Genomic DNA, 57,671 nt, shown 5'->3' with positions numbered 1-57,671 from the left:
TGCATAAAATATTAGCCTTAAAAATTTCACATTTTCCTCTTCTATTTTTTTGTACACAAGATTATCCACAACTTATGTGTATGAGTGAGATTGAAAAATGGCCTTTTGGGCCATTTTTTTATTGATAAAAAGCCACTTTCAAATGAAAACCAAATTTATCCACCCTTTTATCCACATTATCCACAGATTTCACAAGAACTAAAGGTGTTACATATCCCCCAACTTGCTATCTCCAAAAAGTCTTAGCCTGCTTGCTTCGGGCTGGGTTATCCACATTTGAAACGGTATATGTGGATAACTTTGTTCACAACTTGACAAATCACATCATTATTCGGGCAATATCAAAATTCCAGATTTTTTTGATGGATTATGAAAAATCGTGAACCATTGTGACGAATCATGCGAGGGAATGAGATGCTGCCATTCTTTTGCTCAAACTCCTGTATTTTATCCTCTTGAATTTATATTTTTATGATCGTTATGGTGCGGAACAAAAAAGACACGACTCAACTGTGCCGTGTCTTGCTCATTCTTCTTCAATTAAGTTTGGACAGACCATTCTTCCAGAGACAGCCCTGGATCAGCCTTCATATCCAATGAGGTAAATTCCCCGCGCTTCCATTTGGCGTAGGCCGCAGCGCCGATCATCGCTGCATTATCTGTGCAATATTTCATCGATGGTACAAGCAGATCGATTCCTTCGCGCTCACAGCGCTCCCGCAATGCTGTACGCAGTCCGCGATTAGCAGCCACACCGCCACAAAGCAGGAGCTGCTTCGCACCGTATTCACGCATGGCACGAATCGCCTTTTCCACCAGCACCTCGACGACCGACTCTTGAAAACCTCTTGCGATCGCTCCGACATGAACGGTTTCTCCGCGCATTTTCGTCTGGTTAATTACATTCAGCACCGCCGATTTCAAGCCACTAAAGCTAAAGTCATAAGAATCTGGCTCCAACCATGCACGCGGCAAAGTAACCACTTCCTCCGATTCATGAGCCACACGATCCACATGCGGACCGCCGGGATACGGAAATCCAATGGCTCTCGCTACTTTGTCGTAGGCTTCCCCAACCGCATCATCCCTTGTACGACCAATGAGTTGAAAATGACCTTCGGACTCCATCAGCACTAGCTCTGTATGTCCTCCTGACACAACGAGAGCAATGCACGGATATACGATATCATGCTCCAACTGATTGGCATAAATATGTCCCGCGATATGATGCGTCCCGATTAACGGCTTGCCGAATGCCAAAGCAGCACTCTTAGCGGCGACAATACCAACCAGCAATGCGCCAACCAGTCCTGGTCCTTGTGTCACGGCAACCGCCGAAATCTCACGAGGGGTAATTCCCGATGTTTGCATGGCCTCGTCCAGCATATAGGTGATGCTCTCTACATGTTTGCGTGAAGCCACCTCTGGTACAACACCACCAAAGGCTTTGTGTGTTTCAATCTGACTGGAAATCAAATTTGAGAGCACCTCTGTGCCATTTTTCACGACAGAAACAGCCGTCTCATCACAACTCGTTTCCACTGCCAGTATATAGCAAGGCTTGCCGGGGGCGGAGCCTGTACCTGCTTTTTCCTCTTGCGTCATTGCTTCTGCACGCTTCCTTCCTGTTCACCGGATGCCCCATGCGCGGGAAGATCCGCCCACATGATCACGGCATCCTCGTTATTATCCGAATAATAGCCTTTGCGCACACCTGCGGGCTTAAAGCCTTTTTTCTCATACAAGCCCTGAGCGATCCGGTTCGTTACCCGCACCTCTAGCGTCATACGTTCCATCCCTAAATAAGATGCGGTCTGCATCAGCTCATTCAACAGCTTGTCTCCAAGCTTGCGTCCGCGATAAGCCTCACGAATCGCAATATTCGTAATATGGGCCTCATCCATAATCGTCCACATGCCTGCGTAACCAATGGCTTGTCCGTCTAGTTCCATAATCATATATTTAGCGAAATGATTCATCGTCAGCTCATTGCGGAATGCTTCCTCCGTCCACGGTAGCGTGAACGCTTCATGCTCAATCTCCAGCACATCGGGAATATCATCCAGTTGCATCAAGCGAAACTCAAGTTTCTCTTCCCGCTGTATGTTCTTTGCCATGTTGTTCACCGCTCTCTTCAGCGCTGACGAAGCAGATTGGCTTCCGCCTCCGCCAGCTGGGTATAATTAGGAACCAGCGTATGTAGCTCGTCATGTTCCTGACGAAGCAGCTTATCCGCCCCAAGGCGGCCAACCCATCTTCCTTCCAGCTCATAAGGTACAATACGAAGCTCGCTCCAAGCACGCAGACGCTCAGCTGTTTCGGCGTGAACCGTCGTTTCACCGACTAGCCAAATGACTGGAGGACGCTCTTCAGAGGGCAAAGCCTCCAGCCGTTGCAGTAGGTCATCGGTCCAAGCAGTCATTAAGCGAATTGCATCTGGCTCCAGCCGTTGCGGACTCTCGACGTCGTCAACTGTATTCACGGCGAACAGCCCCGTGTAAACCTGACCACGGCGCGCATCCAGCACAGGCACAATCCAGTCTGCTGCCTGCGCTCCGGACGAACCGTTATTCACAGACTCATTTTTATCTTCTTGTCCCTTCATCTCGATGCCGCGATTCCAACCACCCCACGCCAAAGCGTGCAAAGTCGATATGGACGTCACCGGGATACCCCAGGCCCAAGCGAGTGTTTTGGCTGCAGTCACCGCAATCCGGATACCGGTATAAGACCCCGGTCCAACACCAACTGCAATACCATCTACATCATCTCGTGTCAGCCCTTCTTCAGTCAGCAGTCGTTCCAGCTCGGTAATCACATGCACGGAGTGATTACGTTCGCCATAGACGTTGCTTTCTCCCAGCAATTCTCTTCCGTTCATCAGAGCGGCCGCCATCACGGTCGTCGCTGTATCTAACGTCAAAAACCGCTCACGCGGCTTTACATTCACATCTGTATGCTCTCTTTGCATGGTTCAAACTCCATTCTCCCGCAAACTGCGGCACCATTGTTCATAAGGCTCGCCGTACCCGGTCAGGTGAATCAAGCGCTCCCCCACATCCGTTGTTTCTATATACATATGAAGCCGCTGCTCCGGCAATATATCCGGTATAATACTACCCCATTCCACCAGACATACTCCTGTCCCGTAAAAATATTCGTCCAGCCCGAGATCCTCCGCCTCGTCCTGGGAAATCCGGTACACATCCATATGATACAAAGGCAATCGGCCCTCGTACTCCTTAATGAGAGTAAAGGTTGGACTATTTACGATACCCGGTACACCTAAATGGCTGGCAAAAGCCTTGGAAAAAGCAGTTTTGCCCGCTCCCAGATCTCCATCCAGCACAATCACCGTTCCGGGAACCGCTTTGGCTGCCAAAAAACCTGCCAATGACCCGGTCTGTGCCTCTGAGACAGAACGGAACGTAAACTGCTCCTGCGAAATTGTCATATATTTTAATCACCTTTCGTCCGAATCGGACCGTTCCAACTTGTTCTTTATTATATAGTTCACCTTATGTCGCCGCAAGGCATGAAGACATGCTATTGTAAGTTAGATGATACACACAGGGAGGGAACGAAACGATGGGACAAACCGTTTTACTCTTGATTGATGTTCAGCAGGCGATGTTCATGTATGATGAGAAGCTGTATCGCGAGCAGGAAGTTGTATCGCATTTGCAGCAGCTTTTGGACAAAGCCAGAGCTACAGGTACACCGGTGATTTTTGTACAGCATACCGATGAAGCGGATGAGGATTTCCGGGAAAACAGTGTAGGCTGGGCCATCGCCGATGTGGTGCGCCCTCTTCCTCATGAACGAATTGTCCGTAAATCATCCTGGGACAGCTTCTACCAAACCGAATTGGGCCATGTGCTGAAGGAACTGGGGGCCGATCAGCTCGTAATCGCGGGGATGCAGACCGAGTTTTGCCTCGACACGACTTGCCGAAGCGCCTATAGTCTGGGATACCAGAACAACGTGCTCGTATTGGATGCGCATAGTACATTTGATAGCAAGGTGCTGAGCAGTGAACAAATTGTAGCTCATCATAATGAGCTGCTTGGCAATCGTTTTGTGCGTTTACTCGCGACAGCAGATGTACATTTTTCGTGAGCTATTGATCCAATTCACAAGTTTTCACTATCTCGCAAAGACGTCATCATTTTTATTGGAATTCCAAATGTATTCAATTGGATTGGCAACCTGCCTAGCTTTTTCAAGACCAGATTGGTCAGAAACAAAGCCGCCTTCAGAAAATTCTGGAGGCTTTTTTTATTTTCCAGCTGAGTTAGATGATATTTGCGAGGAAAACTTTTTTACGTATGGATTGCAACTTTCATTTTTAACATAAAATTCAATTTATGATCATGATTTTCAGAAAAAACAAGAAAATAACAGAAAACGTTAGAATGGCCTAATTATTGTGGCCTATATGACCCTATAAACATCTGTACATAGATATGTGTAAATATTTGGACATTGAGCAAAATCTGCATTAGAACTATGATAAAACTGGTTTTAATTTCCAATGGGAGAAGGCGATCGAACCGTCACATTTACTGTCTTAGGCACCATGATATGCCCGCATGCAAATATATCTTGCAATCGCTGCGTCTCGTAGGTTAAGAGCGGAAATTACCAATTGAAGTGCAATCATGGATGTATTGTGTTTTAACACAGCGAAAGGAATGTGAGTTTTTAATGAAAAAAGTAGCTTTAGTAAGCCCGTTAAGAACAGCGGTCGGCTCTTTTAACAAAACCCTTGCGCCTCTAAGCGCTTCCGAACTGGGAGCAACCGTGATGACAGCATGCCTTCAGCAAAGTAAATTAGAGCCTTCTTTGATTGATCAGATTTATTTGGGAAATGTTCTTCAGGCGGGCAATGGACAAAATCCTGCCAGACAGGCGGCATTAAAAGCCGGTATCCCTATTGATGTACCCGAAACAACGATAAACACGGTTTGCGGTTCTGGACTTCATGCCGTTGCTTTAGCTTACAATTCAATATTGGCTGAACAAGGCAACATCGTCTTGGCCGGAGGCATGGAGAGCATGTCGAATGCCCCTTACCTGCTAAGAAATGCAAGAAACGGCTACAAACTTGGTAACGGTGAGTTGGTAGACTCCCTGGTGGCCGACGGCCTTACATGCCCGATCAACCATTACCATATGGGAATTACCGCAGAAAATGTTGCCGATAAATATGGAATTTCAAGAATGGAGCAGGACGAATTTGCCTATCAAAGCCAGATAAAGGCCGTAGAAGCAAAAAACAAGAAGCTTTTTGAAGAGCAGATTGTTCCAGTCATGATCAAAAACAAAAAAGAAACTATTTCTTTCACAGAGGATGAACACATAAGAGGAAATACAACGAAAGAAAAACTTTCTCAATTAAAACCTGCGTTTAAGGAGAACGGAACGGTTACCGCCGGGAATGCTTCGGGAATCAATGATGGCGCGGCGGCCGTACTTGTGGTGTCGGAAGACAAATGCAAAGAACATGCATTAAAGCCATTGGCATATATCAAGGGTTATTCCCTTGTTGGCGTTGACCCTGCATATATGGGAATGGGGCCAGTGAAAGCCATTTCGACACTTCTGAAGCAGCAAGGTGTATCCATCGATGCCATTGATCTTTTTGAAATTAATGAAGCGTTTGCCTCACAAGCATTAGCGGTAGTGAAAGAGCTAGGGGTCAGTCTGGACAAAGTGAATGTCAATGGCGGCGCGATCGCGATCGGGCATCCTGTCGGGGCCAGCGGTGCTAGGATATTGGCTACGTTGGTTCATGAAATGGTGCGAAGATCTTCACGTTACGGCATCGCCTCGTTATGCATCGGAACAGGAATGGGCATAGCGATGCTGGTTGAAAATGCGCTCATTTAAAGTGCGTATTCAAGATGAATTTTAGAATATCTCTTAAAAGGAAGGGAGACCGTTATGAATCAAAAAGATGTACTTTCACTCCAATCCATGCCTGCGGCTAGCGGCAGCTACGGGCGCCCGCCATACCGATTCATCAACCGGGAATTTTTTATCATTACCTATGAGACCGATCCCGCTGCGATTAGACAGGCGGTCCCGGAACCTCTTCAGCCGGATGGAAGCAATACGGTTTCCTATGAATGGATCAAGATGCCCGATTCATCCGGGTTAGGAAGTTATGAGGAAAGCGGTATTGTCATTCCGTGTACTTTTCAAGGAGAACCCTGCAATTTTGTCGCCCAAATGTATTTGGATAACGCACCTGCTATTCTGGGGGGACGCGAAGTCTGGGGATTTCCGAAAAAATGGGCAAAGCCTCGCTTGATCGTTGAGGAGACGGAGACGCTGACGGGTACATTGCATTATAACAACGTCCTGGTGGCCACGGGAACTATGCCTTTCAAATATAACATTCTTGATGAAAAGGAAACGGCAAAAGCCATCGCAAAAACACAAGTTAATTTAAAGTTAATTCCTGATGTTGACGGTACCCCCAAAATCGCTCAGTTAGTAGCGTATAATCTTGAGAACATTACTGTAAAAGGAGCCTGGTCAGGGCCTGCCAGATTAAGCCTGATCCCCCATGTCAACGCTCCTGTGGCAGATTTGCCGGTTAAATCTTATATTGGCGGGAAACATTTTATTGCTGATTTAACGCTTCCATATGGAAGAGTCCTCTACGATTATCTTCAATAAAGTTTGCTTTCCTAAAAATATATATATAAGGAGAAGGAACCATGAATAACAAAGTAATCTCCGCTGAAGAAGCAGTTAAGAAGGTCAAAGACGGAGACACGGTGATGGTCGGAGGTTTTCTGGCAGGAGGCTTTCCGGAGGAGCTGGTTCGTGCGCTTGTCGACACCAATCCCGCCAGCAATCTTGCGATTGTTTCCAACGACACAGGCACACCAGAATTATCTATCTATAAGCTTGTAAAAAGCGGCAGAGTAAAGCGAATTTTTGCATCCTATATCGGCTCCAATCCGGAAACGGGAAGGCTCCTGATGACGAAAGAAGCTGAGGTCCAACTCTTCCCGCAAGGCACGCTCGCTGAAAAAATACGCGCGGGAGGAGCCGGTTTGGGCGGGGTTTTAACACCTGTAGGTGTAGGCACCGTTGTAGAGGAAGGAAAAAAGAAAATCAAAATTGATGAAAGGGAATATTTGCTCGAACTCCCGCTCAAAGCGGATGTGGCGTTAATCAGAGCCCATAAGGCTGATGAAGCGGGGAATCTTGTCATCAACGGCTCTTCACGTAACTTCAATATGGTTATGGCTACAGCGGCAGAGTATGTAGTTGCTCAGGTAGACGAATACGTAAAGACGGGTGAAATTGACCCCAATCATGTCAACGTTCCCGGAATATTTGTCGACGCAATTGTAAAGGTGGGTGAAAACGCATGAATAACAGAGAATTCATTGCTCGAAGAATAGCCCAGGAATTCAAAAGTGGTGAAGTTGTCAACCTTGGTGTCGGATTGCCTACAATGGTAGTGGACTATATCCCCGAGGACATTCATATTATGCTGCAGGCTGAGAACGGAATCCTCGGTGTAGGCCCCAAAGCGGCTCAGGGAAAAGAAAGGCTCGATTGTATCGATTCAGGCGGAAACTACGTTACAACCATGGAAGGAGCATGCTTTTTTGACAGTGCACTTTCATTTTCCATCATCCGCGGAGGGCATGTGGATATCACCGTGCTGGGCGCCCTGGAGGTCGACGAGAAAGGCAACCTTGCAAGCTGGATGATCCCTGGGAAAAAGGTGCCGGGTATGGGGGGAGCCATGGATTTGGTAGTTGGAGCCAAGAGAGTGATTGTAGCCATGGAGCATGTGAACAAAAATGGCGCGCCGAAAATACTGGAACAATGCAAGCTGCCCTTGACTGCTGTAAATGTTGTAAAGACCATAGTAACCGAAAAGGCTGTCATTGATGTTATTCCGGGTAAAGGGCTGATGCTAAAAGAAATTGCTCCGGGTTTGACGGTGGAAGACGTTCAATTAGCAACAGAGGCTAAACTGATAGTTTCACCACATTTGAGGGCCATTGCAGTGTGAAGGTCATAGAAAGGAACCAGCTGCATCTTCAAATTAACTTGTCTGGCATTTAACTCGTCCCTACGACTGCACTTGTTATTACAAAAAAAGGTTCACTAATTGCTCATTGAGCAATTGCGAGCCTTTTTTTGTTGAGCGGGACCTTTCAAGCAGCATCTGCGATGAAAGCCTACAGCTGTGCAAATAAAATGCGCCTTTTATGAGCGTAAAATCCAATCCGCTACATGCTCAGCCACCTTCGTATGGTTAAGATAAGCAAAGAAGTTGTGGGGATTGGCACGCCCAGTGTGACTATCTTTCCAGAATGTCTGAATAAGCGGCTGATCATCAATACTTTCTATTAAATTTCGATTCAGCATCAGATGGAAATCATCTTCAACCCTTGCATCATGCGCAATGTAGTCATCCTCGGCGTTAATATTGGTCCAATGTCTGATATTTGCGGGATACATACCGTCCTCAGGCTCATTGGAATCATACAAGCTGCGCTTTACGGCTGGCTCGCCTAGCGGATTACCCAATGTTAGCCATTCGTTAAGTTTGTGTTCCCATAGATGTTTGTATTCGCTCATACGTGAAAATTTCCATAAAACATCGTAAGCCACCATGCATCCCATACTATGGGAAAGCAGCATGACATCCCCTCCACTACTTAAAGCCTGGGCTAGAGGACACTGTAGCCTTTCGCGAATTTGGGAGCCTATTACACGACTGGTTAAATAGGCTCCCAGATCAGGGAGAATCCTTTTGATCGCACGGGTACTCATACCAAACAAAGAGAGGTAAGGGCTGAGTATTTTTGCAGCATCATCATAGAAGTGTATAGTGGGTTCATTGGCTATCAGACGCTCGTATTCCTCCGGGGTCATATGATCCGTTGGTCGATTAATTAATTGTTCCATACTTTCGTCGTAATAATGGTCTGGAACGTAGAAATCTCCATCGTCTTCTTCAAAAAGTTTTCTGTACCGAGGCTGACTCTTTAATAAAAGTCGATTGTTGATGTCACCATAATAACTAAATGTCAGTAAAATCTGCTCTTGCTCCAGTTTTTGTGCCGCTTCCTCGTTCACTCGACGCAATCCTGCGATCAGTGCTTTTTTAATAAGACGAAGCATTTCGTCACATCTGGGCTTTTTGTCACGGCCATGGATAATGACCAGATGTTTGGTTCCCATCTCCTACCGCTCTTCCAGACGATCCACACGGACGGTTTGAGTATTGCCGGGGTTGCTGCCCACCTGTACGGTAGCCATACCGTTTGCTTCATCCACATGCTCAATCCAAATCGGTTTGCCATCCAATTGTACGGCAATATTTTCAGATGAATCATAAATGGCTTTTGCTCGTTCCACGTTCATGCTGTTCTCCTCCTGCTGATTGTTGGTGCATTAATTTAGAAATGTAGGTCACCTAGTCTTCATCTATAAGTCGTTCAACGTCCAATGAAGGAAAGCTATGGGAAGGCGAGGTTGAAACTACAGCCTCCAAATCCACATGAGCCACAGCAACGGGAAAAGGCGGCTGAGTTCCATGTGAAAGGGCAAACTCGGGCGGCAATGCATCTTGTTCGCCTGCGGCGGGACCCCGAAAGGCGATATGGCTTTGACCCACATGATGACTGATCTGCCGAGGATAGGATTTTCCGGACATAAATTGCGTACCCCCTTTGAATCGGATATGCCTTACTATGTACCAAAATTGCTGTAACCATGCGCAAGCGGCAGCAATTCGCAGTCTTCATCTACACCTCATACAATCACTTATACGAAGCATACTAAGTGAAAATCATATGCTCATATCCCGGGGTGCCCGGAATCGAAGGATGCAAAATGCGGATTAAAGAGAAGGAGGACTGGCGGTATGCATACGGTCTGGAAAGGCGCGATCAGCTTCGGGCTGGTTCATGTGCCCGTTAAAATGTTTTCAGCTACGGAGGATAAGGACATTTCCATGCGTTACATTCACAAGGAGTGTGGAAGCCCACTTAGCTATGTACGAAAGTGTCCCGTTTGTGACAAGGAGGTCGAATGGGAGGAAATTGGAAAAGGCTACGAATATGAAAAAGGAAAATTTGTCATGTTCGACAAGGAGGAACTGGAGCAAGTTAGCGGACAAGCGGATAAAAATATCGTGATTTTGGATTTTGTTGATTTGCAGGAAATTGATCCGATTTACTTTCAGAAAACGTATTATTTGTCCCCGGATCAGGCCGGCTCCAATGCGTATAAGCTGCTCATGAATGCAATGAAGGATACCGGGAAAATCGGGATTGCCCAAATCTCCATCCGCTCTAAAAGCAGCTTGGCGGCGATTCGGGTGTTGGATGAATGTTTGGCGGTGGAGACGATGTTTTACCCGGACGAAATCCGCCCCATTGCTCAAGTTCCCAACTTACCCGGACAGGAAGAGGTTAAAGAGAAGGAGCTGACCATGGCCAAAATGCTGATTGAGCAGCTATCTACACCTTTTGATGCAGCCAAGTATACGGATCAGTACCGCGAGCGTCTGCTGGATCTCATTCAGCATAAAGTTGCTGGTGAAGAGGTGCGAATCGCCCCAACACAGCCTCAGACCAATGTAGTAGATTTAATGGCCGCCCTTCAGGCCAGCATCGAGGCAGTGCAACCTGTCGTTACCGATCCCGGCCCTGCTGCGAAAAAACGCCCTGCGCGTAAACCAGCAGCCCCAACAGCACAGCAGGCGGTGGCAGGCGACAACCTCACTCCGACTCCAGTCAAAAAGAAAAGAAGCACTGCCAAACGTAAAGAAACTTAAGCTGAGTTACAGAAAGGTCTGGTTAAGGGGTGGCGGTGACACTGCTTTGATACGATAGTAGCTGACTGAACGCCCCCCGCTCCTCTTGTTCCAGTTGGCGGTAGTTCCCCTGCTGTATGACCTCGCCTTGATTCAGTACGACAATTTGATCCGCATGTCTGATGGTTGACAGACGGTGAGCGATGACGATCAGCGTCATTTGACCTTTCATCCGTTCCAGTGCTGCCTGAATTGCGGCTTCATGTTCACCATCCAGCGCACTTGTCGCTTCATCTAGTATAAGTATCGGAGGATGATGCAAGATAGCCCGTGCTAATACTAGCCGTTGACGTTCTCCTCCAGACAGACGAATCCCGCGATCTCCAATGATCGTGTCCAGCCCTTCGGGCAGTCTGGATACAAAGTTGTCTGCTGCTGCAAAATGTAACGCCTCCCATAGCTGCTGCTCACTAGCATCCTTATCCGCTAGCATCAAATTTTCGCGGACAGTCGCATGAAATAAAAATGGATCTTGTGACACGTAGCCAAACGACTGCCGCCACTGGGGCAATAATTCGTCGCCCAGAACAAGCCCGTCTATTATAATCTGCCCCCCAGTTGGACGTAAAAAACCCATCAGGACATCGACCATTGTACTTTTACCTGCTCCTGATTTCCCTACAATGGCTGTCATTTCCCGGGCGGGTATGAACAAATTAATATGACGCAGTGCAGGCTCTGCTGCACCCTCGTAGCGATAATCCAGATGGCTGCATTCAATCCCATGACGAAGGGACAGGGGTTGCCGTTCAGATGCAGATGATAGATTGACTACCGATGGATCGGATGGAACGCGAGTCTCAGAGGATGCAAGTGCAATCAATGACGGATCTGTGAAAGCTTCGCACTCCTGTTGCACCTTGGTGACACTTTCAAAAGCGGAGATCATAGACATGATGTATTCCAGACTCGCTTGAATAAGAGCAAATCGAGGCCATAAGCGGGAAAATATAAGAATCAGCACAATCAGTTTTTCAGGTGTAACATGCAGCCACTGCAGCGATATAAATATGACACAAGCGACAAAAACAGCTGCCATTGCACGATGAAAAAACTGTGTGGTCGCATTTTGCCGGACAAATTGAGTCGTATTATCCTCCATGCGTTGCGTCAGGGAGCGAAACCAATGGATATTCGCCGCTTCCAACAGATTGCTTTTTATATCTTTCATACCGTTCATGTGATCCGTAATTCCAGCAAAATAAACCTGTGACAGTTCAGTCGTACGATCACCTAATTGTTTGGCATTTCGAATGGAGCGGCGAAACACAACAAACAGCCCCAATCCACTCAGAAATACCAGTCCGGTTAAAGAGGGGGATAACCAAAAAGCCAGCGCAATCTGGATCAGCGTAAACATGACGGCTGTAGTCAGTTGAAGAAGCAAATTTGTTCCCTGACTGACACGCGCCAGCTCGGTCGTCATCACATGGCTAAAATCAGATTTACGCTGACGCAAATAAAAGGCCCACTGCGCCTTCATAAAGGAAGTGTACACGTCTATTCGAAGAGAACGCATAAAACGCTGCTGAATCCGCGAATTCAGGATGGATTGGTAACGCTGAAGCAAAGCCTGCCCTGTAAGCAGCACTACAAAAACCATCAACATCCCCGGCAATAGCCAGCTTTTAGGAACGAACGGCAAAAAATGATCCAATCCATCAGACAGAAATGGCATCCCTGAATGACCGACAAATACGCCGATGGCCGCCAGCATAGGAACAAGCATATAAATGCCAAAACCCTCCAGTAGACTGACAATGATCATACACCCAATATTGAGAAATAACGCACCGCCGTTCACGCTATACAGCTTTGTCATATATAATCGCAGGTGAACCATAATGCACACTCCTTATTCAGGACTTTGCAAAATTCGATCCCAATCGCTCCAAAGTGCAATATATAGACGAACTAGACCATTTCGATCTATATATTGTTCATTAAAAGCCGCTTATTGGATTTTCACAAAATCCTCTATCGAGTCAGTGCTTTGAAAATCGCCGCTTCAGCCAGAGAAATGGACGTAAAGGGATATACAAAAAATGCAGCTGACGAGGCAATGGAAAAACGCTCGAATCGCCCGTAGAAGGAAACAAACGGCTGATGAGATACCATAGTCTGTGTCTTGGCTCTTTTAAGGAAAGCAAGTAAGTGCGGCTGACCGGCTGATAGACAGCCCTGTTTTTGGTCATGACTTGGCTGGAGGCAGCAGCTGGAGTCATCGGGGCACAACTGGTAGCGGTGCTCATCGGGCTATGATCGTCGTTACTGGCATCTTCCGTGATGCTAGTAACGCCACGGGTGGCAAGCATGGCTGCTTCGCCAGAGGTACTGCATACTGAAGGACCGCCACCTGGAGGGGCGGCCTCCGCTTGCTCCGCCAAGGCTCTGCTGTGCAGCAGCTCTGATGGAGCAAGCCTACCTGTACCCGACCCGTGGGTGATCGGGTACAGTGCGGGTACGCTGGCCTGCATGAAGGCCAGCGCGCTCAGCGCGAGCCTATGCGCCTGCCGGGTAGCCGATACCGGACGCATCGGCTCCGGTATCGGCGTACCCAACAGCGCAGCGGCGAGTGCCCAAGCCTGCCCGCCAGCAGGCAGGCCCCCGTAGCGGCGCATCATCGGCAGTAGCGCCTCCCAATCGACAGCACATATCGCAAGCCTGTCGATGTCAACCAGCCAGCGCAGCCTGAACCAACCGTGACGCGCACCATGCGCACTCAAGTACAGAAATTGATGCTCGCTGCCAAGCGTATACATACAGGACGTCATCACAGTCCTGTTGTCGGCAGATCCCAACGGTACCTGCCGAATGGCTCCTGCAGCTTTGCCCTTTTTCCGGCAGTTCCACAGCTCGTTAAAAGAGGGTTCCCCACCCCCATCCGGGTGAAGCCGCCAATGCAACTCTATCTCTACCCGTTTTTGCGGATGTAAATAGGATGCATGATGGTCCTTCCATTTCCAACTGCCAAGGACACGCACTTCTCCGCTCTTGGACGAATATCCAGCTTCCTGCATCCAATGCTCAGCCTCATCCATATCGTCAGGGGCAATGAGTAAGTCTATGTCCTTGGAAGTACGCAGAGAAACATCCCCGTATAATTGCTGCGCCAGAGCAGGCCCCTTCAACATAAGCACACGAATTCCATGAGCTATGAGCAGCCTGGTCAGACGCTCGGCTTCTGCTTGAAGATGGAGCATGCGAAGCGTGTTTCGATGATATTGCGCCTGAAGGTTTCGCAACAATTCTGCGGGAATGAATGGATGATTCAATGTTTTTAGCTGGAGATACACCGTAGGTACCACTCGATGGTGCTCGGTCAGACGTAAAAAGCGGACCCAATCCATCTCACGCAGCTGGGTAGCAGCAGTCGTATCCTGCCAATGAATAACGTCCTTCCCCAATAGAGAGAGTAACAACGTTAATTCTTGATCCTCATTCCAATTCGCAAGTTCCAAAACAGACTTGGTGGGCATGCATTCTTCTCCTTCGTGTCTCATCGCATTAAAGTAAAGAACTACTTTTATCTTCCATATTCTTATTTGTATCCATCACAGCACGTCTTCCGAATATCCCCACCACCGTAAATGCTTCCATCTCCCGTTTCCCCGTAACATAAATCGGTCCGCTACGTACCCATGCATGTGCAGCCAAGCGTCCAGCGGCATTTTTGGCTGTACCCAGATACAGCGTGCAGTCCAGTTTCCTGCGCCCCAGCAACGTCATCGCCGCAGCGGCTTGTACAAGACAACTACTACGCCAAGGAGTATAACGGCTTGCCAGCTCTACAGCGTGTGAAATCTGCTGAATGGACTTCTCTTGCCCAACGTCACACTGCCATGGGGTTTCTTCCATACGTATGCCCCAAGCCCTTGAGTAATCCCAAAAAGAACGACGCTGGCGCAGCCTCGCCCATCCCAGCTCCAGCCAGGCTTCCGGCAACAATCTTCTGACTTCTGGAGACAGGAGAAGAAGCCGTTGTATCCGCATGTTATACCGGCTCCCGTAGAAGCTTTAACAGTCCTTCCCGCTCCAACTCAGCCACAAAGGTATGTACCTGCTGTCTGCACTGTTCCTCGTCCACCTCATATTCGTTCGTCAGGACAGTTACGATATCGCCAAGTGAAGGACCGGATTCTGCCAGTTCCCAGATTCGTCCTCCTGTGTAGCCTAAATTGTAATATTTACCAGTGTTAATGCTCATCATCACTTTTTCTCCGTCCATATCACTGACGTAGACCTCTTCATTGTAAATGACGCGATAATGATCCTTAGCTGGATTAGTGGCTGCCATAACTCTTTTCCTCCTTACGAATGAGTTCAAGTACCCGTTGTACAACCTCGGACGCAGTAAAGACGGAACTATCCCTCAGCAAGCGCCAGCCCTCCACTTTCCGAGCCATCCTAGCCGCTGTATCAAACGACCATTCACTCAAACCCATTCGCGGAATAATCACCCTGCGATATGTATGTTGTAGTAATGTATGCAAGCACTCCAGAACGTTCAAGGGCTGTTCCGTAACCGACACTAGCTCCCCTTCGCGCATCAACGCACGGGTTGGAGAATCTGCCACCAGCTCGAATACGCCCCCTAAGGGCAGCGGATCGTTATAAAAATCATCTACAGCGGGTACGGCATATTTATTCAGCTCACCTGCAAGCGTACGCAGATCTGTGTATTGTGGCATTACAGAATTGTCGTCAGTTAGGGACTGTATGTGCTTTCTTTTGCGTACATGCTTGTTCTCCCGTAAAGCCTCCAGTTGGAGCAAGCTTTCAAGCCCCAGCTTTTGCTGCGGATAAGCTGGATACACAATGGCAGAGGAACCCGTAGCTTTTACAGCAATCACGTCATCACTAACCATCTGATAACCTGCCTGCCTAAAAACAGCAGCCAATGTCGATTTCCCCGTACCCGATTCACCCACAAATGCGTAGGCCCTCCCCCCGATGACGACCGCACTTCCGTGAATAGGTAATATTCGTCTTTGCATCAGCAGAACACCCATGCATGTACCCAGCACAAACAGCCGCACGGTGTCAGGATCAGCCCCAGAGAATATACTTACCTCGATCTCCTTGCCTTCCCTGACGGCATAAATGGCCGTGCCCGGTATTCGGAACATAAATCGCTCATCCAGCATCACAAAATTGGCCTGCTCCAGCTGACCACTCCATGCAGTCAAATCAGCCTGTCGAATGACTACATCCTCTACCACTCCTGGTGCTGCCAGCATCAGCTCAGGCAGATTCAGCTCACTCGCAATCCTGAGTCCAAAGGCCGTATATTTCGTCCAACTGACATTTGCACTCCTGTCATGCACGTAGGACTCACTCCTCTGTCTTTAAAAATCCCGTCTTTATTTCTTGGGCAACACCTCTAACCCGAAAGAAATAAAGACGGCTGTATATTGAATACGAGTCCAATGGATCATGCTATTTTCGTTCATTCAATCGTTATCGGCCCAGTTGTCTGGCTTCCAGTCCAACATTGGCTGCATGTATAACATGTATAACCATCTATTAGCTTGGATTATAGATATCGGCATCGTGGTCGGACACCCAATCAATCTGTCTCCAGCCTTTACCCGCCATGGTCTGGCTAATATCCAGCACCTCTATCGTCGGTTCCTGCCATTCTTTTTTACTCATTTCATCACCTCCCCTCCAACGAATGGCGAACTGTCTGACCGAACAGATTCGATCAGTTGAATCTACAGAGAAAACGGTACACAATCAGGCTATGCATGAGTAGTCTTATATTCGGATCAGACGCCTGCTCAGGGCCGGGGTGGTGAAGTTTTGCCATAGCCGTCTTAATAAACTCAATATTGAGATATTCGGCGGCTCGTAAATCATGACACATCAGTTGAAGCTCCCCCATAAACGTATCCCAACAAGGAAGCATACGATGTAGCCAATCTGCAGGCTGCACGCCGCGTACCCGCTGGTTCAACCGAACATCATCAGGTAGATGATCACGCATGGCCGTACGAATGAGGGCACGGTCCCGACCGTTTTGTACATACTGCTCAAAAGGCACCGATAAGCAAAAGCGAATTACCCGGCTGTCCCCGGTCGGATCACGTTCCCATAGGCCGTAACGTAGTGAAAGTTTGGTCGCGACCACACCATTTTTGTTGGCAATCGCCAAATTTGAGAACTTCTCTTTTCTCGTCTGATCGGCATTTTTCATCCAACCTGTTCCGCTCAATACAGGAATATCTTCTACATTCATCCGTTGGGCAAACTCTGGGTGAATCAGTGAAGGAACGGGACTGCGATGGCCACGCCGCAGCCATAAACGAGGTTCAAGTGAAGTCGCTTTCTTCAACATCACGGGGAGTAGATGAGACATACGCCTGCCCGTAAGCTTGCTGTACCGCCTCAATCCCTGAAAGGATTGCAACCAGTGCAAATGACGAAACTGACGGGCATAATAGTCCAGTGCAGGGCCCCACGATACGGAAAAATTGCCTCGTGCCCCGGTCAACAGTACACCGACATTGTGTTCCTGCGCTTTTTCATAAAAACCTCTGATCCAGAAGGAGTTTTCAAAATATTTGTAGGGAGCCTCCATCAAATCCAGCCAAATATCAATTTCTGAAAACGGACTTTTTCCCTCAAAATCCATATAGTTCTCGTGAATGTTGCCCACATAGCGAGCCGTAGAATGAATGTAGCTTCGTTCGTTCGCCAGCAATGTAGGCGGTGTCCAGTCTGTAAAATCTTGAACAGGCACATAGCTGTAGGCATGTAGCGGCTTTTGTTGCAAGTGCAGCGCTGGCGCGGCAAAGCTGGCAACCGCTCCGGAATCCAGCCCTCCGCTCAAGGCAGCCCCTACAGCGCGATGCGTCCGTAATCGGGCAGTGACCGCCTGTGTGAACACCTCGTGGAAAGCTTCTATGTACTCACCTCCTGTTTTGAGCCGCAGTGGCTCTACCTCATCCAGGCATGCATATTTATGAAGGGTTCGCTTCCCCTCCTCCATAGTGAACCAATGTGCAGGAGGAAGCTGGTTGATATGCTTGTAGGCGGTCGTCCCGATATCGACGGATTCCTGCATGGTGCGGATGGACAAAAATTCGGCCAGCCACGGTTCATGCAGTTCTTTTCGCAGAGAGGACAGGGCCAAAAGCGGAGCGACTACCGTGCTAAACGCGAATCCTCGGTCATGTTGGTAGATGTACAGCGTACGATGGCCTGTCATATCTCGAGCACCATATAATCGATGTTCCTTGGCATCCCAAATGACAAAGGCAAAATCACCTATCAGATAACTGGCTGCCTCCACTCCCCATTTGTCATATGCCAGCAAAATCAGCTCGCTGTCCGTGATATCTTGCCGCCGTTCCTGCTCAACTCCCAGCCGTTCAAACAGCTCGGAACGATTGTCAATAATCGCATCCGCCGTGATTGCCAAATCTCTTAGCTCATCATAAAAGGGAAGACGCTCATGAACAGATTCCGGGGTCACATACTGGGCATGACAACCCAAAAAAATAGAGCCTTCACACCAAGCGCATACGCGGTCAGCGGGATATTTCCGCAGGGCCTGCATCATTTTCCCGCCTTCTTCGGTGCATACAGACTCATGCCCAAAGCTATAGATTCCGGCAATCGCACTCACGTTCTTCCCCCTTTTTCTTTTCCTATACTTGATAATGCTACAGACGCCAAGTACCTGAGTTTACGGGCCAAGAGGCTGCGAGATCGGAGACCTTGATGTGGGCGTTGATAGCTTTGAAGCTGAGCGATAAGACGGTTCCGCTCCTCATAGCTATGTGCCAACCTGTTTTCCAGTGATTGGATCCGTCGATCGTTCACGCTCTGGTCCACATGCATCCATGTCGGATCTTGGGGTGGAGTATGATGGATTGCATTTGTCATGAGTTCTCTGTTATCTGTATCCTGTTCTTCCAGCATCCGATAAGCTGCCTTCCATTCAAAGCCGCTTTGCTGGAGGAATTGTTGTGTACGTCGACTCAGCAGCTCCATATCTGGCTCATCTTCAAAGCGAACTCCAGTCATCTGTTCAGCCTGCTCCAGCGCTTCCTCGTAACCAAGTTGCTTAAACATGCGGGACCCAATGCTTCTGCAATACAGCTCAATTTCCCTTTTACTCAACACATGTTGCCAGCTATGTACCGAATCCTGATGCGCCTGTTCATGCTCTCCTACGAATGGATCGCCCGCTCCCATACTATAAAAAAGACTGGATTTGGGCGTATCCGCGAAATCTCCGTACTTTTCCATCCCCGCTTCATAATGGATTCCCAAAAAACTGCACAGTTTCTCGATCTCCATCGTTGGATTGGATACGAGTTGTTCATACCTAAGCGGGTATGCAAGTGGATGAGGTGTAGCAAAATAATGAGTATAACGGAACAAACCAACCGTAATATCCGTCATTTTCATATTAAAATGCGGACTCCCCAGTTCCTCCAGTAGTTGAAAACGTCCGTTCCGTAGCTGATTGACCTTTTTGAATGAGGCCACAATGGCCAAAGGGTTTCGGATAAGCCACAACCTGCGGGCAGCAGGGAATAAACGGTCTATAAATTCCAGCACCGTATAGTAACGCGGGGATTTGTCGATAAGCATATCTGCTGTTGTACCTTGAAGCAAACCATTATATATTTCAAGTGCATACGAACGGGAGGCCTGCTCCAATACGTCGGAGGGGACCATACCTTTAAAAAATTGCCGGAGTATCCCTGTTCCTCCATATGGACGTGCATGTGACTGCGGAAGATCATATAAACTGAGCAGAAACCACATTTCCTGCGTGGCAAACAGGCGGGAATGGTTTTGCAAAATGGCGGTAAGCAACGAGCTTCCACTCCGAGGGACACTTAACAGGAATACCAGCCCTCCGCCTTGCTTTTCAATCAAGCAAACTCCTCCTCTACCTCTGCTCAAGACACTTTAATAGATACATATCGTATTTTTATTATAAATTTATGATACATAATGTATCTTGTCAATCCTTTTGATGGATAAATTCAGCACTTCACGTTCATGTTAAACCCTATGTAGATCTAAAAGCTTAACAATCAGCCTGTAAATAAAGATTTTGCTGCATATTAGCCAAAGGAGGATAGCACTATGGGACAAGCTGTTAAAGGTACTATTACCATTGAAGGTCATGAAATTCCTATCACCAACCCGGATAAACCGTTGTGGCCTGAAGCAGGCGTGACTAAGGCGCTGTATCTTCGCAAGCTCGCGGTATTGGCTCCCTTCCTGCTCAAATATTGTCATCATCGTCTGCTGACCGTCATCCGCTGGCCACATGGGATTCACGGTGATTTTTTTTATCAGAAAAATGCCCCACGTCCTCGGCCGGACTATATTGAAACCGCCCTGCATGATGGCATTGAATATATCGTGCTCGGCAAATTGCCACAACTCCTCTGGCTTGGTAATCAAGCTGCGTTGGAATTCCACCCCTCTCTGCACGAAGCGGGAAACAAGCTGCCCTGTGAATGGATGATTGACCTTGATCCATCCAGAGAGGTGGAGCCACGTATTATGGAGGCAGCCTCTATTGTCGGTGAAGTACTGGCTTCGCTTGGTTTGGACTCCGTCCCCAAAACATCCGGGGCCACAGGTGTACAAATTATCGTTCCGATCCGTACAGGCATAACCTTCGACGAACTTCGCAGCATCGGGCTATTAGTCGGACAGTTTGTGACAGAAAAGCACCCGCATCTGTTCACACTCGAAAGGTTAAAGAAGGATCGTGGAACAGCCATCTATTTTGATTATTTGCAGCATTATCAGGGGAAAACTCTGGCCGCTCCTTATACCCCGCGGGCACGTCCCGGCGCTACGGTCTCCACTCCGCTAACATGGGAAGAGGTACGGCAAGATGTATCACCACTTGACTACCATTTGCTGAATATTGAGGAACGACTAAATCGGGTAGGCGACTTGATCGACAAGGTTCCTCCCCAACCTGTAGAAGACGTCCTCAAGCATATGCGCACCAAGGCACACCGAACCTGATCCATGCTTGGAAGAATAAAAAAGGGGACGAACCCCACAGCCATTAGGCTGAGAAATTGTCCCCTTGCGCTAGTGTATTCCTTTTTTCTTAAAGCGTCCGCCCTTCACATCGTGAATGTTACCGATCGCAACGAAAGCGTGCGGGTCCCAATCTTCAACGATGCTCTTCAGCTTCGCTTCCTCCAGTCGGGTGATGACGACGAAAATCACTTTCTTGCTTTCGCCTGTAAAGCCACCTTCACCTTCCAGATAAGTTACGCCCCGTCCAAGACGATCCGTCAGGGCATCCCCGATATCACGGTATTTGTCACTAATAATCCAGACCGATTTGGACTGATCCAGACCTTCAATCGTAATATCAATCATTTTCATGGCGATATAATAAGCAATCATGGAATACAGGGCATTTGGCCAACCGAACACAAAACCTGCACTTCCCAGAATGAATATGTTAACGAACAGTACGATCTCACCGACCGAAAAAGGAGTCTTTTCACTGACGAGAATAGCTACGATCTCTGTTCCATCCAGCGAACCGCCGGACCGAATCACAAGACCCACCCCAACACCGAGAATGACGCCCCCAAAAATAGCGCCGAGCAGCGGTTCACCAGGAGTCAACGCACTTACATTGTGAAGTAACGCGGTTCCAATGGACATAACGACGATACCGAATAATGTGGATAAAGCGAAGGTTTTACCAATTTGTTTGTAGCCGATAAGTAAAAATGGAAGGTTCAACAGGGTCAGGAAAATACCGAGCGGATAGCCAGTAATCTTGGAGGCCATAATGGAAATACCTGTAACGCCTCCGTCAATAACGCCGTTAGGAACCAGAAATATTTCCAATCCCACTGCCATCAGAGCTGCACCAACTACAATCATGGCTGCACGCTGAAACAGGCGTTTTACTTTGTTCTTCGGATTAGCTGGAATTTTGCTGATCTTGGTCAACTCTCCGGTCACATCTGTAATCTCAGATAAACTTTGGACTTCCTTGCTCACTACACTCATATATAAATCCCCCCGTTACAGTATGATATATTGGACAAAAAAGGGGCTGCTATCCGCAGTCCCCTATTCTTTACCGCGCTATTTATATAAATAGTATATCACAAAACTGTGATTTCGCGCAAAAAAGTTAGCAAAGAGCACATAAATCACAATAAAGCGGGATTATAGCGATAAAAACGGCGAAAATCGCCTTTATAGGAGTGGAGAGAGCATGCGAGTTAGAATTTCAGCTGTTTTCTGAGATCTAGGCCGTCTGCGGAACACGTTTAAATCTATGCGTGAGGAGTTGGAAATGTCCTCTACAAAATCTGCCGAAAGCCGTTCCAGCGCTGAATTAGCAAAAACTACAGCGGTCAACTCAAAATTATAGAAAAAGCTGCGCATGTCCATATTGGCGGTCCCGACCGAGCCGAGTAAATCATCGACAATCACCACTTTGGCATGAATAAATCCTTTTCGATATTGGTAGAACTCCACCCCTGCCTCCAGCAGTTCTTGTACATAGGACAGAGACGCCAAATGAACTAACTTCGAATCGGACTGGTAGGGAATAATAATTTTCACATCTACGCCACTGACTGCCGCCAGCTTAAGCGCCTCATAAATCCCCGGATCGGGAATAAAATACGGCGTTGTAATCCAAATCCGCTTTTTGGCAACCGTGAGTGCCCCAAAACACATTTCCTGAATCGTATCCCATACCTGATCGGGACCGCTACTCAAAATTTGTACTTCCTCATCCCCGGTGCAGGTATGCGGGGGAAATAAATTCACATCCATCAGTCTCTCCCCTGAGGCCAGCTTCCAGTCACTAAGAAACGCATTTTGCAGAAAATAGACGCTATCTCCTTCAATCTGCAAATGCGTATCCCTCCAAAATCCCACTTTGGGGTATTTTCCGAGATAATCGTCGCCTACATTAATCCCCCCCACAAATCCGATCATGCCGTCTACCACCACGATTTTTCTGTGATTACGATAGTTAATCCGGCGGTCCAGCGTGGCGAAAAACGGAGGTAGAAAATAATGAAATTCCACTCCCGCCTCACTACAGGTGCGAATAAAGGAATAGGGCAAATTGTAGCTCCCCACACCGTCTACAACGAATCGTACTTTTACTCCCTCACGTGCCTTGCGGATCATGACCTCTTGAAACTTTCTTCCGATTTCGTCGGCCCGAAATATGTAAAACTCCACATGGATATGATGTTGCGCATGTTCCATCGCTGCCAGCATGGCCTCGAAGGCTTCTTCACCGTTCGTCAGCACACGTGTGCGGTTACATTCAGTCAACGGGTTTTCCGACATACGAATTAACTGGTTAAACAGGCGCTCCTGATGTTTGAAATGAGGATTATGCATTTGCTCCACATGTTCAATGACCTTGGATTGCGCCCATAGACGCTCGCGGAATTCACGAAACAGCTGCGATCCCCCTTTTCGAACCACTTTACGCTTCTGATAATCCTGTGCAACAAAGTAGTACACGACAAAGCCAATGAGCGGGAAGCAAAACAAAATAAAAAGCCAGGCTACCGCTTTGGACGGCTTGCGAAATTCAAAGAGCAGGATCGTCCCGGTCTGAAAAATAAAAACAATTAAAACCAACAGCAACCACAGCATGTCTAAGCCTCCTTATATATCTCAGGATTTTGCAAAATCCTCATCTACGTTTTATACTAAGCTCCAATTTTTTTGACATGTTTGCCTCTTAAGCTGAATAGATAGTAACCAAGCACTATAGGAGCGATGTCCGGAAAGGAGCGATTATGAAAAAAGGAAGCCTAAATCGCCGGATGACCCTGCTTGTTATTCGGGATGCACAGCAACCGCCCAAGCAGCTACAATGCTCTACAGCCGCTGTCATTCTCGTCCCGACTCTTGTGATCGCGTCTATCTCTACGCTCGTGATCGGGCTGCAAATCCGTTCTTCCCATATTATTTCCCAAATGGAAACGAATCTTGCTGTCCAGAGTTTGCAGATGGAGGTCACGGTAGCGGACAAGGATGCAGCCATTGGGCGACTACGGCAGGAAGTCATGGAGCTGACAAATCAAGCCACCCATATTCGTGAACGCCTTCAGCGCGTAACGGAGCTAGAACAGCAAATGCAGCAATTCATTCGTAAACACGGAAACTCATCTGCCACAAGTAACCATAAAAAAAACATGACTCCGCTCTCCTGGGATGCTTCCGGCCATATTGGGGGTGAGCTGATCGCAGTACATGAAAATACTGCCTTCCTAACTCGCCAGGCAATGGATGATTTTCAGGAGATCGAATCTCTGTTGGACACGGTGGAACGTACGGTTCCTCGCTCTATTCAGCAAGCAAATGCCGTCCAGCAAAATCTGGAGCGCAAACAAGCCGCACAGTTACTCCAGACTCGTAGGCTGGCTCTTGCCGTGCAAGGGAAACCCTCCGTTTGGCCTGTAGGTTCACGGCGAATGACCTCCAGCTTCGGCTATCGCAGCGACCCTTTTACGGGTAGATCTGCCTTTCATTCAGGCGTGGACATTGCCGGACAAACCGGTGATCCTGTCTATGCAGCAGGAGCAGGCACCGTCTTGGAGGCTGCTTCTAGTGGAGCCCGCGGCAAGTGCATCATCATCCAGCATCCTGACGGACTCCAGAGCTGGTATATGCACCTGAGCGGCATGCAGGTGGCTCCAGGAGATCGTGTCCACAAAGGACAGACCATCGGTCTGCTGGGAAGTACCGGGAGAAGCACAGGACCTCATCTTCATTTTCAGATCGTCAAGCATAACCAACCTGTCGATCCATTACTGTATGTACAATGAGGATTTTGCAAAATTTTCACAATAAAAGATTGGGGGAAAACCATCATGTTTAAGGAATCCAAAAAAAAGCTCTCCACCCCAGCTATGGATACACTGCTCGCTAATGGCACCAGCTTTGAAGGTACAGTTGAAGCAGAGGCCAATATTCGGATTGACGGTCATTTTCAGGGCGATATCCGTAGCACTCGTACTGTCGTCATTGGAGAATCTGCTGTTGTACGTTCGGACATCTTCGCACAAGACGTCATTCTTGCCGGTAAGGTGTTCGGCAGCATTACTACAGAAGGACGACTGACCATTACGCCGACAGGTAAACTGTACGGAAATACCGCGACCGCTGCATTGGTCATTTCTGAAGGCGGTGTACTGGACGGCACAAGTCAAATGAACCGAACAAAGGATGTAGAGTTGTCAACTTCTACGGATGAGCCAAACGACGAAACCCAATCTAGTTTCAGCAAAGACAGGGAGGACAGCCAAGCCGCTCTGCAATCCGAAGCAGGGTAAAGTCAGTATATACTCCTTTAAATCCAGTGCATTCTCCATTCATTCCATAATATCCTCCACTCTGCGTTCCAAAAATAATTGGTATACCTTGCGTATGACGATTTTTCCGCACATATACAATGGAATCACCAAAATGATACCCAGAATCCCGAGCAGGTCGCCACCAACTAACAGTAAAATAACGACAGTCAACGGATGAATATCCAGCTGTTTACCAAAAACTATAGGTGACAGCCAATTATCCTGAATTTGCTGTGCAGCAATCACCACGACCAGCGACCAGAGCGCCATCGAAGGTGATTCGAGAAATCCAATAATAACCACGGGTATAGAAGCGGCCACTGCCCCCACATAGGGAATAAAATTAAGGAAAATCGAAATAACGGCGAGCAGCAAGGCATAAGGCAAACCAATAATCAAAAATCCAAGGAACATCATCACACCCAACGCGACATTGATCAGCACCCGACTGACGATAAAGCTGCTGAGTGCACTATCGATATCTTCCATAACCTCCAATGCGTCCTTGTGATATTTTTTAGGAAAGAAGTTTAGCATTTTAGGGCCAAACTTGCTCCCTTCCTTCAGCATGTAATAGAGCAATATGGGAAAGGTAGCCAATACGATAAAAAAGTAGGACACGAACGATACCAGCTTTACCGAATAATCAGATAGCGTCGAAAAGGCTTCGTTCAACGTATCTGACAGTTGTGACAGCGGGTCTTCACCCGGAGGCAGCACTTGTCTCAAGGATTGATTATGCCGCCATTGGCTCAATTGATCAACCAGACTTTTAATGAGCTTCGGCGCATTTTCAAATAAATTGGTTACTTGATCACGCAGCGTAGGCCACACACCCCATGAGAAAACAAACAATAACACTCCAATGACCAAATAAATCAGCAAGATGGAGATCGATCGTTTGATTTTTCTCCGTTCCATTACATCCACAATCGGCCTTAATAAATAATAGAGGAAAAAAGATAGCATTAACGGTACCACCAGCAAGCTGACCAAAGATACGAGAGGACTAAATATAAAACTTACTTTGGTGCCCAAGTAAATGATGAGTAATAGCATGACGATACCTGTAGTTACACGAAAAAAACGATTATTTTGCAGCATACCATGCGGCCCCCTCTGTTCTATTTCTCTCTACCTCTTTAAACGCAAAATGACCCTATTGATTGATTCTTGCTGAAAATAGATTACAATATACCCCTGCACGCAGAATATGTAACAAAAATGACATAGATACTGGATAAAACAGTGTTAAATGAGGATTTTGCAAAATCCTGAAATAACAAAAGGACGTCCAAATGCTGAGCATTTGAACGTCCTTTGTGTAACTCTAAGACACTGCGATTTAGGTTGAAACATCCCGTTTTACGAAAACCACCCAGGCAATGGCGATAAAAATTACATAATAAGCGGCCAGCACGGTGAGCGAAAAGGTTAGACTGGAACTTACCGTACCCGGCGGCATATCTAGATATTTTTTCAGATCCATATGCGTAAATAGTACGTATTTGGTCCATTCAAAACGATCTGTGCTGAACAAGCCAATAGAGTTATAGATTGTTTTGGTGAACATCATGAACAGCGACAGCCCAATCGCCAAGGCACTGGAACGGAAAACAGCGGACAGCATAAAAGCAAAGGCCATCGTCACGAACAAGGCAATATAGCTATACAAGAAGTTCAACGTTACGTAAGATATCGGATCACTGAACAGCGGAACAGAACCCGCTGGTGCATCCTTGGATAACATCAGCCATGAGGACAGCGTAACCATCAAGATCAAAATGATCGTTCCGAGCAAACTGAACAAAATCACGGATATATACTTGGACAACAATATTTTGCTGCGAGTCCAAGGTCGGATGAGCAGCAGCTTAATCGTTCCCCAAGTAAATTCACCAGCCACCGAATCAGCAGCTACAATGACCGTAAACGTCGTATTGAGGAAAAACGTAAACAACGTCGTCAACGCAATCCCATCCCACACACTGACCTGATCGGAAACCAGGGAGATCAGCATCGGAATCGCAGCAGTGATGACCGCCAGCAATCCCAGCATAATCCATGTGCGCACACGCAGGTAAATTTTCAGATTTTCGTTATGTACCAGTTTGAAGAAATCACCCAATGAACCCGCCTCCCGTCACTTCCAAAAATTGATCTTCCAGCGTACGGGCAACCGGGCGAATCGCATATACTTTAATTCCGTTTGCAGCCAGCAGGCTGTTCATCTCTGCGATCTGTTCCCGCTCCAGGTGAAGCAGCAGTTGATTACCTTCAACGCGTCCTGCTCCAGCAAGCGCATAGGCTTGTTCGGCATCATTTACCTCAAAAGCAATTTCCGCCGTCTGCACTTCCTCCCCTGTATTCTTCAGTTGCTTGATATCAACCAGCCGTCCGCTCTGAATAATGGCTACACGGTCGCACATCAGCTCCATCTCGGACAACAAATGACTTGATACGAATACGGTAATTCCCTCCGTACGGGTCAATTGACGCAAATAATCCCGCAGTTCACGAATACCCTGCGGGTCCAAACCATTGGTCGGCTCGTCCAGCACAAGCAGCTTCGGTCGATGCAAAATCGCCTGAGCTACCCCAAGTCGCTGCCGCATCCCGAGCGAATAGGTTTTTACTTTATCGTGAATCCGGTTTCCGAGTCCCACCAAACGAATCGCTTCATCCACGCGTTCTTGGGTCACCCCAGGAGACATTCGCGCAAAATGCTGCAAATTTTGATAGCCTGTCAAAAACTTGTACATCTCCGGGTTCTCAACAATCGCGCCGACATGGGAAACGGCCTTTTCAAAATCAGTATTAATGCTGTCTCCACAAATATGAATATCGCCCTTGCTGATCGAAATCAGGCCAACCATCATACGGATGGTTGTCGTTTTTCCCGCACCATTGGGTCCAAGGAAACCAAATACCTGCCCCGCCGGAACCTCCAGCGTCAGATCATCCACGATCGCTTTTGAGGAAATGATTTTACTCACACCCTCCATACGTATGACGGGAACCTGTCCTGTCGCTTGCTGCATGCTATGAAACTCCTTCCATCCGGAGTGAAGCTGTTATCCATTTACTGTACATTTCCGGTTTTGGAAGTATTGTACCATATTTAACCTTTTAGAAACACCTCGCAACCTCTATTCCTTGTCCTTGTATATCCAAAGCACCCGCCATTTCTCATCTTCCTGCGCCACATAACAAGGCTGTACGATATCAAAATTACCGAATCGGGTCTTGTAATGCTGAGTGACCGTAATACGGTAAACTTTCCCTAACTCTTCTCCATTCTGATCCGTACGAATGTCATATTCAGTCTGCGGCTCCCCCAGTTCAAACGTGAACGTATCCGTCCCCATATCCTGCATAAAAACGTGCGCACGCTGCTGTACATACGTAGATTTCTCGAATTTCTTTTTTATTTGCGAATGAAAGAGCTCCCATGAACCTCCGAAATTTCCCGATTGCTCCATCGTGTAGAACTCGTTTAGTGCTTCTACCGCTTGATCGCCCTCGCCTGTAGACATCACCCCACGCAGACCCAGCCACAGCAGCCATAACAATCCACCTATGATGGCAAAATATAATAGCTTACGAACGAACGCCGAAGCCGCTCTCCTTCTAAACAGCACACACTGCCCCTCCTTCTGTTGGACTATACCGAATTCTCTACAGATGTATGTGGGACAAGCCTTTTTTAGAAGACTTTAGAAGAAAATAACGGGTGACCTCCCAACAGGGCACCCGCCTACATAAGGCTTACCTAAGGCGATATGGCAGTGGTAAGCATATGCTTCTCCAGCACTCCATGGATACGCTGGCGCTCCTGTTCATCCACCATGTAATAATACACCCCGTTGATTTTACGCCCATGTCCCTTCAGTTCAACGGTATCCGTCTGCTTGAGGGACGGACCGATCCGGGTCAGGAAGGTGGTCATATCGTCAAAGGTAATGTCTGTGCGAATCTGCTCCCCCGCTGCCTCCAGTATCGGTTTTACCCTCAACAGCCCTTCCTTGCTGATGGACTGGGCAAGAATTTGCTTGAGTAGCTCCCGCTGGCGAGCATTTCTTCCGAGATCCCCACGTGGATCATCGAAACGCATACGGGCGTAGGCCAACGCCTCAGCCCCGCTCAAGTTCAAATTACCCTGTGCAAAATGATGACCCTCATATTGAAAATCAAGTGGATTATGAACCTCGACTCCCCCCACAAGGTCCACCATTTTCGCAAACCCTTCCATGTTCATCTGTACATAGTAATCTATCGGATAGTTCAAAAAATGTTCTACCGTACGGATCGACATATCCACGCCCCCAAAAGCAAAAGCGTGATTGATTTTGTCCTCACGCCCCCTACCGATCAACTCTGTTCGCGTATCGCGCGGAATGTTGAACATCAACATAGAGCCTTCGGCAGGGTTAACAGACAAGACGATCATCGTATCCGATCGTCCTGGATCGTGAGACCGCCGATCTACGCCCAGCACCAGCACGGTGAACGGCTTGAACTGGGAGATGGCTGCCGGATTGGGTGTAATTGATCCAGAGTCTGTATCTACGGATCGCCCTGCTCCGCCCGTTGCAAGGGTAGAAACCGCCCCAGGCTGCACGATGCTGCGCGGATGATACATCGCATTCGCCGCTGTTTTAAAAGAATGATACACATAAGCGGTGTAGGCAGTAGCCCCTATGACCAATAACGCCGCAGCCCCCAATGTTATCTTCAGCCACCGTTTCATATGCAGCCTCCCCTTTACGGATTTACTACAGACTGATGACGATCTACATCCAGATTGTTCATCTGTGGCCTACCGACAGAATAGTATGCAAAGACGGATTGTCTGATTTGCTCCTCGCTATACACATTGCGTCCATCGATCATAATAGGATACTTCATAAGCTCATTCAGCTCACCCAGCCCGATTTCACCAAACTCCTCCCATTCCGTCAATAGACACAGTGCGTCACATCCCTCTGCTGCTTCCCGTGCGCTATCTGCCCACGTTACTTCCGAGCTGTCCAGCAGTCTGCGGAAGTTAGCGGTAGCGATCGGGTCATATGCACGGATTTGCGCCCCTGCCTCCAGCAGCGACTGCATAATATCCAGCGCCGGGGCATCTCTTACGTCATCTGTATTCGGTTTAAAGGCCAGTCCCCATATACCAATCGTTGCTCCTTCCAGATCACCCAGCGCCTCTTTCAGCTTACGAATCACGTTAAAGCGTTGACCCTGATTCACTTCCACCACAGATTTCAGCAGCTTGAATTCATAGTCCACGTTGCCTGCAATTTGGATTAGAGCTTGTGTATCCTTTGGGAAACAGGAACCCCCATAGCCGATACCTGCAGACAAAAAGGAGGAGCCGATCCGCTGATCCAGCCCCATACCGTGTGCCACACGTGTAACGTCTGCGCCCACCTTTTCGCAAATATTTGCAATCTCATTAATAAACGAAATTTTGGTCGCCAAAAAAGCATTCGACGCATACTTGATCATCTCCGCCGAACGGATATCTGTGGTTACGATATTTGTCGTCAACGGCTCGTGCAGTGTAGTCAACACAGCGGACACATGTGGATCGGAAGCTCCGATGATGATTCGATCTGGCTGTAGGGTGTCTATGACTGCTGAGCCTTCGCGTAAAAATTCAGGAACCGAAGCCACACCAAAAGAATAGTTTGTGCGGCTCGCAATCCAATTTTGAATACGTTCGTTCGTTCCGACAGGCACCGTGCTTTTGGTGACAATGACTTTGTAGCCATTCATGGCGTCTGCCACCTCGCAGGCTGCTTCCTCAATATAGGACAGGTTCGCTTCCCCGCCCGGCAGTGAAGGCGTGCCGACCGCCAAAATAACAATTTCAGCCGCCTCTACCGAAGCTGCCGTATCTGTTGTAAAGCTTAGTCGGCCTTGTTCTACATTATCTTTAATTAGTGCCTTTAATCCCGGTTCATAAATCGGCACCCCACCTGCACGCAACTGAAGAATTTTGTCCTCATTCTGATCTACACAGACGACGGTATTTCCGAGTGCGGCAAAACAGACCCCCGACACCAGCCCGACATACCCTGCACCTATTACACATAACTTCAAAGCAACTCCCCCTTTTACATGCTGTCTCATTGCATCCTGCTTTTACCGACTTCAATTCTCTATATCTCTTCCTGGAAGCCGATTATGATAAAGCGTAAGTCGTTTGTTTTGCCGATAAGATTTTAGAAAACGGTATACATACATCGGATTGTTATAGGCATACCTCTTCCATAAACGTCTCGGTTCGCAGATCAGACGATACAGCCACTCCAGCCCCAGCTTTTGTACCGCTAGCGGCGGTCTACGAACCTTTCCAGTGATATAGTCAAAGGCCGCCCCTACTCCAATCATCACGCCATGAATGCGGTCTTTGTTTCGATGCATCCATATTTCCTGCTTCGGGCAGCCTAAGCTGACGAATATGATATGCGCGCCAGACGCATTGATTTCATCAATGATCCGCTCCTCCTCATCTGGGTGAAGCTCACGAAATGGCGGTGAAAAGCTGCCCGCGATGCGGATCCCGGGGTAATCCTGTTCTACTCTTTCTTTTAAGCTATCCAGCGTATCCGGCGTACTGCCGTAAAAATATATACTCACCTTCGTCTGTGGCGCACGTTCGCACAACTTGAGCATCAGACTGGGACCATCTACCCGATCCTGATGCTCAAATCCGTACAGCTTGAGCGCCCATACCAACGGCATACCGTCCGGAGTACACAGATCTGCTTGAGTGAGCGCTTCGTAGAACTCGGAATGATTCCCCGCTGTGACAATGGAATGCGTGTTGCAAATACATACATAGCCGTCCTTTCGTTCGACTGCCCATTGTTCCAGCGTGTGTACCGTTTCCTGAAACGTAAGTGCTGCAATATCTGCATCCGCAATCCTTCCGACTCTATATTGGGGCAGCTGTTTCATAATCATGCTCCTCCATCGCCTCGCTATATATCGCCATCAGCTGCTTCACATTCACTTCTTCCGTATAGCGTGCAGCGTAGTTTTCCGACACCTTCTGTCTCATAGCTGCATAGTTTTCATAGGCTACTGCACAGCGAATCACAGTCTTTATATTTTCCAAATCATCATGTTGAAAATGGAAACCCGTCACCCCGTCCTCCACGACTTCCTCCAGTGCGCCGAGCCGGCTGCATAATACCGGAGTTCCAACAGAAAAAGACTCTACAATGGTCATGGGAAATCCTTCATACCAAATGGAAGGCACCATGACATACATGGCCCGGCTCATGCAATCCAGTACCGTGTCTCCATCCTGCTTACCGAGAAACCGAACATCTTCCTGCGGATAAGCAGCGGCCAATTCAGCCTTTTCCGGACCATCTCCAATGATGACCAGTCTCAATCCCCCCCGATCTTCCAACTGTGACCAGGCTTGCAGCAGATTGCGAACCCCTTTTTCAGCTGAAATCCGCCCCACGAACAATAAATAACGATCATTGGGGTCATATTGGGTTTTCATGGTTTTATGATGGACAAAATTCGGCTTTACCGCGATACGATCCAGTGGAATACCGCTTTCGGCAAATTTGTCCCGTGCAAATTCCGTCAGCGCAATATAGCGACTTACCTTGTGCTGCCATGTGCCGATCAGATCGTTCAACTTAATCATCGCCGCTACCGGAATCGTCTGAAGCTGTGAACCTCGATAGCATCCATGACGGATGGAATGCAGCAGCGTGCCGTGCAGACATTTTTCACAAACCTTATTCCCTCGCATAAAGGTTGCCGCCGGACAAATCAGCCTGTAATTATGCAGGGTCTGGACAACCGGAATCCCCAGCCGTTCACAAGCATGATAGACCGAAGGGGATATAACCGGAAAAAAATTATGCACATGCACCACATCCGGCTTCACCTGTAAAAGCAGCTTCTTAATTCTCTTGAATTCCGGCAGGGACCATACCGCCTCTACCGCCAGCTTTGCCATGTTCGCTAGCCCTCTGCTTTGAATGCTGTCGTTGTGCACATAGTAATGCTCTGTCTCTATTCCTCTGGAACGCAGCATAGCCGATTCTTGCTCGACAACCTTGTCTTCTCCCCCGCTTTGCTGATAAAAGTTATGGATGATCAGCACCTTGCTTACAGGAGGGTTCATCTGTCTGCTGACCTGTTGGCTCACGTGGCTGCCCCTCTTTCCTGCGTTGATTGCATAGCGTGGTTAGAATTCTTGGGCTTGACCCCTTGATGGCTTACGATTTCATCTGCGATGCGATCCCACGACATACGCTCGACCGTAAGAAAAGCCTCCTCCGCCATACTTCGTCTCAGCTCAGCATTATCCAGCAAAGCGCCTATTCGACCAGACCATTCCTCTTCTGAAAAGCTTCTCAGCATCACCCCGCTCACTCCGTCCTCAATCAAGGTAACCGAGCCCCCGTTTACCGAAGAGATAATCGGGACGCGAAACAGCATACTTTCCAGCAGTACCATACCAAAAATATCGTATTGGGTCGGAAACAGCATCACATCCGCCGCTCCGTAAACCTGCCACAGATGACGTTGTTCCACTCTTGTAAAATGTATAATACTGTCCGTTATTCCCAATTCATGAGCATATGTCCAGTAGCGATCTGTGTCTGTCTTCCGTCCATCTCCGACCATTAACAAAAGGCAGCTAGGATGCTTTTGGAGCACCCTTTTGAACGTACTCAGCATAAAACGTATATTTCTCCGTTCCTCCAGTACACCAACATACAGTAGTACCGGACGATCACCGATTCGACGCAGCTCATTCGCGACCTCACGGTTTTCCTCACGTTCTCCGCTTATGTCTTCACTGTTGTTGCTGATGTCACTGTTGAATGCTCTCTCTACTTTACTGCGATCTAGTCCGACTCCAATCGTAACCACGTTGTCAAAACCTTTATTCTCCAGATAGCGCTTTGCGAGATCGGATTTGACATAGGTACGGCGTAGAGATTTTGTTACCTTCGGCAGCAGCATAATATCGTACAGTTTGCGGATCAGCGCGTGCGTGTTATCCCGGTATGGGCCGTGATACAACGACAGCTTATCGGGACATTTACGGGAAAGCAGATAGGTCATGATCTGGTTGTATTCTGTAGTAATGACCAGACCATAAGCATCCAGAAAAGAATCTTTGAGAACATCTCTGTAGATGCTGTTGCTTAAGAACTTAAACCCGTGGAGCCAGATAATACGCAAGGTGCATCCTTCGTGACGGTAGACTTGTTCCAGATGGGTTTCCTTACGATCGTTGTAGTAAACAATGTCGCAATCGTAGCCTTTTCGAACGAGTGCTTTGCCCAAGCCGACTTCCTGTAAATTGTATGAGTCCCCGTTCACTTTGCTGGCAAAATTGCGGAGATACAATATTTTTTGAATCATCATCAGGGCTCCTGCCATTTCATATTGAGTGAGTTATGGAGCACGGAGGGTTCAGAGAACGCTGCGCGTTCCATTTGATCTTCCGATCGCTGTTGCAGTGGGATTCCTGGATATATAAAACATTCCGAGGTAGGAATCCCACTGCAAAGGCGAACGCTAGCGCTTCTTCAGATTCAAATGGACCGCTCCGCTGCTGACCACCGTGTCCATAAAGTCACCCCATTTAAAAAAAGGGAATGCTGGGTATGAAGTGCCCTCGCTGCGTGGATACGCGAGCAAATGCATGCAGGGCGCTGACCTCGTCGAACAGCTTGTGAGCTTGGTACGGTTATGGCAAGCTCACAAAACAACATGGAACTACTACCGCTAGCTGACCAAGATGCCTTAACTATGGCTAGACTGTCGCCTGTCCAGATTGTTATCCACCGGACTCTGTCACCCTGACAGAGAACTGTACAGAGCATTAATTACGCCGGGATGCATGCCCGGCATAGAAGTTCTAGGCGATAGGGCGAAGCTATCACCAGGCGGCTTTTACCTTCCCCACCCAATAGGCCGGGGGAAATTCTTTTTGGCGGCGGTGGGTAGCGGAGGGTAAGGATTTGAATCTGGAGAAGCGGCAGCGTTCGCCTTTGACGAGGGATTCCGCCCTTTTACAGGGCCTATTCAATCTAGGGAATCCCTCGTCAACAGCGATCGGAAGATCAAATCCGTCCCGCAGCGGACTTCCATCCACAAAAGTCGCTCCAGGATCAAATCCGTCCCGAAGCGGCCTCCCCCCTCCAACTTGAATGTTCCCGTTGCCTCTCCTCCGTCATCTGCATATTAAAATGATCTGCCCCTTTGAGCTGGGCAGCTGCCATATCTGCCACTAGAGTTACACTCGATTCCATCGGCACAAAGCGGTATTTGTAAGCTGTAAGCCGATGATCGGTTTCGTGAAATAAAATATCCTGAGCGTAATTCCCCCATCGGTCCTTGGGCATCAAATCAATGGTCATGCCGGCATGCGCAGAGGGCAGCAGCATATTAGAGCCGTGGATGCCGATCACTAATCGGCTGGCTGCATATACCTTGCAGACCCGCAGCTCACTTTCCCGGTCGAAGCGTGTGACACGCTCATCAGAAATCCATGCCGGGAAGCTCCCGGTACGCCCAAGTCCAGCGACTGTAAAGCGATGATCCGGGAAGCTTTCTCTCAGCCTGCGGAACAACCGTATGATTTTACTGCGCTGATGATAAATTAGCGGTTTTAGCCCACGTTTGAGCTGCGGAAATTTCTGTACCGCTCTTGCGATATGATGGCTGCCGCTCCACAAGCGGTCTTCCCTCCATACGAAGGTAATGCGCGGCTCCGGTTCACGATCCTCGTTATAACGGGAGACACCTGTAAACTGCTCAATATCAAACTGATTGGGATGTGAATACGCCGGGCTGACATACACCTCATCAAAACGCATCAGTTCCTCAATCATCCGATGATGTAGTACAGGATAAAAGTTTCGTGCCCTGCTGAACGGCACATCAACCGTCCAAATTTCAGACACATATGCTGGCACCATCCACTCCAGCGACTTTTGCACAATGACGATGATGCCCAGGTCCGGCGATTGCTCGTATTCGCGTTGCACATTGAGCAGCTTGAGCAAAGCATGACCATACAAATAATCCATTGTGTTGACGATGATTACACGTGTAGAAGCTTTCATTTTATGCACGGTCATGCCGACTGCTAAGTCATAGGAAGGATTCATCAACGATTGCCGCAAAGGTTCTCCGAGCCACTTTCTCGACTTCGCATCACCGGTCAGAATATAGTCAGGCATTTCTACACGATAAGGTGAATACGTGGCATGACCGACCCTCATGTCCTCAAGATACTCGCGTCCGCACCCCTCACACACAGTGCTGACACATACATGGATTCCCTGCCACAGCACCTCTCCACCACGTACCTTACCTCCACAATGCGGGCACTGGTCCTCATGCCGAACAAACGGTTTAATGGGTATCATGATTGTTCTCTCCAACTTTCGGTACTGTAATATGAACACGCCAGAAGGTCAGGATGGACTTCATCATCCAACCCAAATTAGATTTAACTTCCTTAAACAGCAAATCTAATAGAAATACAGATATCGTAAAGGACAAAATCGTCGCCACTAACGACCCTCGGACACCAAGCAACGGGATTAGCGCGTAATTGAAAGCGATATTCGTGACCGCCCCCACCACCGAGGTCAGCAGCGTGTATCTAAACAAATTTTCATTGGTAATAAACAAGCTTTTAGCAACACTGAAGTTGGTGAAAAACAGACGAATCGCGAATAGAGACAACAGCGAACCTGCTTCGGTAAATTCTCTCCCATACAGCACAACCACTACCCATTGGGATAGAAAAAATAAAGGTACCGAGGTTACAAGAAAGCATATAAACATCAGCCGATACACCTTGGACAATGTCTGTCTGTATTCGTCGCTTCCTTTCTGCTTGGAACGCGTCACCACCGGAGCATAAGCCGTTGTCAGAACGACCGGAATGAAGCCCAACACTTCGATGAGTCGGAGTGCAACGGAGTATTGCCCAACCGCAGCGTTTCCCAGCAGTTCACCGATAATGACTTGATCAATCCGTGCCTGTACATATACAGCGGAGGATGACAATATGAGCGGCCAGCTGTGATTCATGATTCGCCGAGCTGTGGCTAAACGGAACGTCCATTGGTTCACGCGTCGTCCTTCCTTACGGAAGAAATACAGCAGCAGTAGGCTTCCCAACAGAAACTCTCCATGAGCACACAACGCCACCATCCATATCGGAACACCCGATAACAACAAAATGATTTTGACAGTGGAGCCGAGAACAAAAGCGGTATTCTTGGCAACGACCGTGTATTTGGACAGCATCTGCGCACGAAACCAGTAGTCGATGATATCAAACAATTGAAATACCGAGGCCGTAGCCAAGATCAGATTGATCAACCGCACCGAACTGTCTTCCGGTCTGAGTAGTGAAATGAAGGAATAGGACAGTACAATGGCTATCAGAGTACCTAACAATTTCAACAGAACCGCCGTACCCAATAGCTCATGCTCATCCTTGGGGTCTTTGACAAGATCGCGTACTAATATAGAATCAAAGCCAAGGGTCGTAAAAATCAGAAACATCCCGAAAAAGGATTCCGCATAATTCCACTTTCCCAGTTCCTCTGGTCCCAACACTCTCGCCATGATGATGCTGACTGCCAGGCCGAACACCATGCGAATCATTTTGTCACCGAACAGCCAGGATGTATTCACCAGCAAACTTCTGCGCGGTTTGGCGCGTTTTTCGACTAATGTCATAGGTTTTACTCCATCTTGAAAAAATGACCTTGCGTACAGCGAAGAGACCCCCCGCCCAGGCGGATGGCCTCTCCATCTCTTACACGACGACAGAAGCTTCAACTGCAGCCTGCCTTTTTACCCGCTCCAAGTCTGTATCCACCATCATACGAATGAGCTGCTCGAAGCCTACTTCCAATCGCCAGCCCAGCTTTTCTTTTGCCTTGGCACAATCGCCGAGTAATAGATCTACCTCTGCCGGACGGACAAATTGAGGATCGATCACGACGTAATCCTCATAATTTAAACCTACATGGGAAAAGGCAATTTGCAGCAGTTCACGCACAGAATGCATTTCTCCCGTGGAAATGACGTAATCATCCGGTTGATCCTGCTGAAGCATCAGCCACATCGCCTTTACATAATCCCCTGCAAAACCCCAGTCTCGCAGTGAATCCAAATTTCCCATGCGCAGCTCTTGCTGCAACCCCAGCTTGATACGAGCTACCGCATCCGACACTTTACGCGTTACAAATTCCAATCCTCGACGTGGGGATTCGTGATTGAACAGAATGCCAGAGCAAGCAAACATATCAAAGCTTTCACGATAGTTCACTGTAATCCAATGGCCGTACACTTTGGCAACACCGTAGGGACTACGTGGGTAGAACGGGGTCGTTTCTGTCTGCGGTGTCTCCAGCACCTTACCAAACATCTCGCTGCTTGACGCCTGGTAAAAGCGCGCTTCCGGTTTGGCAATTCGAACCGCCTCCAGCATATTGGTGACAGATAATGCTGTAATCTGCCCTGTAGCCAACGGCTGCGGCCATGAGGCCGCTACGAAGGATTGAGCAGCCAAGTTGTAGACCTCATCCGGGTCGGACTGCCGGACGGCTTCAATCAATGAAGCCAGATCGGTCATATCACCGGAAAGCCAGTGGATGTCATTCTGGATATGCGCTACATTTTCAAAGTTCGGTGTGCTGGTTCGTCTGCGCATCCCGTACACCTCATAATCTTTGGATAGCAGCAATTCAGCCAGATAGGACCCGTCTTGCCCGGTAATTCCTGTGATCAGCGCTTTTTTCATTCCAATTCCCCCACCGTTTTTTTATTGTTCAACCAGATCCAGACCTTGAAATGCCTGATACACAGACTTTAATCCCTCTTCTAGTGAAATACGCGCCGACCAGCCCAGCCCGGAAATTCGGGATACATCTACCAACTTACGCGGCGTTCCATCAGGAGCGGAGGTGTTAAAGGTAATTTCTCCCTCATAGCCGACTACATTCTTCACTCGCTCAGCCAGCTCACGAATGGAGATATCCTCACCTACGCCGATATTTACAATTTCATTTCCCTCATAATTGTTCATTAGGAATAGACAGGCCTCAGCCAAATCATCAGAATGAAGAAATTCTCGCCGCGGCGTACCAGAACCCCATACTTCTACAGTCGGAGATTGATTCAGCTTGGCTTCATGAAACTTGCGGATGAGCGCAGGCAACACATGAGAAGTCTGGAGATCAAAATTGTCGCCCGGACCGTATAAATTCGTCGGCATCACAGAAATAAACCGGGTTCCATACTGACGGTTGTAAGACTGACACATTTTAATCCCGGCAATTTTAGCAATCGCATAGGCCTCATTAGTAGGCTCCAGTTCACCCGTGAGCAGATATTCTTCCCGTAACGGCTGCGGAGCAAATTTAGGATAGATACAGGTAGAACCTAGGAATAATAGCTTACTTACATTTGCCCGGTATGCCGCATCAATCACATTTGTTTGTATAAGCAGATTGTCACGGATAAAATCAGCCGGATATTCGTTATTCGCCAAAATCCCACCAACCTTGGCCGCTGCCAAAAATACATAATCCACAGGCTCTGTTTCAAAAAAATGATCTATTGCCTCTTTATTACGTAGATCCAGCTCACGGCTTGTGCGAGTAATAATATGACGGTAACCCGCTTCCTGAAGCGCTCGGACAATAGCGGAACCCACCAGTCCGTGATGCCCTGCTACATATATGTTGGAATGAAGATCCATACTTATCCCCTACCTTCTTCGTGAAAATGAAAGACTTTAATACGCATCCTTGGAGCCTAGCAGCACACGAAATGTTTTCAGCATAATAATCATATCTGTGCGGAAACTGCGTCTGGATATGTACTCCAAATCCAGTTCTACCATCTGGTTAAAGCTTAGATGATTACGACCGCTGATCTGCCATAGACCAGTGCAGCCTGGTGTAACCGTCAGACGCAGCTTATCCCTCACTGTGTAATCATGGACCTCTCTTGGCAACGGGGGTCTGGGTCCTACCAGACTCATCTGCCCACGCAGTACATTGAACAGTTGTGGCAACTCGTCGATGCTCGTTCTGCGAAGAAAGCGACCCACACGGGTAATTCGGGGATCGTCCCGCATTTTGAACATCGCACCCTCAATTTCATTTTCCACCAGCAGTGCAGATAATCTGGCTTCGGCATCAGACACCATGGAACGAAATTTGATCATGCGAAACGGGCGCTCATTTTTTCCAATACGTACTTGATAAAATATTGCACTTCCTTTGGGGTCCTCCAGCTTAATCAGCAAAATGACAAGCAGAAATACCGGGCATAGCACGATGATTCCAATGAAAGACAATATAATGTCCATGCTTCGCTTCACGAACGGGTATACGTTCCATCCTTGCCGCCGTTCAAGCCCATGAGCGACCGAATAAACATCCACTGACGCACCCCGCACTTCGACCTCATTCGAGCGGGAAGAAGACACGTCTCATCACCTCGCTCCTTATTAATAAGTATTATTTATACACTGTTAAAAGAATTTTATATACTCTCATTTTCCTCCTTTTTATTCATGTCAGATTGCGTTCCTCCATCCCCCGCTCGACACGGGTATTCGAACGCTTCACATTATTAAGTACTACGCCCAGAATGCGCGCCTTTACTCTTTCCAAATTCGCTTTTGCTTTCTTGACGACATCCTTTTTGACCTTCCCTGCCTGCACCACCAGAATGACTCCGTCACACATGGCGCTTATAATGAAGCCATCCGGAAAGGACAGCAACGGCGGTGTATCCATTAGGATCACGTCATAATGTTCTTTCAGCTCAACCAGCAGAGCATTCATTCTGCGGGAACTGAGCATCTCGGACGGATTGGGCGGGTTCGGTCCGGCTGTAATTGCATGCAGATGGTCAATCCCGGTTTCTTGAACCACATCCTGCCATGCCTGTTGATTGGCAAGCACCCGTGTCAGCCCTGTATGATTACGCAAACCAAACATATGGTGCAAGGAGGAACGGCGCAGATCCATATCCATAATCAGCACCTTTTTCCCCTCTTGCGCATAGGTTACAGCCAAATTGCTAATTGTGACCGTTCTGCCTTCACCCGCCTGAGCGGACGCCACCATCATAACCTCAATCGGCTCGTCTATAGAAGAAAACTGGATGTTAGTGCGAAGCATGCGGTACTCCTCCGAAACGGAAGACTGAGCATGTAGGGATGTAACGAGCTGATTATTGATTAATCGCGGCATATTGCCCTTCACCTACCTGTTTAGGAGTTGTAGTGGAGCTGTCAGAGCGTTTATCTTCTTTTTTCATTTTCGTAATCAGGGCTAGGGTAGGCAGACCGAGTTCTATTTCAATATCCTCTTCATTCTTAAATGTATCATCCAGTACCTCCAGCAGAAACGCCAAGCCTATTCCCAACAATAAAGAGGTGGCAAAAGCAATAAATATCTGTATAGTGGCATTACTGTTCACGGGAACTGCTGGATCATTCAGACTGGCTTCGCTTAGGATGGTGACATTGTCCATTTTCATGATAGAGGGGATTTGCCGTTTGAATACTTTGGCTACCGCATTGACGGTTTTCACAGCCTTCGTATACGATAAATCGCGGATTGTTACATCCATGACCTGTGAATCACCTGCGGTGTTCACTCTTAATTTTTGCGCCAATGCTGACGGAGTGACCTTAAGATCGGGGAAGCTGGCGACCACCTGATCCATAATCGCCGAGGAGATCATAATTTGCTTATAGGAGTTCGTTAAGGCTATATTCGTTTGAACTACACTGTAATCGACGACACCTGCACGATCCGGTCGTGGCGTCTGGTTGATAATGAGCTTTGCGGTAGCTTCATAAATCTGCGGGCTAAAATACATATTTTTTATGCCCACTACAGTACATACTAGCAGTACGATGCTACCAATCAACCACATTCTTTTACGGATCAAACGGATGTACTCTTTCAACTGCACAAGACCAGTCCTCCCTGATTGACTTGTTTTCGATGCAATAACGCTTGTACTGATCCTCTGCATAACGGGGAAAAGAACGGTGCATGACCCTCTAATCTATAGTAAAATGTTGTATAATAGCGCATAGAAGGTCTAGCCAGCGAATAAGCACAAAATGCTCATCATCGGTGGCCTCTTAGGGTATATAAACGAAGACATCAGTGAAAACTATTAAATAAAGATACGTTATGTAACTTACATAACTAATTTATGATACAAAACGTATCTTGTCAAGCGTAAACTTGCTTTTTTACCTTTCTTAACCTTGCCTTCAGGAGGAAAAACGGATGAATTATGGCACCCGCATCGCTGAATTACGAGAACATAAGGGATTAAAACAAGAGGAACTAGCACAATCCCTCGGAATTACGCGGGCAGCTCTTTCTCACTATGAAAAAAATAGGCGCAAGCCAGATTTCGAGATCCTGACCAAGCTCGCTGATATTTTCGGGGTAACGATTGACTACTTGGTGGGACGTACGAGCCATCCGGCGGCAATATTGGATTCAGATGTGAGGGAATTTGTGGACCAGCTTGAACTGTCCGATGAGGATATTCTGCAACGTTTCAACCTGACCATTGATGGACGCACCTTGTCTGAGGAAGAAGCCAAACGTTTTATTGCATTTGTCCGAATGGAACGAATGATGGAATAAAGAAAGCGGCCGACTGCTTCACGTCTCGCTCAAGTAAGACCAGCCGTTGGAATTTACACGCGCTTGTCCTTCCGGTATGTGGTTCCATCCGCGTCGCTTTCTAGCCATTCTGGCATCGTGAACCCACATTGGAGCAAAATGTCCCGGATGTCCAAGTGGATGGCAGCTTTGTCTGCTTTCTGTACGTTGTTTTGAAAAAGAGGGTTGTTCCCCCCTAATTCTGTCTCCTTGTTCATTCAGCACTAACCTCACTTTATTATTCTTGGTCACCGGAAAGAAATTTCCCACAAACCTTGTATGTATAGTCACGAACAAAACTATTATATATGAATACACACCTGCAATGTTGTCGTCTTATGACGAGAATAAAAAAGGATTTTCTTATTTTTTTCTTCATTATACGTAAAGTATTGGCAAATCAGAACGATTTTCCAACAAAAAAGAACCTGTCAGGTCCTATTTTCTCCTGATAGGTTCTTTTTTGTTTTATTTCGAAATGATGTTAGGTATTCGAACTCTAAGGTCCTATATGCATTCCGATCTGATTAAGCGGCCTCGGCTGCCTGGGAAACCTGAGTACCTCCGGTCGCTCGGACTTTGTAGACATAGTGGCCTCCGGCTTTTACCGTGCGGTCTGTATACGTGCTTCCCGCTACTTGCGAGGCAATCACCTGATAGGCCCCGTCGGTTCCGTCAGCACGCAGCACATCATAGGAAGATACGCCTTCTGCCTGAAGCCAATTAATCTCTACCGCCCCATCCTGAACAGAGGCAGCCTTCACCCCTGTTGGAGCTGAAGCTGCGGTCTGATCTGTACTTTTTAATTCCAAAATATATTGTACCGCTTCGCCAGGACCCAGCTTTTCTTCAAAATCAAGGGCAGGAGAAGCCTTGAGCCCTGATATGGAACGCTGTGCCTGACTGTAAGTGGAACCCGCTCCAAAACGTTCACCCGTGTACAAACCGGCATTCGGCATTGTCACCCGTACACGAACGGTCTGCGTGGTGGATTCGAAATTCACTAGATTCACCAGCAATTTGTTTGAAGTAGCGCCGCTACCTGCCAGCGGTTTAAGCTTGGACGTATCCACCGCACGCACATACACCATTTTATCCTTGGTATCCTCTGGATTCAGCACTGTATAAGTCAGAGGTTTTCCATGGGTGGCATAGGCTAGACTCAAGCGTCTCATGATCTTAACACGAGTGTCCTGTCCCTGCCCGAACGGATAAATTTCTGTGTTGGCCGGGTTATGACTTTGCAGATCGAAGCCTGTTTTAAACAGCGTATAATCTTTATAAAAAGCAGCGTGCTGGATAAACATATCGGCAAACCCAATTTGTGAACGCATAATCCGGTCGAATGCGGCTGCTTGTGGCTGACTAGCCCCATAATCTGGATTATCTCGATGCGTATCATTGGTACCGAACTCCGTGTTCAGCATCTTCTTCGCCAGTCCGTCGCTCGAACCGCCGAAGGTTTTCAAATTTTGAATGAAGCTGCCCCCGCCCTCTTCATTATACGATTCACCGTAGGCGTGTCCGTTGGTCAGGTCAGTGACTTCCTCCAGCTGTTTACGCTGCGCCGGGTCTCGCTCCCATCCATCCGGATCACCGCATTTTTTCGTACCTCCGGTTTGATTTTTGCACGCCTTGGTAGAGTACGTCGGCCAGTAGGCCCAACCCGGCGCTACCGTTTTGAGATGCGGTGCCAATTGCTTCCCTTCCGTATTCAACCACTTAGCTACAGCCAGATTTACCGCCTTGGAGCGATTAAATAATCCAGGTTCGTTATCTACTTCATAATATTGAAGATAAGAACCGTATTTTTTTACATAATCGCGCAACTTTTGCTTGGCCGTTTCTGGCAGAGAACCATCTTTTTGCAGCTTGATATCACCTGTATATAAATACAAAGCAGACGATTGCATATTATACTGCTTTAACGTTTGATAGTAATCATCCACGTCTGTACATGCCTTGCCCACATTGCTGGCACAGGTGACCCTCATGACATTGCCACTATAAGCAATTCCCAGCCATTTGAGAACGTATGGTAAATGCTTAACTGCACCCTGATCATAATAAAATTCTTTATTGTTCACATTTGTTCCGGTCAGTATATATTTACCGTGTACCGGTTCGGTCGCAGGTGAAGCTAACGTCTCCAAGCTCAAGTCATCCCAAGTCCACCACACATTTTTATCTTCTGCAGAGGAGCAGTATAGGCAGCGCGCTGTCTTTAGCTTGAGTACGTTAACACCGCTTTGCAATTGCTCTTTGGGTATATACAGCTCGTAGTTGTTTTTGAAATTATAAGCACTCCCAGTACCGGATACTCCGGCAATCTGAATAATACCGGACAGCTGTTGATTTGAAAATACAGCCATTTGTGGGACTGCTTTGCCCGCATCTAAAATCCGAACACGGAATATCATACCATTGGGAGGAATCTGATTCAGCTTATACTGGAGTGTCAGTTCAGGGTTCGTGGACGCATTCAAACCGGGAGGAATATCTCCACTGCTGAGCAATACCGGAACTGTTGTACTCTCTTCTGCTACCGACAACGCTGACATTGCTCCTTTAGCAGATGATTCGGTAGAGGCAGCTGCTGTAGAAATGTCGATATTATCCCTGCCGACCACACCTTTGAATTCCGCTGAAGAGTCATCCCTCTGCCCCAGCTTCCATACTGGACTGGCAGCTGCTACTTTATCCGTCTGCAATTCTGCGCTTCTTGAAGGCGTGTATATAAACCAAGCGATCATCGCTATAGCTACGATCGCTAGTAGTCCAGATAAAACTACTGTATACCTATGGGATAACCATTTTTTTATCATATGATCGACCCTCTCTCCTCAAATTTTTGGACCGGGAAAGAGTATTAATCAAGGAAGAAACAAAGCGTTTCCGGGAATCACCGCTTTCGCTTCATGCTGACTTTCCCACATTAGACGTGCCATCGCGTCGCCTTTTTCATCATAGTATTCTACTTTTAAATCTACCATTTTGCCTGCTTCCAAAGTCATACTGCCTTTACGCTCTGTCCAGCTTTGTTTGAACCAGCTGTCAATCACCAACTTGCCGTCTACCCATACACGGATACCATCATCGGATATCGTGGTGAACGTATAGGTCTCGCTATATTGCGGTTTGATTTTACCCGTCCAGCGAACCGAGAACTGATCGGCATTCACCTTAGGGTCAGCTGCATTGGCACGCCAGTTGTAGTCCAGCTTGCTATCTGTACGGATCAAAACAGGACTTCCATTCAAATTCATATTGTTAAAATATTCGCCACGCAACCCGTTCACATATACCACATCAGGAACAGAAGGAGGAGTCGGAGCTGGGGGAACGATCACTACTGGCGGAGCCGGGATAGGCTCACTTTGTCCCTCGTCCGGTAAGGTCGGTATATCTGTCCCAGGTGGTTGAATCGTTTCCAATCCATTCTTCACATCATCCCGCGTCAAACTCCTCGAATCATTCATATAATCCTGAATTTGATTTGTTGTGTTATTCTCAGTCAGCATCTTGCCCCAAGTCATGGAATATACCCATTTAGGTTGAGCCTGCAACACCTCAGAACTAGGCATCTCACCGTGCTCCCCAATGGCAATCGGCTTATTCCGTGCCAGCCCAAGCAGACCTTCGTAATGACTTTGCTTAAAATCATTGTTGTAAATATCTACTGCCAAGATGTCCACTCTGTCATCCCCCGGGTATTTCGGGGTGTACGGGACAGTATACGAATTGGGCGCATTCGGACTCCATACCCACAGCAGATTGTTCAATTGATGTGTGTTGGTAAAACGGTCGTACATGATATTCCATAGCTGATTGAAATTATTTTTGTTTCCCCACCAGAACCAGTCGCCATTCATCTCGTGGTAAGGTCTCCACAAAACCGGAACCCCTGCATCACGAAGCTGCTTTAACGATACAGCGACCTTATCCAGATCGGCAATGAGGAGGTTATACTGCGTAGTACCTGGGGTCACGTATTTGTTGAACTCTGTCTGACTTACTTTCGCCTGTACATTGGCCCAAGTCAGTGGCCTACCTGGTAGCGCTTCATGAAAAGTCATCGTCACAATACCACCGGATCTGTCCCAACGGATAGCACTATCGACGACATTTTTACGTTGCGCTGCTTCTGTAGCGTCAGATTGACCAGAGATAGCTCCCATCTCATAGCCGTGTACACCTACATATGCCTGACTGATTTTTTGGACCTTGTTACTTAATTCATCCGGACTTTCCAAATAATCATGCTGACCGGTGACTATTTTTTTCCCTGAGATGTTGAGTAAATAATTGTATAGTTCACGGGCCTGAATAGAAGCGTCCGAATTAACAGGTTGTAATGAAGCGGCATTCGCCACAGACAGAGAATCACCAAAACCGACGGGCAACAATGAAAAAAGTATAACAACGGGGAGTACATGACGTATCAGTCGATACAGAGGAATAAAATTGAATCTCACTTTCGCTCTTCCTTTCGGTAGCCAGGCTGCCATCCTTGTGGAAGGCCCTTTAGCTTTGCGTACCTGCCTTTCGACAGGGCTGCGTTTATCGTTGGAAGGAGTTTGGATTCCTTCTTACCCTAAGTATCGACTTTATTTTACCAAAATTTAATAGGTCATGTTCATGAATTTACAGGTTTTCGCCCAAATTCGACAGTTTGGGCCATGAATTTTCATGAATTTGTCTTTTTTTCGTTTTCACGAAAATAATTATGAGATAAATTGGTGACGGGAAATTTCATTCCAATCCATACAAAAGCGGACAATATCCTCTTCAACCAATTCAGAGCCAGTCTGCACCTCAATAAAATCCACATCGGTCACAGCCAAAATGCTATGCTTCGTCCCTTCAGGAATGCGGACTACATCACCAGCCTTTACTTTGTGTAGCTTCTCATTCAAAATAATTTCCGCTTCACCGCTAATAATGGTCCAGATTTCACTCCGTTTGAAATGAAGCTGGTAGCTGATATTTTTGCCTTTTCGTACGCGGATTCGTTTGGTCAATACCTCGTTACCCTCGTCATATTTGACATAATCCACAACCCGATACTGCCCCCAACGACGTTCTTCATACATTGGACGCTGATCATGAGCCTTGAGCACTTCTTTAATACGAGGACTTTCTGCCTTATTGGTCACAAGAATGCCATCCGGGCTAGCGGCTACAATCAGATCATTCGTTCCAATGATCGCCACAGGAATGTCCAACTCGTTAATAAGACTCGTATTGACGCAATCCTCCGTTACTACACCTCTGCCCACTTGTTGATTAGACATTTCTTCTGTGAGCGTATTCCAAGTACCTAAATCCTTCCAAAAACCATCATACGGAAGAACTACAATGTCCTTTTCCTTCTCGACTACTTCATAGTCAAAACTGATTTTTTCCAGAGATGCGTATTGCTTTTGCATTTCTTCATAATTCAGCGGCAATCCCTTGGATGCCAAGATATCCAGCAAATAACTTAATTTGAACGCAAAAACCCCGCAGTTCCATAGAGCATTGCGTTCAATCAGACGCTCCGCCTGCTCCCGGTCGGGTTTCTCTTGAAAATGGCTCACTTCGCGGTAGCCAGTGCTACCTTGGGTGGCATCGTTTTTCGGAATAATGTAACCATATTTCTCTGAAGGATAGGAAGGGACAACCCCGATTAATGCAAGCTTGCCTTCACTCTCCTGAAGCGTATGTTCCAGTTGGGCTACGGAGGCGAAGAAAGCATCCTCAACATAAGGATCTACAGGCAATATAGCTACAATTTCATCAGGTGAAACACCCGCAATGGAATATAAATAAGTCGCTGTCAGCGCAATCGCAGGAAAGGTGTCTCTGCGTTCTGGCTCAACAATGATACGCGTATTCGGCCCAACCTGACTCTGGATCATTTCGACCTGTGCTCTCCCTGTCGCAATAAACGAGGATTCTGATAATCCGTTGTCTCCCAATTGTCTCCATACCCGCTGTACCATGGATTCCGAAGTCCCCTCCGGGCTCTCCAGTACCTTCAAAAATTGTTTGGAACGGGAATCGTTGGACAAAGGCCATAATCTTTTACCGGAACCACCAGACAAAAGTACGAGCTTCATAACTCTCCACTTCCTCTCTATAATGTATGGGTGATCGGATGGGGCAGGGTTGAGTAGTCCGCTACGGGCTGGATTTGATCTTACGATCGCTGTTGGACCGGGATTCATTCGATTATATAAAATCGTATATAGGTTTGAATCCCGGTACAAAGGCGAACGCTATCGCTTCTCCAGATTCAAATCCACCCCTGCGCTACTCAAAAATGCATCATGCCGATCATATCGTTTATTGCAAAAGGCGCGACCGGACATTATTAAGTCCGGTCAGCCTGTAAAAATCTCACGCCTTCGGCAACAGCAATGGCGTCTTTGCGTCGCAGGAGCAGCATAGCGTATCCGCATGGTAGTGCTTGCTCCACAGGGGCGGCGCAGCGGCGCTTGACCGGAAGGAGCGGCATCAACCGCGCCGCTCCTTCCGATACGCCCTTCCTACTCCCATCCCATAAGGTGGGAGTTTAAAACTGTGACTCCACGGCGGAAAGCAACGGAGCGGGCAGAATTGTTCTGAAGAAGCGTCAGCGTTTGCCTTTACCCCCGGATTTTAACCTTTGAATGTTTTACACAATCAAGAAAATCCGGGGGTAACAGCAATCGGAAGAACAATCTGCACGCGCAGCGCCTCCCCCACCACCACAGTCACTTTTTAAACTTCCACTTTATCTCTGTTCCACCCACTCATCCGCGGACGACCCACGGAATAGTATTCCAGCCCGGAGCCTTGAATCTGTTCCTCGGCGAATACGTTACGACCGTCAATTAGAACCGGTTTGCGCAGAAGGGAGGCCAGTTGTACGAGATCGACCTTTTTGAACTCTTCCCAATCGGTCAACAGGCACACAGCGTCGCTACCTTCGGCGGCTTGCTGTGGGGATGAGCACCACACAATATTCGGGTGATCCACGTGCTCCTTGAATTTATCCATCGCAATGGGATCATACAGCTTGACAATTGCGCCTGCCTGAATGAGCGTTTCTACGATTTCCAGTGCTGGAGCTTCGCGGATGTCATCTGTATTTGGCTTGAAGGCGAGGCCCCAAATGCCAATCGACACACCGTTCAGTTGACCCAGCGATTCACGCAGCTTGGATACGATCATAAATCGCTGGTCGGTATTCACCTCGACCACCGATTTCAACAACTTAAATTCATAGTCTACATTACCCGCAATTTGGATAAGCGCATTTGTGTCTTTTGGAAAGCAAGAGCCACCATACCCGATCCCTGCTTGTAGGAAAGAGGAGCCGATCCGTTTGTCCATACCCATACCATCAGCCACACAGGTTACATCGGCGCCAACCTTTTCGCAAATATTAGCAATTTCGTTAATGAACGAAATTTTAGTTGCCAGGAACGCATTGGACGCGTATTTGATCATTTCAGCACTACGGATATCCGTCACATAGATTTTATCCGTGAACACCTGATGCAGAGTGACCATTGTTTCACGCAATCCAGTATTGTCCAAACCAATAATGATGCGATCCGGATGAAGCGTATCATTGATAGCTGAGCCTTCTCTCAGAAACTCCGGCGCAGATACGATATCGAAAGACAAACTCGTGTGACGAGCCAATACGTCCTTAATCTTTTCGTTCGTTCCGACAGGTACAGTACTCTTGGTCATAATAATCTTATACCCGTTCATGGCTTTCCCAACATCAGCAGCCGCCTGTTCAATGTAGGACAAGTTCGCCTCGCCGTTAGCCAGAGAAGGCGTACCTACCGCCAAAATGACGATATCCGACCGGCGTACCGCATCAGCCAAATCCGAAGTAAACTCCAATCGACCTGCTTCCAGATTCAGCGCAATCAATTCCTCAATACCCGGTTCATAAATCGGAGATTCTGCCCGGTTCAACATGTCGATTTTGTACTGCTCCAGATCGACACAAATCACCTCATTACCTTTTTGCGCAAAACATACACCCGAGACGAGCCCAACGTATCCAGTACCAATTACAGCCAGCTTCATTCCGTTCATCCTCCTTTTAGAAAGTTCACATAGGCTTGTTCTACATACTTTTTTAGTTGATCCTTGAAGTTATCTTCATCAAATTTGCGGGCATGGGTAATGATATCGTCCACATTCCATGCATGCTGCTCGACCTTTGCGACGGCCTCTAGCACATCCTCTACTTGATGCTTGCGGAAAAATACGCCGTTCACATGAGGAACAATCGTATCCAGCGCTCCTCCACCCTGAAAAGCGATAACAGGCCGTCCGGCCGCATTCGCCTCCAAAGGCGTAATACCGAAGTCCTCTTCGCCCGGAAAAACGAGCGCTCGGCATTCTGCCATCAGCTTGTTAACCTCTTCGTCCTCAAGCCTGCCGAGGAACTCAATGTTCGGGGCAGCCATACCTTCGAGTCGTTTACGATCTGGTCCTTCACCCACAATGCGCAGCTTGAGACCGTTACGTTTGAATGCTTCGATCGCGAGATCGATGCGCTTGTAGGACACCAATCGGGATACGATCAGGTAATAGTCACCGATGTTTGTAGCGCGTTTAAAACGGGATGTATTAATAGGTGGGAAAATGACATCCGAATCCCTTTGGTAATAGTGCAAAATTCTTCTTTTAACAACCGAAGAGTTGGCGACAAACTGGTCTACGTTGCGCGAAGTTTTGGCATCCCATGTTTTCAACCGGTTCATGTACAGCTTTAGCATGTTTTTGAGCAGGTTGGATTTGGACTGCCGGGCCATATATGTATCGTAATCCCAGGCAAACCGCATCGGTGTGTGACAATAACAAATGTGAAACGTATGTTTGGGTACCTGGATGCTTTTCATAAATGCACTGCTGGAGCTTAAAACAATATCGAAATCCCTAAAATCAAAATCACGGATAGCGATGGGATATAGCGGCAGCACTCCTTTGAAGTTGGCCTTCACTCCTGGGACTTTTTGTAGCCAAGTGGCTCTAATATCCGCATCTTTCAAGTTACGCGACAGGCGGTCGTCGCTGAACACCGTTGTGAAGATAGGAGCCTCCGGATACATATCGTGGAATACCTCTACTACCCTTTCCGCTCCGCCCATTTGGATTAAGTAATCGTGTGCTATCGCTATTTTCATCTAAATCATCCTTTAACGCGAATGTCGGTCAGACTCCTGCCAACAAACCCTTATAGTAATGAACTATATCCTTAACTGTGTTCTCGATGACAAAATGCTTCTTGACCCGTTCCATCCCTCTCTCACCCATCTGCTGACGTTCCTGTGGATGCTCCAACATCCAGCGGATGGCTTCTTCCAGCTTAGCCGGGTCACCCGGTTCAATAAGTAGCCCGGTTTCATGGGGTACCACCGTTTCCTTGGGTCCACCCTCATTGGAAGCAATCACTGGGAGACCAGCAGCCATGCCTTCAATAATGACCTGACCGAATGGTTCTGGTGTAATAGAGGTATGAATCAGTAAATCACAACGCTGCATCAGGCCTTGAATGTCATCGACGTGCCCCAGCAGATTGACATTAGCCAACCCGTATTCGCGCATCGTGGACTCTAATCGTTGCTTGTATTCCTCTTCTCCGAACAATGCATCTCCAGCCAGCCAGAATTTCACGCGCTGATCTGGTAAAAAGGAACGTGCCGCTTCCAGTAAAATATGTTGTCCCTTCCATTCCGCCAATCTGCCGACCAATACGACGTTAAACGAGTCATCACCACGTGAATGCGCAGCCGTGTCACGTGCTGTAATTGCTTTGGCAAAAGCGGAATAAACGACGAGCGTCTTTTTGTCCGGGGGTAACTCCAATGCACTCAGCGTGGACTTGGAATTGGCAATCACTCCGTTGGGCAAAAAGCGGGACATCAGCCGAATCCCTTTGGCTACAATCGGCTTCAGATACGGCGGACCGATGTGATCACGGATATGCCAGATCAAGGGCAGCTTCGCCGATTTGGCAGCTACTGTACCATACAGTGCAGACTTGAGCGAGTTCGTGTGAACGCACACGACCTTTTCCTCACGCAGCAAGGGCGCAAGTTTTCTACCGTATGCCAGCAAACGAAAAGCTGCTGCAGGCGCACCTAGATTCACGGCGTTCCGTCCCCGATTGCGAATCGAATCGTCCAATGGAACGATGCGCACATCAATATCACGCTGCCGAAGCCGATCTGCCAAATCGCCCTCCTCTGCCAAAATAACGAGCGGGTCGATATGTTCCCCGATATTCGTCAGTATGTTATACAAAGCGACTTCGCCGCCGCTCCATCTTGCCGTATGGTCAATATAAGCTACTCTCATCATTTCGCCGCCGCCTTTCTGTCAAGGACCTGTCGGAACACCTCTTCCACCTGCTCCGCTACATGTCCCCATGTATATCTGCTCAGGACATGGTCCCGGCATTCCCTTGCATTCGGTAGAAGTTCACGATGATCCAGCACACGCAGCAATCCTTCAGCAATGGCTTCACTGTCCGTTCCCTGGAACAATAGCTCGGGACGGAATCCTCTTAAAATTTCCTTGCTACCGCCCACAGGAGTGGCCAGCACTGGCAGTCCCGAAGCCATTGCCTCCACCGTGATCAGACCGAAACCTTCCAGCGCCTGTGTAGGTACGACGAACAAATTCGATGCTTGATGGTACAGTGGAAGCTCCTCATCCGACACATAACCGAGCAACCTTACATGGTTATGAAGATTGTATTCCGCTACCTTGGAAGCCAATTCCTCCATCAAGGGGCCCTTCCCTCCAATCAGCAGCAGATGATCAGGATGACGCTCGGTTACTCGTCGCCATGCTTCGAGTAGCTGTAGCAGTCCCATTCGATTAACAAGACGACGAACGGTTAGCACAATCGTCGCGTTTTGCGGCAAATTCAGGCGCTCTCGTACTGCTCCCCGATCCTCTGCTGGGTGGAACCTTTCTACATTCGCCGCTCCGGGAATAATGTGAATTTTGCTGAGTGGAACCTTATAGTGCTCATGCAAAATATCCCGAAAAGTCTCGCTTAGCACTATAAATTTATCCGACAGACCGTAGGCCTTCATTTCAATGGATTTAGCCAACGTCGTTTTTAGAAAATGCTTGATACCCTGTCCTTCAATCTTCATTTCCTCCGTCCACGGTCCGTGAAAGGTGGTAACTACCGGGATTCCTCTTTTTTTCGCCTCCAGCGCTGGCCCGACACTATAGGGAGCAAAATGGGAATACAATATATCCATCGGTTGCTTGTCGAACAACTCTGCTGCATATTTTTGCATTAGCTCCCGGCGCTTCCAGATGGATTGCTGCTTGCTGCCAATCGTATGAATCCGAATACGGTCGGGCGCTTGCGGCTGCTCGTCACTACAGATTAGAGCATCCAACGTATTGCGCTCTAACGTAAGCTGCTCACAGATCGATTGGAAATATGTGTTGAGGCCTCCTGGCTGCAAAGACGGCCAGCTCAACCCCGTTGCCGCAATACGAAATCCGTTATTGTACGACATAGCTGGTTTCTCCTTTCTGCTCGGTATGTCCGTCATCCACGATTTCTATCTTTTTTCGCCGCTTGGTTAGCTCATAATGCTTGAAGCAGACGAGAAACTCATACATCACCCAGAAAACGGCTACGGCAAAACCCGCCAATCCCTTGCGGTATAAGCCTTGGACAAAATACTTCTGCACAAAGCGGGCAGGAGGCCGCCACAACAGTCTGGTCATCCGAAAGGATCTTCCTTTGTTAAACGCCGTCTCTGCTTCCAGATCTGTATATTTATTAAAACGGGTCATATGATCACTGATGCTGCGGAAGCCGTAGTGCCATAACACACCCTCCAGATTGACAATCTGGGAAGAGGCTACATCCGGCATTTCATGAACAAGACTATTCGTAATGCCATAAATACGACGATTGTACAAACGAACCAGATATTCGCCTTTATTCATCCATTTGCCGAGAAAATCACCAATCCGAAATACGGAATATGCTTTGGCCGGATCGTGGAGCGTTTCTTTTACTTTCAACAAATCTCCAAGCAACTCTGCATCCACTACTTCGTCCGTATCAATCAGGAATATCCAATCAAATTCCGCTTTTTCAACACCAAACATGCGCTGCTTGGCATAACCGGGCCACGGGTTAGAAAACACCCGACAGCCCAAGGATTCAGCTACCTGAATCGTATTGTCCTTGCTCCCTCCGTCAATGACGACGATATCGTCCGCAAAGGGCTTGCAGGATTTAATGGCGGCTGTGATTCGAGTGCCATCATCCTGAGCGATAATAACTACGGATATCCGGTTGTCCGCGGGAACGCTAGACATGTGGTTCATTAGCGGGTGCCTCCTTCTTTATCTAACCGTTAACTGGCTTTTTCCGGATGTAGTGTGACATCGTTGATCGGAGCCATTGAAAATCTTGTTTGGAAATAAGCAGTCTTGGAATCTTCATTTTTAGAACGAATTTAACATTACATAAAATGAAAATGAACCGTAGAATCCCCGAAGACAGCATTGCTATCCCTGCACCCGTCAATCCATATCTCGGCACGAGTATGGACAGCAATGGAATGACGAGCGCCAATCCGACACCCTGTAGAATGGTAACCAGTTTGGGCTTACCCAACGCCATAAATTGTTGTGCCAGCACCATGGTCCCTCCACTGATAGCAACCTCAAGCACAAGGAACCGGAATACCGTAAGCGCTTGTTTAAACTCTTGACCATATAACAATGTAAATACGAACGGAGCAATCAGCATCAGCATCATCGCAGCCAGAAAGGTTGCTGTTGATGTCACTCGAAATGCCCGAAATGTTATGTCCACCGCCTCTTCCTTATTCAGACCAGAGGCTTTGGGAAACAGCACGACAATGATCGAGGTAGAAAATACATTCACCATCCTGGCCAAGCTGACCGCTACTGCATATAAACCGAGATCAGCGGGTCTGAGCAGACCCGCAATCAAAATCTGATCAATATAAGTGGAAACCTGCCCCATGAGATCATTTCCGTATGAACCCATACCGTAGGTAAAGAGATTTTTAAATTGCGTCCAGCTGTTCTTTACCTTGGGTTTGTACAGCCGAATCATTCGTATCGTGACACCGATATAAATCGGCAAGCCTGGTAGTAAATAAGCCAATGCCGAGGTGTACGGATTCATATTTCCGGTTAGGATCAGAATCGCCAGACCCAGCAACGTACTTAGCGGTACCAGATACCGGAATAAATTGTACTGCTTATATTCCGAGCGAACTTGAAGCAATGCATTATTGATCTGTGAAATCGCTATGAGCGGACACATCATCATGGAACACTGCGCGAAAAGGATGACCGATGAAGAAAAAGAGCGCAGCCAATAAGGAATTAGAAATACTCCGACGAGTGTCGCCAAGCCCCCGAACATGGTAGCCAGCAACAAGGCCAAACCATACAGCTTGCCCGTTTCCTCTGGTTTCCTTTTGGCATTGTAAATCAATGCAGACGGGACACCGAAGCTCATGCAGAAGGCGAGAAATTGGGACCAGTTCACCATCGCGGTCTGTTCCCCGCGTCCAGTAGGACCCAGGAACCGTGCTGTTAGCACACCAGTCAACATATTCACGACGAGAATCAGCATACTGAATATCATCGTTTTTACCGCTGCAGAGCTGTTATCCTTGCTTTTGGCAAACCGAATCACCGTGGACCATAGTGTCCGGACAGGTGCGGATAATGCTTGTAAGTTTTGCACAGCCTTTACCTTCTTTCCGCGATGACATCTTTTGCCCATAGTCCTATTCCGATCATCATCCAGATCAGATAGCCGCGCATACCCGGGAAACCATTATCCGATATGAGACTGGCTACAGCTCCGGCCCACGTAGCCAACGCCAGTCTAATATAAGGCTGACTGGAATCTCGTTCGGCAATACGGACAAGAAGGCGCTTGATGATAACGAACAGACCGCCGAAGAAAAAGAATGCTCCGAAAATACCGAAGGTGAGGAAAATGGCAATATATCCATTATCCATAATCCCAAGTTCGCCGAGATCGCCGCCGTTATCAAGCTTGGTTCCAATTCCTACACTCCCGATCCCCTGCCCGACCGGATTGCTAGTAATCGCCGGAAGCATCGTATGCAGTAAATCCAAACGTTCGTTGTACGAATGATCCTGTTGAATATCCGTCAGCGTCTGCATGCGAGCCACCAAACCCTCTGCTCCTGGAAGTTTTGGAACAATAATGTAGAGAAGAAGACCGACGACAGCTAGTTGAACCAAGGTCTTCCACTTCCCCTTGGAAGATGAACTGAGAATATAAGCCAGCAACATGACGAATGCAATTAGCCAGGCTGAACGTACCAGCGTGATTAAGAGACAAACGACCGTCAGCAGGATTCCGATCCATCCCAAAGTGCCACGCCAACGTTTTTCCATTAGCATGGGTACAAGTGCCATTGCCAGGAAAATAGCGCACGGACCGGGCGAGTTCATGGAAGAAAATACTCTGATTTGAAGTGGTTCTGGAACACCAATGGAATTCATTTCTACATGATTCATCCAAAATGCATCCCACGGAGGCACCGTCAAGTACTGGATAATGCCGTAAATTGCCACAAGAACAGCAATGTTGGCATATGAATACAGCAGTCGGTCCAGCTCCTTCGCCTTCATGGGCTTAATCGCAAGATAAGG

At 47.8% G+C, this 57,671-nt stretch carries 55 protein-coding genes and 1 riboswitch (1 of these 56 cut by a window edge); of the genes, 10 read left to right on the top strand and 45 right to left on the bottom strand.

Going from position 1 to position 57,671, the window contains the following annotated elements; all coding sequences use genetic code 11:
* Positions 1 to 540: 540 nt before the first annotated feature.
* From tsaD to tsaE, 4 genes are read right to left on the bottom strand one after another with little or no spacing between them, the layout of a single operon-like run.
* On the bottom strand, positions 541 to 1,605 hold the full coding sequence (gene tsaD / locus G9G53_RS01030; protein ID WP_029516244.1) for a tRNA (adenosine(37)-N6)-threonylcarbamoyltransferase complex transferase subunit TsaD: 1,065 nt from the start codon (positions 1,603 to 1,605) through the stop codon (positions 541 to 543).
* Positions 1,602 to 2,117, bottom strand: a complete 516-nt coding sequence (gene rimI / locus G9G53_RS01025) for a ribosomal protein S18-alanine N-acetyltransferase (RefSeq protein ID WP_029516243.1) — start codon at positions 2,115 to 2,117, stop codon at positions 1,602 to 1,604. Before rimI ends, tsaD begins: the two co-directional genes overlap by 4 nt.
* A gap of 17 nt (positions 2,118 to 2,134) precedes the next feature.
* On the bottom strand, positions 2,135 to 2,971 hold the full coding sequence (tsaB, locus tag G9G53_RS01020; RefSeq protein ID WP_029516242.1) for a tRNA (adenosine(37)-N6)-threonylcarbamoyltransferase complex dimerization subunit type 1 TsaB: 837 nt from the start codon (positions 2,969 to 2,971) through the stop codon (positions 2,135 to 2,137).
* A 3-nt stretch (positions 2,972 to 2,974) separates the two neighbouring features.
* Entirely contained in the window at positions 2,975 to 3,454 is a 480-nt protein-coding gene (gene tsaE, locus G9G53_RS01015) for a tRNA (adenosine(37)-N6)-threonylcarbamoyltransferase complex ATPase subunit type 1 TsaE (RefSeq protein ID WP_029516241.1), read from the bottom strand.
* A 134-nt stretch (positions 3,455 to 3,588) separates the two neighbouring features.
* Between tsaE and G9G53_RS01010 the strand changes: the two genes are divergently transcribed.
* The 5 genes from G9G53_RS01010 (at position 3,589) to G9G53_RS00990 (ending at position 8,047) form a co-directional block, all read left to right on the top strand.
* Entirely contained in the window at positions 3,589 to 4,119 is a 531-nt protein-coding gene (locus G9G53_RS01010) for a cysteine hydrolase family protein (protein WP_029516240.1), read from the top strand.
* Positions 4,120 to 4,707: 588 nt separating this feature from the next.
* The gene (locus G9G53_RS01005; RefSeq protein ID WP_029516239.1) at positions 4,708 to 5,892 is read left to right on the top strand and encodes an acetyl-CoA C-acetyltransferase; all 1,185 of its coding nucleotides are present in this window, start codon (positions 4,708 to 4,710) and stop codon (positions 5,890 to 5,892) included.
* Between the two features lie 54 nt (positions 5,893 to 5,946).
* A complete protein-coding gene (locus G9G53_RS01000; RefSeq protein WP_039269579.1) occupies positions 5,947 to 6,687 on the top strand; it encodes an acetoacetate decarboxylase in 741 nt (246 codons plus the stop codon).
* A 41-nt stretch (positions 6,688 to 6,728) separates the two neighbouring features.
* The gene (locus tag G9G53_RS00995) at positions 6,729 to 7,394 is read left to right on the top strand and encodes a CoA transferase subunit A (protein WP_029516237.1); all 666 of its coding nucleotides are present in this window, start codon (positions 6,729 to 6,731) and stop codon (positions 7,392 to 7,394) included.
* Positions 7,391 to 8,047, top strand: coding sequence for a 3-oxoacid CoA-transferase subunit B (locus tag G9G53_RS00990; RefSeq protein WP_029516236.1), 657 nt, complete (start codon positions 7,391 to 7,393; stop codon positions 8,045 to 8,047). The genes G9G53_RS00995 and G9G53_RS00990 overlap by 4 nt, the downstream gene beginning before the upstream one ends.
* Before the next feature lie 197 nt (positions 8,048 to 8,244).
* Here the strand turns inward: G9G53_RS00990 and G9G53_RS00985 are convergent, their stop codons facing one another.
* The 3 genes from G9G53_RS00985 to G9G53_RS00975 are packed head-to-tail and all read right to left on the bottom strand — an operon-like array spanning position 8,245 to position 9,700.
* Positions 8,245 to 9,225: a hypothetical protein gene (locus tag G9G53_RS00985; protein WP_165144708.1), complete on the bottom strand. Its 981-nt coding sequence runs from the start codon at positions 9,223 to 9,225 to the stop codon at positions 8,245 to 8,247.
* 3 nt (positions 9,226 to 9,228) lie between these two features.
* Positions 9,229 to 9,408, bottom strand: coding sequence for an H-type small acid-soluble spore protein (locus G9G53_RS00980; protein WP_029516235.1), 180 nt, complete (start codon positions 9,406 to 9,408; stop codon positions 9,229 to 9,231).
* Positions 9,409 to 9,460: 52 nt separating this feature from the next.
* Positions 9,461 to 9,700: a hypothetical protein gene (locus G9G53_RS00975; protein ID WP_165144705.1), complete on the bottom strand. Its 240-nt coding sequence runs from the start codon at positions 9,698 to 9,700 to the stop codon at positions 9,461 to 9,463.
* A 210-nt stretch (positions 9,701 to 9,910) separates the two neighbouring features.
* Between G9G53_RS00975 and ku the strand changes: the two genes are divergently transcribed.
* A complete protein-coding gene (gene ku, locus G9G53_RS00970) occupies positions 9,911 to 10,825 on the top strand; it encodes a non-homologous end joining protein Ku (protein WP_069011104.1) in 915 nt (304 codons plus the stop codon).
* 22 nt (positions 10,826 to 10,847) lie between these two features.
* On the opposite strand, the gene G9G53_RS00965 is transcribed toward ku, so the two are convergent.
* The 8 genes from G9G53_RS00965 to G9G53_RS00930 all read right to left on the bottom strand — a co-directional run bounded on the left by G9G53_RS00965 (position 10,848) and on the right by G9G53_RS00930 (position 19,762).
* Positions 10,848 to 12,707: an ABC transporter ATP-binding protein gene (locus G9G53_RS00965; protein ID WP_165144702.1), complete on the bottom strand. Its 1,860-nt coding sequence runs from the start codon at positions 12,705 to 12,707 to the stop codon at positions 10,848 to 10,850.
* A gap of 142 nt (positions 12,708 to 12,849) precedes the next feature.
* The gene (locus G9G53_RS00960; RefSeq protein WP_165144699.1) at positions 12,850 to 14,343 is read right to left on the bottom strand and encodes a nucleotidyltransferase domain-containing protein; all 1,494 of its coding nucleotides are present in this window, start codon (positions 14,341 to 14,343) and stop codon (positions 12,850 to 12,852) included.
* A 28-nt stretch (positions 14,344 to 14,371) separates the two neighbouring features.
* On the bottom strand, positions 14,372 to 14,857 hold the full coding sequence (locus G9G53_RS00955) for a lasso peptide biosynthesis B2 protein (RefSeq protein ID WP_165144696.1): 486 nt from the start codon (positions 14,855 to 14,857) through the stop codon (positions 14,372 to 14,374).
* 1 nt (position 14,858) lies between these two features.
* Positions 14,859 to 15,161, bottom strand: coding sequence for a lasso peptide biosynthesis PqqD family chaperone (locus G9G53_RS00950; RefSeq protein ID WP_029516229.1), 303 nt, complete (start codon positions 15,159 to 15,161; stop codon positions 14,859 to 14,861).
* A complete protein-coding gene (locus tag G9G53_RS00945; protein ID WP_069011101.1) occupies positions 15,148 to 16,191 on the bottom strand; it encodes a serine kinase in 1,044 nt (347 codons plus the stop codon). Before G9G53_RS00945 ends, G9G53_RS00950 begins: the two co-directional genes overlap by 14 nt.
* Before the next feature lie 199 nt (positions 16,192 to 16,390).
* Positions 16,391 to 16,519 carry a paeninodin family lasso peptide gene (locus tag G9G53_RS00940; RefSeq protein ID WP_134902123.1) on the bottom strand — a complete coding sequence of 43 codons (129 nt, stop codon included), beginning with the start codon at positions 16,517 to 16,519 and terminating at the stop codon, positions 16,391 to 16,393.
* A 52-nt stretch (positions 16,520 to 16,571) separates the two neighbouring features.
* Positions 16,572 to 18,497 carry an asparagine synthase-related protein gene (locus G9G53_RS00935; RefSeq protein ID WP_165144693.1) on the bottom strand — a complete coding sequence of 642 codons (1,926 nt, stop codon included), beginning with the start codon at positions 18,495 to 18,497 and terminating at the stop codon, positions 16,572 to 16,574.
* Positions 18,494 to 19,762, bottom strand: coding sequence for a sulfotransferase family protein (locus G9G53_RS00930; RefSeq protein ID WP_165144690.1), 1,269 nt, complete (start codon positions 19,760 to 19,762; stop codon positions 18,494 to 18,496). The genes G9G53_RS00935 and G9G53_RS00930 overlap by 4 nt, the downstream gene beginning before the upstream one ends.
* A gap of 213 nt (positions 19,763 to 19,975) precedes the next feature.
* Here G9G53_RS00930 and ligD point away from each other — a divergent pair, with 213 nt between their 5' ends.
* Complete coding sequence (ligD, locus tag G9G53_RS00925; RefSeq protein ID WP_165144687.1) at positions 19,976 to 20,878, top strand: non-homologous end-joining DNA ligase; 903 nt, start codon at positions 19,976 to 19,978, stop codon at positions 20,876 to 20,878.
* Between the two features lie 69 nt (positions 20,879 to 20,947).
* Here the strand turns inward: ligD and G9G53_RS00920 are convergent, their stop codons facing one another.
* Both G9G53_RS00920 and cls read right to left on the bottom strand, forming a co-directional pair.
* Positions 20,948 to 21,892: a YitT family protein gene (locus G9G53_RS00920; RefSeq protein WP_029516224.1), complete on the bottom strand. Its 945-nt coding sequence runs from the start codon at positions 21,890 to 21,892 to the stop codon at positions 20,948 to 20,950.
* 192 nt (positions 21,893 to 22,084) lie between these two features.
* Entirely contained in the window at positions 22,085 to 23,515 is a 1,431-nt protein-coding gene (gene cls / locus G9G53_RS00915; RefSeq protein WP_165144684.1) for a cardiolipin synthase, read from the bottom strand.
* Positions 23,516 to 23,661: 146 nt separating this feature from the next.
* On the opposite strand from cls, the gene G9G53_RS00910 reads away from it, so the two are divergent.
* Both G9G53_RS00910 and G9G53_RS00905 read left to right on the top strand, forming a co-directional pair.
* Positions 23,662 to 24,693 (top strand): M23 family metallopeptidase, encoded by a 1,032-nt coding sequence (locus G9G53_RS00910; RefSeq protein ID WP_165144681.1) that lies wholly within the window; start codon positions 23,662 to 23,664, stop codon positions 24,691 to 24,693.
* A gap of 45 nt (positions 24,694 to 24,738) precedes the next feature.
* Entirely contained in the window at positions 24,739 to 25,200 is a 462-nt protein-coding gene (locus G9G53_RS00905; protein ID WP_165144678.1) for a bactofilin family protein, read from the top strand.
* 39 nt (positions 25,201 to 25,239) lie between these two features.
* On the opposite strand, the gene G9G53_RS00900 is transcribed toward G9G53_RS00905, so the two are convergent.
* The 16 genes from G9G53_RS00900 to G9G53_RS00825 all read right to left on the bottom strand — a co-directional run bounded on the left by G9G53_RS00900 (position 25,240) and on the right by G9G53_RS00825 (position 42,246).
* Positions 25,240 to 26,325 (bottom strand): AI-2E family transporter, encoded by a 1,086-nt coding sequence (locus tag G9G53_RS00900; protein ID WP_029516220.1) that lies wholly within the window; start codon positions 26,323 to 26,325, stop codon positions 25,240 to 25,242.
* 241 nt (positions 26,326 to 26,566) lie between these two features.
* On the bottom strand, positions 26,567 to 27,349 hold the full coding sequence (locus G9G53_RS00895) for an ABC transporter permease (protein ID WP_029516219.1): 783 nt from the start codon (positions 27,347 to 27,349) through the stop codon (positions 26,567 to 26,569).
* Positions 27,342 to 28,262: an ABC transporter ATP-binding protein gene (locus G9G53_RS00890; RefSeq protein WP_029516218.1), complete on the bottom strand. Its 921-nt coding sequence runs from the start codon at positions 28,260 to 28,262 to the stop codon at positions 27,342 to 27,344. Before G9G53_RS00890 ends, G9G53_RS00895 begins: the two co-directional genes overlap by 8 nt.
* 108 nt (positions 28,263 to 28,370) lie before the next feature.
* Positions 28,371 to 28,862, bottom strand: a complete 492-nt coding sequence (locus tag G9G53_RS00885; protein ID WP_165144675.1) for a hypothetical protein — start codon at positions 28,860 to 28,862, stop codon at positions 28,371 to 28,373.
* A gap of 131 nt (positions 28,863 to 28,993) precedes the next feature.
* Positions 28,994 to 29,971, bottom strand: a complete 978-nt coding sequence (locus G9G53_RS00880; RefSeq protein ID WP_165144672.1) for an LCP family glycopolymer transferase — start codon at positions 29,969 to 29,971, stop codon at positions 28,994 to 28,996.
* A 14-nt stretch (positions 29,972 to 29,985) separates the two neighbouring features.
* Positions 29,986 to 31,326 carry a UDP-glucose dehydrogenase family protein gene (locus G9G53_RS00875; RefSeq protein ID WP_165144669.1) on the bottom strand — a complete coding sequence of 447 codons (1,341 nt, stop codon included), beginning with the start codon at positions 31,324 to 31,326 and terminating at the stop codon, positions 29,986 to 29,988.
* A 51-nt stretch (positions 31,327 to 31,377) separates the two neighbouring features.
* A complete protein-coding gene (locus G9G53_RS00870; RefSeq protein ID WP_185156332.1) occupies positions 31,378 to 32,187 on the bottom strand; it encodes a WecB/TagA/CpsF family glycosyltransferase in 810 nt (269 codons plus the stop codon).
* Positions 32,165 to 33,406 (bottom strand): glycosyltransferase family 4 protein, encoded by a 1,242-nt coding sequence (locus tag G9G53_RS00865; protein ID WP_165144666.1) that lies wholly within the window; start codon positions 33,404 to 33,406, stop codon positions 32,165 to 32,167. The genes G9G53_RS00870 and G9G53_RS00865 overlap by 23 nt, the downstream gene beginning before the upstream one ends.
* Positions 33,403 to 34,635 carry a glycosyltransferase family 4 protein gene (locus tag G9G53_RS00860; protein ID WP_165144663.1) on the bottom strand — a complete coding sequence of 411 codons (1,233 nt, stop codon included), beginning with the start codon at positions 34,633 to 34,635 and terminating at the stop codon, positions 33,403 to 33,405. Before G9G53_RS00860 ends, G9G53_RS00865 begins: the two co-directional genes overlap by 4 nt.
* Positions 34,636 to 35,387: 752 nt before the next feature.
* Positions 35,388 to 36,650: a hypothetical protein gene (locus tag G9G53_RS00855; protein WP_165144660.1), complete on the bottom strand. Its 1,263-nt coding sequence runs from the start codon at positions 36,648 to 36,650 to the stop codon at positions 35,388 to 35,390.
* Positions 36,637 to 37,980 (bottom strand): flippase, encoded by a 1,344-nt coding sequence (locus tag G9G53_RS00850; protein WP_039269547.1) that lies wholly within the window; start codon positions 37,978 to 37,980, stop codon positions 36,637 to 36,639. The genes G9G53_RS00855 and G9G53_RS00850 overlap by 14 nt, the downstream gene beginning before the upstream one ends.
* A 79-nt stretch (positions 37,981 to 38,059) precedes the next feature.
* Positions 38,060 to 39,049 (bottom strand): GDP-mannose 4,6-dehydratase, encoded by a 990-nt coding sequence (gene gmd, locus G9G53_RS00845; protein ID WP_029516209.1) that lies wholly within the window; start codon positions 39,047 to 39,049, stop codon positions 38,060 to 38,062.
* A 21-nt stretch (positions 39,050 to 39,070) separates the two neighbouring features.
* Entirely contained in the window at positions 39,071 to 40,009 is a 939-nt protein-coding gene (fcl, locus tag G9G53_RS00840; RefSeq protein ID WP_165144657.1) for a GDP-L-fucose synthase, read from the bottom strand.
* Between the two features lie 36 nt (positions 40,010 to 40,045).
* A complete protein-coding gene (locus tag G9G53_RS00835) occupies positions 40,046 to 40,744 on the bottom strand; it encodes a sugar transferase (protein ID WP_029516207.1) in 699 nt (232 codons plus the stop codon).
* An 85-nt stretch (positions 40,745 to 40,829) separates the two neighbouring features.
* The gene (locus tag G9G53_RS00830) at positions 40,830 to 41,516 is read right to left on the bottom strand and encodes a CpsD/CapB family tyrosine-protein kinase (RefSeq protein ID WP_029516206.1); all 687 of its coding nucleotides are present in this window, start codon (positions 41,514 to 41,516) and stop codon (positions 40,830 to 40,832) included.
* Positions 41,497 to 42,246 (bottom strand): YveK family protein, encoded by a 750-nt coding sequence (locus G9G53_RS00825; protein WP_165144654.1) that lies wholly within the window; start codon positions 42,244 to 42,246, stop codon positions 41,497 to 41,499. Before G9G53_RS00825 ends, G9G53_RS00830 begins: the two co-directional genes overlap by 20 nt.
* 326 nt (positions 42,247 to 42,572) lie before the next feature.
* Between G9G53_RS00825 and G9G53_RS00820 the strand changes: the two genes are divergently transcribed.
* Positions 42,573 to 42,941 (top strand): helix-turn-helix domain-containing protein, encoded by a 369-nt coding sequence (locus G9G53_RS00820; RefSeq protein ID WP_025720479.1) that lies wholly within the window; start codon positions 42,573 to 42,575, stop codon positions 42,939 to 42,941.
* Between the two features lie 53 nt (positions 42,942 to 42,994).
* Here the strand turns inward: G9G53_RS00820 and G9G53_RS00815 are convergent, their stop codons facing one another.
* The 12 genes from G9G53_RS00815 to G9G53_RS00760 all read right to left on the bottom strand — a co-directional run.
* On the bottom strand, positions 42,995 to 43,177 hold the full coding sequence (locus G9G53_RS00815) for a hypothetical protein (protein WP_029516204.1): 183 nt from the start codon (positions 43,175 to 43,177) through the stop codon (positions 42,995 to 42,997).
* 309 nt (positions 43,178 to 43,486) lie between these two features.
* A complete protein-coding gene (locus tag G9G53_RS00810) occupies positions 43,487 to 45,784 on the bottom strand; it encodes a hypothetical protein (protein ID WP_029516203.1) in 2,298 nt (765 codons plus the stop codon).
* 48 nt (positions 45,785 to 45,832) lie between these two features.
* Entirely contained in the window at positions 45,833 to 47,434 is a 1,602-nt protein-coding gene (locus tag G9G53_RS00805; RefSeq protein ID WP_029516202.1) for a glycosyl hydrolase, read from the bottom strand.
* Positions 47,435 to 47,447: 13 nt separating this feature from the next.
* Positions 47,448 to 47,528, bottom strand: a riboswitch (cyclic di-GMP riboswitch).
* Positions 47,529 to 47,683: 155 nt separating this feature from the next.
* The gene (locus G9G53_RS00800; RefSeq protein ID WP_029516201.1) at positions 47,684 to 49,060 is read right to left on the bottom strand and encodes a sugar phosphate nucleotidyltransferase; all 1,377 of its coding nucleotides are present in this window, start codon (positions 49,058 to 49,060) and stop codon (positions 47,684 to 47,686) included.
* A 254-nt stretch (positions 49,061 to 49,314) separates the two neighbouring features.
* Entirely contained in the window at positions 49,315 to 49,458 is a 144-nt protein-coding gene (locus G9G53_RS00795) for a hypothetical protein (protein WP_165144651.1), read from the bottom strand.
* A 245-nt stretch (positions 49,459 to 49,703) separates the two neighbouring features.
* Positions 49,704 to 51,032, bottom strand: a complete 1,329-nt coding sequence (locus G9G53_RS00790) for a UDP-glucose dehydrogenase family protein (protein ID WP_029516200.1) — start codon at positions 51,030 to 51,032, stop codon at positions 49,704 to 49,706.
* Between the two features lie 5 nt (positions 51,033 to 51,037).
* A complete protein-coding gene (locus G9G53_RS00785; RefSeq protein ID WP_029516199.1) occupies positions 51,038 to 52,138 on the bottom strand; it encodes a glycosyltransferase in 1,101 nt (366 codons plus the stop codon).
* 28 nt (positions 52,139 to 52,166) lie between these two features.
* A complete protein-coding gene (locus G9G53_RS00780) occupies positions 52,167 to 53,315 on the bottom strand; it encodes a glycosyltransferase family 4 protein (RefSeq protein ID WP_029516198.1) in 1,149 nt (382 codons plus the stop codon).
* A complete protein-coding gene (locus G9G53_RS00775; protein ID WP_029516197.1) occupies positions 53,312 to 54,499 on the bottom strand; it encodes a glycosyltransferase family 4 protein in 1,188 nt (395 codons plus the stop codon). Before G9G53_RS00775 ends, G9G53_RS00780 begins: the two co-directional genes overlap by 4 nt.
* Entirely contained in the window at positions 54,486 to 55,325 is an 840-nt protein-coding gene (locus G9G53_RS00770; RefSeq protein WP_039269533.1) for a glycosyltransferase family 2 protein, read from the bottom strand. The genes G9G53_RS00775 and G9G53_RS00770 overlap by 14 nt, the downstream gene beginning before the upstream one ends.
* Before the next feature lie 22 nt (positions 55,326 to 55,347).
* Positions 55,348 to 56,727: a lipopolysaccharide biosynthesis protein gene (locus G9G53_RS00765; RefSeq protein ID WP_029516196.1), complete on the bottom strand. Its 1,380-nt coding sequence runs from the start codon at positions 56,725 to 56,727 to the stop codon at positions 55,348 to 55,350.
* Between the two features lie 5 nt (positions 56,728 to 56,732).
* Positions 56,733 to 57,671 carry the 3' portion of an O-antigen ligase family protein gene (locus G9G53_RS00760; RefSeq protein WP_165144648.1) on the bottom strand. Its footprint extends 495 nt past the window's final position, so 939 of the gene's 1,434 nt are visible here — the last part of the coding sequence; its start codon lies beyond the right edge, outside the window; the stop codon is at positions 56,733 to 56,735.

The sequence above is a fragment of the Paenibacillus sp. EKM206P genome (assembly GCF_011066155.1).
Lineage (GTDB): Bacteria > Bacillota > Bacilli > Paenibacillales > Paenibacillaceae > Paenibacillus > Paenibacillus polymyxa_D.
The sequence above is the reverse complement of the archived record's forward strand: the minus strand, read 5'-3'. Positions and strand labels throughout refer to the sequence as shown.

Bases quoted from the DNA above. Each gene is read 5' to 3' on its own strand.
- G9G53_RS00820 (WP_025720479.1), top strand. From the start codon at position 42,573: ATGAATTATGGCACCCGCATCGCTGAATTACGAGAACATAAGGGATTA.
- G9G53_RS00980 (WP_029516235.1), bottom strand. From the start codon at position 9,408: ATGAACGTGGAACGAGCAAAAGCCATTTATGATTCATCTGAAAATATT.
- G9G53_RS00870 (WP_185156332.1), bottom strand. From the start codon at position 32,187: ATGAAACAGCTGCCCCAATATAGAGTCGGAAGGATTGCGGATGCAGAT.
- G9G53_RS00795 (WP_165144651.1), bottom strand. From the start codon at position 49,458: ATGCCGCTCCTTCCGGTCAAGCGCCGCTGCGCCGCCCCTGTGGAGCAA.
- G9G53_RS00860 (WP_165144663.1), bottom strand. From the start codon at position 34,635: ATGATTCAAAAAATATTGTATCTCCGCAATTTTGCCAGCAAAGTGAAC.
- tsaD (WP_029516244.1), bottom strand. From the start codon at position 1,605: ATGACGCAAGAGGAAAAAGCAGGTACAGGCTCCGCCCCCGGCAAGCCT.
- rimI (WP_029516243.1), bottom strand. From the start codon at position 2,117: ATGGCAAAGAACATACAGCGGGAAGAGAAACTTGAGTTTCGCTTGATG.
- G9G53_RS00910 (WP_165144681.1), top strand. From the start codon at position 23,662: ATGAAAAAAGGAAGCCTAAATCGCCGGATGACCCTGCTTGTTATTCGG.
- tsaE (WP_029516241.1), bottom strand. From the start codon at position 3,454: ATGACAATTTCGCAGGAGCAGTTTACGTTCCGTTCTGTCTCAGAGGCA.
- G9G53_RS00830 (WP_029516206.1), bottom strand. From the start codon at position 41,516: ATGCCGCGATTAATCAATAATCAGCTCGTTACATCCCTACATGCTCAG.
- G9G53_RS00810 (WP_029516203.1), bottom strand. From the start codon at position 45,784: ATGATAAAAAAATGGTTATCCCATAGGTATACAGTAGTTTTATCTGGA.
- G9G53_RS00880 (WP_165144672.1), bottom strand. From the start codon at position 29,971: ATGAAACGGTGGCTGAAGATAACATTGGGGGCTGCGGCGTTATTGGTC.
- G9G53_RS00815 (WP_029516204.1), bottom strand. From the start codon at position 43,177: ATGAACAAGGAGACAGAATTAGGGGGGAACAACCCTCTTTTTCAAAAC.
- G9G53_RS00995 (WP_029516237.1), top strand. From the start codon at position 6,729: ATGAATAACAAAGTAATCTCCGCTGAAGAAGCAGTTAAGAAGGTCAAA.
- G9G53_RS00855 (WP_165144660.1), bottom strand. From the start codon at position 36,650: ATGATACCCATTAAACCGTTTGTTCGGCATGAGGACCAGTGCCCGCAT.
- G9G53_RS00975 (WP_165144705.1), bottom strand. From the start codon at position 9,700: ATGTCCGGAAAATCCTATCCTCGGCAGATCAGTCATCATGTGGGTCAA.
- G9G53_RS00775 (WP_029516197.1), bottom strand. From the start codon at position 54,499: ATGTCGTACAATAACGGATTTCGTATTGCGGCAACGGGGTTGAGCTGG.
- G9G53_RS00800 (WP_029516201.1), bottom strand. From the start codon at position 49,060: ATGAAGCTCGTACTTTTGTCTGGTGGTTCCGGTAAAAGATTATGGCCT.
- cls (WP_165144684.1), bottom strand. From the start codon at position 23,515: ATGCTGTGGTTGCTGTTGGTTTTAATTGTTTTTATTTTTCAGACCGGG.
- G9G53_RS01010 (WP_029516240.1), top strand. From the start codon at position 3,589: ATGGGACAAACCGTTTTACTCTTGATTGATGTTCAGCAGGCGATGTTC.
- ligD (WP_165144687.1), top strand. From the start codon at position 19,976: ATGGGACAAGCTGTTAAAGGTACTATTACCATTGAAGGTCATGAAATT.
- G9G53_RS01005 (WP_029516239.1), top strand. From the start codon at position 4,708: ATGAAAAAAGTAGCTTTAGTAAGCCCGTTAAGAACAGCGGTCGGCTCT.
- G9G53_RS00960 (WP_165144699.1), bottom strand. From the start codon at position 14,343: ATGCCCACCAAGTCTGTTTTGGAACTTGCGAATTGGAATGAGGATCAA.
- G9G53_RS00920 (WP_029516224.1), bottom strand. From the start codon at position 21,892: ATGAGTGTAGTGAGCAAGGAAGTCCAAAGTTTATCTGAGATTACAGAT.
- G9G53_RS00900 (WP_029516220.1), bottom strand. From the start codon at position 26,325: ATGCTGCAAAATAATCGTTTTTTTCGTGTAACTACAGGTATCGTCATG.
- G9G53_RS00770 (WP_039269533.1), bottom strand. From the start codon at position 55,325: ATGAACCACATGTCTAGCGTTCCCGCGGACAACCGGATATCCGTAGTT.
- G9G53_RS00990 (WP_029516236.1), top strand. From the start codon at position 7,391: ATGAATAACAGAGAATTCATTGCTCGAAGAATAGCCCAGGAATTCAAA.
- fcl (WP_165144657.1), bottom strand. From the start codon at position 40,009: ATGGATCTTCATTCCAACATATATGTAGCAGGGCATCACGGACTGGTG.
- G9G53_RS00955 (WP_165144696.1), bottom strand. From the start codon at position 14,857: ATGCGGATACAACGGCTTCTTCTCCTGTCTCCAGAAGTCAGAAGATTG.
- ku (WP_069011104.1), top strand. From the start codon at position 9,911: ATGCATACGGTCTGGAAAGGCGCGATCAGCTTCGGGCTGGTTCATGTG.
- G9G53_RS00940 (WP_134902123.1), bottom strand. From the start codon at position 16,519: ATGAGTAAAAAAGAATGGCAGGAACCGACGATAGAGGTGCTGGATATT.
- G9G53_RS00780 (WP_029516198.1), bottom strand. From the start codon at position 53,315: ATGATGAGAGTAGCTTATATTGACCATACGGCAAGATGGAGCGGCGGC.
- G9G53_RS01000 (WP_039269579.1), top strand. From the start codon at position 5,947: ATGAATCAAAAAGATGTACTTTCACTCCAATCCATGCCTGCGGCTAGC.
- G9G53_RS00785 (WP_029516199.1), bottom strand. From the start codon at position 52,138: ATGAAAATAGCGATAGCACACGATTACTTAATCCAAATGGGCGGAGCG.
- G9G53_RS00790 (WP_029516200.1), bottom strand. From the start codon at position 51,032: ATGAAGCTGGCTGTAATTGGTACTGGATACGTTGGGCTCGTCTCGGGT.
- tsaB (WP_029516242.1), bottom strand. From the start codon at position 2,971: ATGCAAAGAGAGCATACAGATGTGAATGTAAAGCCGCGTGAGCGGTTT.
- G9G53_RS00950 (WP_029516229.1), bottom strand. From the start codon at position 15,161: ATGGCAGCCACTAATCCAGCTAAGGATCATTATCGCGTCATTTACAAT.
- G9G53_RS00905 (WP_165144678.1), top strand. From the start codon at position 24,739: ATGTTTAAGGAATCCAAAAAAAAGCTCTCCACCCCAGCTATGGATACA.
- G9G53_RS00965 (WP_165144702.1), bottom strand. From the start codon at position 12,707: ATGGTTCACCTGCGATTATATATGACAAAGCTGTATAGCGTGAACGGC.
- G9G53_RS00985 (WP_165144708.1), bottom strand. From the start codon at position 9,225: ATGGGAACCAAACATCTGGTCATTATCCATGGCCGTGACAAAAAGCCC.
- G9G53_RS00890 (WP_029516218.1), bottom strand. From the start codon at position 28,262: ATGCAGCAAGCGACAGGACAGGTTCCCGTCATACGTATGGAGGGTGTG.
- gmd (WP_029516209.1), bottom strand. From the start codon at position 39,049: ATGAAAAAAGCGCTGATCACAGGAATTACCGGGCAAGACGGGTCCTAT.
- G9G53_RS00850 (WP_039269547.1), bottom strand. From the start codon at position 37,980: ATGACATTAGTCGAAAAACGCGCCAAACCGCGCAGAAGTTTGCTGGTG.